The sequence below is a fragment of the Paenibacillus mellifer genome (assembly GCF_023195895.1).
In the GTDB taxonomy this organism is placed as follows: domain Bacteria; phylum Bacillota; class Bacilli; order Paenibacillales; family Paenibacillaceae; genus Fontibacillus; species Fontibacillus mellifer.
Genome location: NZ_JALPRK010000020.1, coordinates 1 through 57,671, shown reverse-complemented (window position 1 = coordinate 57,671; position 57,671 = coordinate 1). Strand labels below are relative to the sequence as shown.

Below are 57,671 nucleotides of genomic sequence, written 5' to 3'. Positions count from 1 at the left end.
ACCTCATGGATCTGCTGCGTAATCCCCAAGACATATTGCTTGTGCGCCTCCTGACCTTTGTCGGACAACTGACGGTACAGCTCGTAGCTTTGCAGGGTCAGGTTCTCCAGCGTACCGATCGATTTCTTCAGGTAAAATACTTCCCCGTACAAGCCGGAGCTAATTCTGAGCATCTGCTCGATCCGCCGATTCTGCTCCTTCTGTACGATCCGCATCCGACTGACGGATATGCTGCTGTAAATCCCGGTTACGAAATACGTACGCAACATCGCGATCGCCATCAGAAACGTCCACTCGTTCAGCTTAAACGTTGCCGTACCGGTCACCAGCAGCCGAGTCAGCAACTCCGCCTCGTTGGACACCAGGTCGATCACCGCCGTCACTGCTCCCAGCGCCAAGGGGTAGAAGCGGTCCAGACGCCGTTTGATCAGACTCATCCCGAAAGCGAATACGATGTAATACACCGCCGCAGAACCATGCCTTGTCACGCTATCGGCCAAGGTCAAGCCGTTACCAAGCGCCTGATCCAGCCCCGTACGAAACAACAACACCCCAGTGCCGGTAATGACACCCGTGACGAGATAAGGCAACCGCCGCAGCAACAACAAGAATAACAGAAATGCACTGCTCCCCAGCCCGATCCGAAAAATATCTCCATCAAACGGGTTGATCTTTAACTCCCCGGCTAAGGCCGTCCCAATTGCCACGACTCCAATCTGAACGTAGGTGGATCTATAAAAGGACTTAACAAGAACGTTCCCCATCCCCGCTCACCCGGTCCTGTGAGTTATTTTGCCCCTTATCGTACCACATTTGAGAGAGGGTGCCTATACCATGCATTCCATAATATGTCAGCAACATGTTAGATGATGCCTACACGTGACGGGTTTCCAATCGTCTGGAGATCACCGATAACACAAAATTGACGGAGAAATAGATCAACGCCACGAGCAGCAGGATTGGAATGGTGTAAGTATAGCCGTGTCCGATGACGATGCCGGCATGATGCATCAGCTCCGGCAAGGAGATGACAACTGCCAGCGATGTGTCCTTGAGCAGCGAGATGAACTGGCTGACCAGCGGCGGCACCATCCGTCGCAACCCTTGCGGCAGCACAATATGCCACAACGTCTGCAAGGAGCCGAGTCCCGACGATCGGGCCGCCTCGATTTGCCCCTTTTCGATGGAAGCAAGCCCGCCGCGAACGATTTCCGCGATCATCGCCGCTTCAAAGATCGTCAGCCCGGTCACCGTTGCGGCCACCAGTCCCAGGTTAATCCCAATCTCCGGCAAGGCAAAGCGCATGAAGAAGATGATCAAGAGCAGCGGTAAATTGCGGATCAGCTCAACGCCCGCCAGCAGGATCGGCGACAACACGGGCAGCTGTGTATAGCGAATGATGCCAACAACGCAGCCGATCAGGAAGCTGAGCACGATCGACGCCCCGGCGACAATCAAAGTCACCACTAACCCCTCCGCCAGAAAACTCAAATTCTCCGCACTGTACGCACCCGCAAAGTCCATCAAATCCCTCCCCAACCTCAATACCTTCTCTCAAGCCTCCGCTCCCACACCCTCACCCCATAACTCAAAGGCAAGGTCAACACCAAATAAAACAACGCCACAAAAAGATAAGTATCAAATGTCCGATACGTCTCCGTATTCACGATGTCGGCAAAATACATCAGGTCCAGCCCGGCAACAATCGTCAACACGGACGAGTTCTTGATCAAGTTAATGAACTGGTTCCCGAGCGGCGGAATGACCAGCTTAATCGCTTGAGGCAGGATAATATGCAACATCGTCTGCGCGTAACTTAACCCGGAGGAACGCGCCGCCTCCGTTTGCCCCTTCGGAATCGCCAGGATACCCGCGCGGATCGCCTCGGCGATGAACGATGACGTATACACGGCCAGCCCGATCGTCCCGGCTGTAAATCCATCCAACGGTAAACCCAGTGCCGACGGTCCGTAATAAAAAATATATACGACGAGCAGTAACGGGATATTGCGGATAAATTCCACGTAACCCGTCCCGAACCAGCGCAGAACCCGGACAGGGGCGATGCGGAATACCGCGATTAACGCCCCCAGAAGAAAGCTGCCGACCAGCGCCAACAGGCTGGAGAGGACCGTTCCTCGGAACCCCTCCAGGTATACGTCGAAATAGTCAGTCAAAATCGTAAAGTCCATCACGATCACTCACCCGGCTTCTTACCGATCCACTTCTCATAAATCTTGTCGTACTCCCCGCTGTCGTGGAGCTCCTTCAAGGTATCATTGACGGCTTGCACAATGTCCCCATTCCCTTTTTGCACCGCGATGCCGTAAGGCTCGTCAGTGAATGGCTTACCAACCACCTCAAAATTCGGATCCTGGGCAGCCATGCCGTACAGAATCGCATCGTCCGTTGTCAGCGTATCGCCTTGCCCTGCCTTCAGGGCGTTAAACGCATCCTGGTAGTTATCAAATTCCAGCACCTTGATGCCTTCTACCTTTTCGCGGATATTTTTCACCGAAGTCGAGCCCTTGCTGCCCAATACCGTTGAATCAGCGGTTAAGCTCTCGATGCCCGTGATCGGGCTGCCCTTCTTCACCAGCAGCGACTGCCCCGCCTGGAAATAGACGTCGGAGAAGTCGACTTCCTTCTTGCGCTCCTCGGTAATCGTCATCGTTGCCACGATCATGTCGATCTCCCCGTTATTGAGCATCGGAATCCGCGTTTTGGAGGTGACTTCCTTTAGTTCTAAGGCTTTCTCATCGCCAAAAATATGCTTCGCGATCGCCTTGGAGATATCGATGTCGAAGCCCTCCACGTTGCCGCTGGCCGGGTCTTTCAAACCAAACAGCTTCGTGTCGTATTTCACGCCAACCACCAGCTTGCCGCGATCTTTGATTTTGCCCAAAGCCCCGGCCCCGCTCTCCCCAGCTGCCGGAGCGGCATTCCCGCCCTCGCCGGCTGTATTTCCGCCCGTCCCGTTATTGGCACAACCCGCTAATACTGCCAATGCGCATACCGCTGCAATACTGATTAACCTCCAACGTTTCTTCATCTTCTGTTCCTCCCTTTCAATATCATCTAAGGTTCAATGGCTCAACAAACGGCTGAGGAAGGTGCGCGTCCGTTCTTCCCGCGGACTTGCGAAGAATTCCTCCGGCCCGGCTTCCTCCACGATTTGCCCTTGGTCCATAAAAATAATCCGATCCGCCACTTCCCGGGCAAACCCCATTTCGTGCGTAACCACAACCATCGTCATACCCTCCGTAGCAAGGGTCCGCATGACGTCCAGCACTTCGCCAACCATCTCCGGATCCAGCGCCGAGGTTGGTTCGTCAAACAACATGATCTTCGGCTTCATCGCAAGCCCCCGGGCGATCGCCACCCGCTGCTGCTGACCGCCCGACAGCTGGGACGGATACGCCGAAGCTTTGTCGGCAATGTCCACCTTTTCCAAATAGAACATCGCCGTTTGCTCGGCCTCCGCCTTGGAAATGCCCAGCACCTTCATTGGCGCCAGCGTAATATTGTCGATCACCTTTTTGTGCGGATACAAATTAAAATGCTGGAAGACCATCCCGATATCCCGGCGCAGCTTATTGATATCCGTCTTGCGGTCGTGGACCGGGAGGCCGCCAACCGTCAGTTCGCCGTTCGTGATTGTTTCCAGCCGGTTGATGCAGCGCAGCATCGTGCTTTTACCCGAACCGGATGGACCAACGACCACCACGACTTCCCCTTCCTTGACCTGCAGCTCAATCCCCTTCAACACGTGAAACTGACCAAAATGCTTATCAACCTGGTGAAATCGGATCAACGGCAGCCCTCCTTTCTGTGTTCGGATGTCCGTTTCGACCTTACCTACTGTGTTTCAATGTGAGTAATCGTAACATTTGAACATAACCTTACTTTGGCGACTATAAAAAACTACATGATCCTACGTGCAATCCCGAAAATAGCCCAAAATTTAATTCTTCTATCGCCGATTTGATCGGACAAGCGTCAGTTTTCCTCACAGCAATCTTCCTTGGCGATCATCGAGGAAACTCCATCGGAACTCTAACGCTTGTATTAAACGCTATTTGCACCAAAACCGGGATTTTCGTATTGTAACGCCTATGGGGGAGCCTATTTCCCGAATTCCACCCCAAAAGGGGTGGCTTCCGCTCATATAAGCACGCTGGTCAGCGTTAGAATTTCAACTCCCTTCTTTTCGCCTTAATAAGCATTCTGGCAAACGTTAGCCCTAAATACGGCCCCCGCTGGACAAATTTCCTGCGTTCGCAAAAAAAGCCCGACCGAATCGCTTCGGTCAGGCTTTAACAAACAAGCTCTATTCTTATTTCACGACTAACACTGGAATTCGGGCATGCTGAACAACGTTGTGACTGACGCTGCCAAGCACGAATTCTCGGATGCCGCCCAGTCCACGGCTGCCGATCACGATGAGATCCGCTCCGTATTTCTGTGCGTACTCCAGAATCGTCTCCGCCGGCGCCCCTTGGTCCATTTCGACTCTGGGCTCCAGCCCCGCGGCCGCCAGCCGGCTCTTGGCTTCCTCCGCCGTTCTTTCCGCCAGCTCATAGAAATCCTTGTTCATTGAAGTGGGTACCGGCGCAAAGCCCTCGGCCACATAAAACCGCGGGAAGTCGTACACATGCAAGACCTCCAGCTTGGCTCCCGGCGTTGATTTGCACAACTCAATGGCTTTGTCCAGCGCTTTATTCGCCGCTTTCGAACCATCGTACGCGGCAAGAATTTTGTTAAACAGCATGGAAAGCACCTCACTTGTCCCAAGAGTTTATATTAAGAAATACCCATAAAGCACGGCGTTGAAAAGAAGCAACAATGGAATGCCCACCCGGAAGCTGAAATGCTTTGTTTTATGACGCTTCGTATTCATGGCCACCAAGATGCCTAATGCACCGCCCAGCGCAGCCAGCAAAAACAACGTTTTCTCGGGAACACGTTCGCGCCTCTGCCTGGCCCGCCTTTTGTCGTCGGACATGACCAGATAAGCGACAGCGTTGATAAATAGAAACCATACCAGCAAACCCGTTTTCGTCTTCGCCGCCCCCTTTCGATTCTCTTCGTTCGAATGTTGACGTTTCTATCTCTATTATACCTCAACAGCGGAGCAACAGCATCTTATTGGCCCACTCACTTCTATGTAAAAAAGCTCCCCGCAAGGGGAGCCTCAACCGTAAAAATCATCAGGTTTCATTCTTCGGAATCTCGTTCAGATTGGGCGGGTAATCGGCCTGCTTCTTCGGCTTGGCCGCCACGGTTGGTTCCATCAGCCTCGACTTGTTCTGCTGGTTCTCGGTCTTCCGCGCTTTGTGATGCGGCACCCTTATCACCTCCGGTACTTAGCGTCCCGTAAAGGCTGCCGATTTATGCGAGCCTATGATCCGTTTACCGGAGCCGATTAATCGTCGCCCTTCTTCTCTAGTGCTGCTTTTAGCAACTCGCCGAGATTCACCCCGCCAGATTCCTGCGGCTGGGAGTATTGCTTGACGAGCCGCTGCTGCTCGCGTTTGTTCATATGCTTATCCTTGTCTTTCCCAAGCACCTCGTTAATGCCGCAGGAGATGCACTGTACATACATCCCCGCTTTGCCTTCCTTGAGCTCCATCTTCTTATGGCATTGCGGGCAGCGGCGGTTAGACAAGCGCTTCTCGCCAGAACGGCGATAACCGCAGTCCTCGCTGGGGCAGAGCAACATCAGTCCGCGCCCGGTCTTCTTCTCGAGCAGCCGCGTTCCGCATTCCGGGCAATGGCTATTCGAGACATTATGCGGTTTGTACGTCGCATCGCTGCGTTTTACGCCTTGCACGAGGCTGACCGCCATTTCGCGAATGCCGCTTAGGAACGGCCCCGGCTGGCCTTGACCGCGCGCGATCCGCTCCAGCTCCGCCTCCCAGCGGGCCGTCAGCTCCGGCGTGCGCAAATCGGCCGGCGCTAGCTCGATCAGCTGCTTGCCTTTGCCGGTCGGATGCAGGGAGTTCCCCTGCCGCTCGATCGTATCCGAGCTGACCAGCTTCTCGATGATGTCTGCCCGCGTTGCCGGCGTGCCCAGCCCATGCTTCTCCATCTGGGTCAGCAGGGCGGCTTCCGTGTATCGCTTCGGCGGCTGGGTCCGCCCCGGCGTCACACGGCAGCGCTGCACTTTCGCCGCCTCGCCCTGGTTCAGCTCCGGCAGCGCCGAACCGCTTTCGGCATCGTCCTCGCCGCCTTCTTCGTCCTCCATCGCTTGCCCGTCATAAACGGCACGCCATCCGGCATCCTTGATCGTCGTACCCTTGGCGTGAAGCGTCTCGCCGGCAATTTCCACCGTTACGCTGACTTGATCGAATCTGGCCGGCGGATAAAACAAACTGATAAACCGCCGCACGATCAAATCGTACAGCTTGCGTTCGTCCGCGCTCAGCGCGTTCAGCAGTACTACTTGCTCCGTCGGGATAATCGCATGATGGTCAGTGACCTTGCTGTCATCGACCACCCGCTTACTCAGCTGCAGCGAGCCCCGAAGCAGCGGCCGGGCCAAAGGAGCATAAGGGCCGATCGCTACGCTGGTCAGCCGTTCCTTGAGCGTCTCCGTCATGTCCGACGTCAGATACCGCGAATCCGTCCGCGGATAAGTCACCAGCTTATGCTGCTCGTAGAGCCGCTGAAGCACATTTGAGGTCTGCTTGGCCGAGAATCCAAGCAGACGGTTCGCGTCTCGTTGCAGTTCGGTCAAATCGTAAGCCAGCGGGTGGGGCACCGTTTTTTCATGCTTAACCAGCTTGGCGATATTGCCGGAAGCCCCTTCGAGTTTCTGCTTCAGAGCGTTCAACCGCTCTGCATCAAAAATACGAGCATCACCGTTTCCACCACGCCATACCGCTTCGAACTTGCCGAAGTCAGCGCGTAGCATGTTGTATTCCTCCGAACGGAAACGGAGAATTTCGTTCTCGCGCAACATGATCATGCCCAGCGTCGGCGTTTGCACCCGTCCGGCCGAGAGCGGTGCGCCGAATTTGGTCGTGAGCGCCCGAGTGACATTAAGGCCTACCATCCAGTCAGCTTCCGCCCGGCAGCGTGCCGAATGGTACAAACGTTCATATTGGCTCCCCGGCTTCAGCGACGCGAAGCCTTCCTTGATCGCTTTATCCGTTTGCGAGGAAATCCACAGCCGCTGAAACGGCTTATTCCATTTGACCATATCCATAATCCAGCGGGCGAGCAGCTCGCCCTCGCGAGCAGCATCGGTGGCTACGATCATCTCGCCGATATCCTGGCGCCGCATGAGCTGCTGCACTGCCTTGAACTGGTGGCTGCTTTCGCGCAGCACCTTCAGCTTCATTTTATCGGGTAAAATCGGTAAATCCTCCAACGCCCACGTAGCGAACTTCGCGTCATAATCCTCCGGCTCCGCCAACCCGACCAAATGCCCCAGCGCCCAGGTCACCACGTAGTTGGGTCCTTCAAAATGACTTTTATGCTTATCTCGGCTGCCGATTACTCGCGCAATTTCTCTTGCGACCGACGGCTTCTCCGCTAATACCAACGTCTTCATAAGTTCGTTCGAACACTCCTTTCCTCGGAACTATTATAGCATTGACCAGGTGCATGTTTTGTATAGAACATTGGAAGGTTAGTAATTATCATGGTATACTATTTTTAACACCTGGTACTAATACTTGATACTAAAAATAATGAAATAAAGGAGCTGATACGGTTGACCACACAGAAATCCCTTTCCAAGGCCCGCATTACCGCCCTGGGGACCTATGTCCCTGAGAAAATTCTAACCAATGAGGATTTAGAGCGGCTCGTTGATACAAGCGACGAGTGGATTGTACAACGCACGGGCATCAAGGAACGGCATATCGCTGCCGAGGACGAATTTACCTCGCATCTCTGCATCCGGGCGGCGGAGCGCCTTCTCGATACGTACCGAGTCACGCTGGACGACGTCGACTTCATCATCGCCGCGACGACGACGCCGGATTTCTCATTTCCGACCGTATCCTGCCGGGTTCAGCAACACTTTGGCATGGAGCGGGCCGGGGCCATCGATCTTAACGCGACCTGTGCCGGCTTCGCTTATGCCTTGCATTTGGCGAACGGCATGATCAGCTCTGGCCTGCATCGCAAAATCCTTGTTGTTGCCGGCGAAACGATGTCCAAAATCACCGACTACACCGACCGCAGCACCTGCATCCTTTTCGGGGATGGGGCCGGGGCCGTGCTTGTCGAAGCCGATCCCGAAGACCCCGGTTTCGAATCGTTTATTCTCGGAACGAACGGGGCCGGCGGCATTCACGTCTATCGTTCCGGACTGGCGGATCAGATGGACGGTCAAACGCTCGAAGGGAAGGGCAAAATCGTACAAAATGGCCGCGAGGTGTTTAAATGGGCCGTGCGTACCGTCACCGCCGGAATCGAGCAGCTGCTGGAGCAGGCTGAGCTCACCCGGGAGGACGTCGATTGGTTCGTGCCGCATAGCGCCAATCTGCGTATGATCGAGTCCATCTGCGAGAAAGCGGACCTCCCGCTCGCCAAAACGCTGCAAAGCGTACAGGACATGGGCAATACATCTTCTGCTTCGATTCCGCTGGCCTTGCAGGTTGGCGTCGACACGGGCCGGCTGAAATTCGGTGACCGTGTGCTGCTGTACGGCTTCGGCAGCGGCTTAACCCATGCTGGCTTGATTCTCCGCTGGGGCGTACCGGACTCATTATGACAAAAAAGTCGATCAGGAGAGTCACATCCTGATCGACTTTTTACGATACCCTAGCCCTTATTTAAATAGCTCTTTGAACGATTATCCCTTTTGTTAAGGGAACTCCTTCACTCGTATTCTCTTCTCCCGAGCATGTTCGTGCTTGATTCACCACGATCTGATCCAAGGGGATAATTGTGTAAAGCTCCGAGCAAGGGGGAATCTTAGGCCCCAGGCGTTCTCTTTTCAACCAGCGGGGTTCCGGGTACAATAACTAGAGTCGTTTAGACTCATTTTGAGCCCATAAGGAGATATCGCGATCATGCCTACCCTCAGAGAACTGTTTACCGAGGCGGATTTCCAGGAAGCGTTGGACCGCAAGCTTCGCATCCGCGTTTTCCGTGACGATCATATGATCGACAACGGCAGTATCATTATCCGTTTCACGGACGACACCATTATCACCCAAGCTGGAGTAAGCGAGCTTTCCTATCATCCACGCCGGGAATGCCAATTTTTCGAGTTGAGAAAATAATTCATTCTCCCCTTAACTCGCCTTTCCCTCTTGCCCCGCATTCAGAACCTCCGCGTTCTCCGGCATCCCGGCAGGCGTTTCTTTGCCATAACGAATGAAGATCCACACGCCGCATAAGATGAGTACGCCTGCCGACAGCTGCAGCGGAGTCAAGCTTTCCTTCAGCAGCATCCAAGCCAACAATGAAGCAAACACCGGCTCACCGAGGACGGCCATCGACACGGCCGAAGCGCTGAGGTATTTCATCAGCCAGTTGAACAGATAATGTCCAAACAACGTCGGGACAATCGCGAGCAGCAGGAATATCCCCCATTCGCGCGGCTCGTAGCCGGTAAAGCGGATGCCGGCGACAAGGTTGTATACTGCCATCGACGTTCCTGCCACCGCGAATACAAGAAAATTATAAACAAACGCGCTGATCGTTTGCAGCAACTGCTTGCCGACCAGGATATGCACCGCGACCGCAACCGTGCCAAGCAAGGACAGCAAGTCGCCGGTAACGGCTGCGCCGGACAAGGCGAAATCCCCGGAACCAATGGCGATTGAGCCGATGAGGGCTAACGAAACGCCGAGTATCATCGCTTTATTGATTTTGGCGCCAAACAGAAAAAACGACCCAAACATCACGATAATCGGCTCCAAGGTTAGAATGACCGTGGAGCTCGCTACAGTCGTCAAACGAAGTGACCCCATCCACAGCAGGAAATGCAGCCCCAGCATGAGCCCGGAGAACATAAGGCGCCCCCATTGCTTTGCGGTCAGACGCGCAATTTCCCCACGATAGCTCCACAACAGCGGCAACATCAGCAAGTTAGTCAGATACATCCGGTACATGGCGATCACCGAAACTTCGGCATTGGACCAGCGGATGAAAATCGAAGAAAACGAGATGGCGATAATGCCAATTACGTACAAAATTTCATATTTGCCCATGGACTTGGTGTTGGTATGCATATGGTTTAAGGGTCCCAGCTTTCCGTTAATTTTATCGTTCCAATCTTGTTGCAAACCACTTCATTATAGCGGAGTTAAGGCGGTTGCTCAATTGATTTCTTTACGCCCTTTCACCCCTGTGCTACATTGGGGATAACCTGGCCGTAAAGCTGAGAATCGGCCGCAATCCATCCCTATAATGGAGGTACTCTCTATGAATCCGATTGTTTCAAAACAATGGCTGCTGGCTCGCCAGTATGAACCGGATCTCGTCATCGTCGATTGCCGCTTCGAGCTGGGCCGGCCGGAGGCCGGGAGCACGGCTTACGACGCCGCGCACATTCCCGGTGCCGTTTATCTCGATCTGGAACAGGATCTATCGGCCCCGGTCACCGAACACGGCGGGCGCCACCCGCTGCCCGCCCCAGACGTGTTGGCCGCGCGCTTCGCCCGCGCCGGCATCGGCAACGCCACCAGGGTGGTCGCCTACGACGACCAGGGAGGCATGTACGCCTCCCGCCTATGGTGGCTGCTGCGCTGGTTGGGCCATGACGACGTCTACGTCATGGAGGAGGGATTCGCCGCCTGGCAAGCCGGCGGCTATCCCGTGACGGCCGAGCGGCGGACCGTCGTCCCCGCCGCCTTCACCCCCTCGCTCCGGCCGCAGTTGCTGGCCGGCGTCGAGGACGTCCGCCGGGCGCTGGGCGATCCCGGCGTCCTGCTCGTGGACTCGCGCGCCGCGGATCGCTACGCCGGACTGCAGGAGCCGCTTGACATCAAGGCCGGCCATATTCCGGGGGCGATTAACCGTTTTTGGAAGCAGGTACAAGGCGACAACGGCTCCTGGAAGAGCGAAGGCGAGTTGCACGAGCAGCTGGCGCCGGTCATTACCGCATTGGACGAAGGCCGCGAGGCCATCGTCTACTGCGGCTCCGGCGTGAGCGCTTGCCCGAACGTACTCGCCCTCCATCGGCTCGGCTACACGCAGGTCAAGCTGTACGCCGGCAGCTGGAGCGATTGGATTTCTTACCCAGAGAATCCGATCGAAACAGGCGGAGAATGAATAAAATTTTAAATACCTTTACAAGAATATTCCTCCCATTGTATATTCCTTTTGTGGAAAAAAATTACGGCGGGAGCTGATCGATAACCATGAACGAAGAAGTTACCACCTTTATTGACCAATTAGGGGCACCCTGGCAAATTGAACTTTCCCATCAACTGAGAGAGATGGTTCACCAAACCATTCCTTCGGTAGAAGAGCGAATTCAATATAAGAAACCCCATTTCCTGAAGAACGGCCATTACGCAGCGGTGATTTCGCCATCGAAAGACGCGATAGCCTTCATGATCATGAACGCCGACGGGCTGGAAGTGCCGAAGGGCTTCGAAGGACCGCCGGAACGTAAATGGATCAAATTCAAGGAAGGCGTCACTCCGGACTACGCCTTGCTCTCCTCTTTGCTGGCTCAAGCTTCCCAAGCACTTTAGAAATAGCCGAACAGCAATAAATCAAAAGCGTCATCCCTTAAATCAGCGGGATGACGCTTGTACTGTTTCGTCTCAGGGCTTACAAATCAACTTCCACGAGAGACTGTGCAGTCTCGGGAATATCCGTAATCATCCCATCGATGGGGTACTTGAGGACTTCCTTCATATCCCGCCGAGTATTAACGGTCCAGACCCATACCTCACGACCGTCGGCATGGGCTTTATTGAGCAAGAAATCAGTTAACATGATCTGCTCAATTGTGTAGAAATCAACGTCAAGGGCCGACAGGTCGCCAAGCGCAAAGAAGAGAATTCTCCCGATCTTGATCTCGGGGGCCAGCTCCCGAATTCGGCTGAGCGCGACACCGTCAAACGACTGCACCCTCACCTCTTCCTCCATTCCGGCTTCCTTGATGAGGCGAACGACTTCTTCCGCCAGCGCTTCGCTGGAGGAGCCGTTCGGCTTCAGATCCAGCAACAGCTTGATCCGCCCCTGCGCCTCGGCGAGCACGCTGGACAGCAAAGGAATATGTACCGGATATCCATTCGCGTCCCGACCGATGGATAACTGCCGCACCTCCGCGAAGGTCATATCGGCGATCCGCTTCCGTACTCCCGTCATCCGTCTCAAATCGGAATCGTGATTGAGCACGGCAACCCCGTCCTTGGTCATCTGCACATCCAGCTCAGCGACCTGGATACCTTTGTCGATCGCAGAGATCAGGGCGGGCACTGAATTCTCCGGGGCGTTCGACGTATCTCCTCGGTGGGCCGCGATCTGCACGTTCCATTTGGCGTAGACCAGACTATCATTCGCCCGCAAACCGATAAGTACTGCCAGGCTGATGTAGATGGCAGCACCCAGGGCATACGCCGTCCTTTTCCACTTCAGACCTCTCCACCAGACGACAACCCGCTTTTCGATGCGGCCTAACCTGCTGCGGCTAACCTGAAGCTGATCTTTTGCACGAATCCATCTTAACCTGCCAAACGCATAATAGAGTCTCGTTAACACGAAGAGGTTAATCGGCAACAACAGAAGCTCCAGCAAGTAGGCCAGCACGGTGGAAACCGTGAGCGAATAGTGTTGGGACACGAGTGCAAGAACATCGAGATTCAACCAGGTAGGGATATGACCGAGTGCGGACACCACCGCAGAGGTGCCCCCAAGCACCGCACCGTTAAACAGAAGCAGCGATCCAAACAGCCGCCAACGCCGGCCTTGCGTCAGGATATGGCTTTGCCGCACCGCCTGCCGCAGATTCATATCCTCCAGTACGATGCAATGCAGGACGAAGATCCACCGGAGTAAGGTATACAACAAACCCGCAAGCAGCACGATATAAGCGGCGGTCATAGTGAAAGAAGCATCCAACACTTGGTTATTCAAGAAGATCGGAACGTTGAACAACGCGTAAAAGGAAGCCGTTAGCGGCGAATCCAGAAACGGGATCAGAAGCAGCAACAGCAGCAACAGCTGGAACACGCCAAACCCGAACAGTTTTGGCGTTTTGCGCAGTACGGTCAGCACCGCGTCGGCGATGGCGATCTCCTTGCCGAAGAAGCGCTGCTGAATCAGAACAATTAGTACCAGCAATTGGATCAACAGCGTAAAGGAGGCAACCATCCCGATGAGACTCAGTCCAGCCAAGCCTTTATAGCTTAGCCCGAGCCGGTACACTTCCCCGTTGAGCAGGGAGCCCGAGCCAACCACCCGGAGCACGCGGTTGAACAACAGCGTGGTAACCGGAAGGATAACCACACTCGTGACAAGCATGTAAAGCAATTGAAAAAGCAGCAACTTGGCGGAGTACTTGCGGAAATCGCGGATGCTTCTGCCGATCAATCGAAGCATGGCCCCCCGCCCCCAACCCGTTAGGTCCACCGCGCAGCCCAAACCTTCATTTCATGGCAAATGACGTGAAGGTCCATGCCCTTCGGCGTGAGCGTATATTCAACCGTCACGGGAACGGTCGGGTAAACCGTCCGCTCCAATACTCCCTTCTCCTCCAGATGGCGCAGCGTGCTGGTCAGCGCACGTGGGCTCACCTGGGGAATTCGTCGCTGCAGCTCCCCGAAACGGAGCGTTCCGCCAAATAGCTCCCGTATGACAAGAAACGCCCATTTCCCTCCGAGCACATCCAGCGTTTTCTCGATATTGCATTCGATATGCTCCGGCGTTTTCGGAATATAATTGCTGGCCTTTCGTACGGTAGTCATCCGTCAAACCTCCCCTATGGATGTAGCTATATTATGTATAGCAAGTATCATGGATATAATTAAGTGAAGCAGTTTTCACTTCTTTAAATTGTATATGAACTTTATTAGAATGAAAATGGTTACAAAACAATTAATCAGGAGGATGATGAACCATGGAATATAGAAGATTAGGCGGAAGCGGCCTCAAAGTAAGCGAAATCAGCTTGGGAAGCTGGCTGACCTACGGCGGATACGTTGAACGCGAGAACGCCGAGAAATCGATAAAAACGGCTTACGACTTGGGGATCAATTTCTTTGACACTGCCAATATGTACGAAAGAGGTGCTGCGGAGGAATTGATGGGTAAAGCGCTCAAGGCATATCCGCGTGAATCCTACGTGCTGGCAACGAAGGCATTCTGGCCAATGGGTGACGGTCCGAACGACCGCGGTTTGTCGCGTAAGCATGTCACGGAACAGGTGCACGCGAGCCTGAAGCGGCTTGGTCACGATTATATCGATATCTTTTACTGCCACCGTCACGATCCTGAGACGCCGCTTTACGAAACGTTGCGCACCATCGACGACCTGATCCGCCAAGGCAAAATCCTGTATGCCGGCGTCAGCGAGTGGCAGGCTTCGCAAATTGCAGAAGCGGTCGGATTGGCGGATCGTTATCTGCTGGATCGCATCGTGGTCAACCAACCGGTTTATAACATGTTTAACCGCTACATCGAGAAGGAAGTCATCCCGGTCAGCGAACGTTCCGGTATCGGCCAAGTCGTCTTCTCCCCGCTGGCTCAAGGGTTGTTGACCGGCAAATACACGTCGGCCACCGACATTCCGCAAGACAGCCGTGCTGCCAAGCTGGAATGGGTGCGCAAGGGGATTACGGAAGAGAACATCGCAAAGGTGAAGCAGTTGGAAGGCATTGCCTCCGAGCTTGGCATCAGCGTGGGTAACCTCGCCCTGGCCTGGATCCTGCTTCAAAACAATGTAGCAAGCGCACTCGTCGGTGCCAGCCGTCCAGAGCAAGTGACCGAGAACGCCAAAGCTTCCGGCATCAAGCTCAGCGAAGACGTGCTGACGCGAATTGAAGACATTCTGAAATAAGGAGGCAAGGCCATTATGGCTAAAGTCGTCGTTACCGGTGGGAGCGGCATGCTGGGGCGCTACGTCGTACGTGAATTCGTCCAGCAGGGTTACGAGGTGCTGAACGTGGACGTTAAGCCTTCAGAAGACCCGGTCTGCCCGACGTTAATCGCCGATCTGGAACAGCTTGGCGAATGTTACAGCGCGCTTACCGGAGCGGATGCGGTCGTGCATCTGGCCGCGATTCCGGCCGCCCATATCCGCACGCCGGAGGTCACCTTCCGCAATAACGTGATGTCTACGTACAACATTTTGCAGGCTGCGGAAGGACTGGGCATCCGCAAGGCGGTGATCGCTTCAAGCGAATCCTCATATGGCATCGTCTTCGCGGTTCATCCGCCCGCCCCTAAGTATGTGCCGGTGGATGAATCGCACCCGCAGCTCCCTGAGGACAGTTACGGCTTGTCCAAAGTGGTGAATGAACTGACGGCGGACATGTTCCAACGCCGAACCGGCATGCAGATTGTCTCGCTTCGCCTCGGCAATGTGATTCCCCCGGATCGATATGCGACGTTTCCGTCCTTCATCCACGACCCGGCCGAACGGGAACGTATCCTGTGGAGTTACATCGACACGCGCGACGCAGCGACCGCCTGCCGGCTAGCTGTTGAAGCGGAGGGTCTCGGTGCAGTGGCCCTGAACATTGCCGCGGACGACTCCAGCATGGCGATTCGCAGCCGTGAACTCATGGCTGCCCGTTATCCGGGCGTCAGCGATTTCCGTGCACCGCTTGAAGCGCATGAAACGCTGCTCAGCAACGAGAAGGCCAAACAATTGCTCGGCTGGCAGCCTGTTCATTTCTGGCGGGATGAAGTCAAGAATTAACCCGCCCCTGCAGCTACACCAAAGACCCGGCTCCGCAGATCAACGGAGCCGGGGCTTTTTTCATGGAGTCACCTATACCCCAAAACCGCACTTTTCTGATATCTTAGAATAAGTCATGCTTTTCAATCCAACTTCAATCAGGAGAATACTCACTATGCGTAAACACATCGTAGCCATCGACATGGACGATACCATCTGCCACCTCGTGCCCAAGGCCATTCACTATCACAATTTGCAATTCCCCGACCGCCAGCTGACCATGGACCAAATGATCAGCTTTGATATGACGAAGATCTGGCATCCCGAATGCAATGAGGACTTATTCTTCGGACGCCCCGGCTTGTATGAGGAGCTCGAGATCTTTGATGAACATACCGTAGAAGAAGTGCGCAAGATTGCACAGGACCACGATGTGATCATCGTTACGGCCGCCAGACCGTCGTCGGTTCCGGAGAAATGGACCTGGCTGCAACGCTGGATGCCGTTTATCCCGTTCGAGAACTTCTTTGTCGCCAAGCGGAAAACGTTGCTGAACTTCGACCTCTTGATCGACGACGGGCCGCATAATCTTCTGCCCGCCAAAGAGGCCGGGAGGTTAACCATCGGGATCCCCCGCCCGTGGAACGCCCCGATTCAAAAGCAATTCCTCATGAGGGACTCATGGCAGGGGATGAGCGAATTGGTGAACCGACTACTGGCCGAGCGCTCTCCGAGATAGTGAGACTGGGTTCCTACTGGAGACGGCCCCGGATTGGCGCCGGAGTTGGTTCCCCGAAGGAAACGTTGACGGTGTTGAGAATTTCAATGCCATCCTCCAGCAGCTCGATTTCGAAGCCTAGGCGGAATGGCGTTTCGATCCGCTGGATGCTTAACAGCAGCGTTTCCGGCGACTTCCAAGTGAAAGAAGCGGCGATCTGCTCCTCCTCCTCGAACAACGTCGTCCGCCCCAATCGCCAAGCCTGCCGTCCGAGTTCAACGAGATGCTCGCCGCGTTTATCGTGGATTTCCAGCACGGCCGTATCCCCGTGGATCTCGATTCTCGTGCTTTGCAAATCCAAGTCATTGGGCTCCAGCAGACAATTCTTGCCGTTACCGAACTCCGCTTCCCGCACAGAGTTAGCCTCGATCCGGGGCGGCTCTATATATAACCCCTCAAGTATATGCTGCAGCTCTTTCTCCGCCGCCACATCCTCTTCGGTCAGGTTCCCCTTCTCCTCGTCAAAAGCTTGAAGCAGGTGCTCCCATACCCCGTTTAATACACCTTGCAGATCGTTAGTGCCGGACGTCATCGCAAGAACCGCCTCATGCTCCGGCAGGACGATGCAAAATTGTCCAAACGCCCCGTCGCCCCGATAAACGCCGTGGCGGCAACGCCAGAATTGGTAGCCATACCCTTGCGCCCAGTCGCTGTCCCCGCCGTCGCCGTTGGAGATCTGCTTGGAGGTCGCGGCGTTGATCCAGCTTTCTTCCACTAACCTCTGCCCTCCCCACAGACCTTTCTGCAAGTACAGTTGACCAAATTTAGCGATATCCTCGGTGGTTACCTTGAGCCCAAATCCGCCGGTATTGACGCCGCGCGGACAGTTCTCCCAAGTCGGATTCACGATGCCAAGCGGCTCAAACAAGCGCGGCTGCAAATACTGCAGCAAGGTTTCCCCGGTGACTTTCTGCAGGATGGCGGACAGCATGTAGGTAGCTCCCGTATTATACAAAAAGGACGACCCTGGTTGATGTTCTACGGGTTGTTCCAGGAATGCCTTCACCCAGTTCCCGTCCTTCGCTCTGGCGAGCGGATCCATCGTATCGAAGGCGTGGCCCGTGCCCATCATTAATAAATGCTTGATTTGCATCGCAGCCAAATTCGGCGAAATCACTTCTGGTGCGTCCTTCGGAAAGAAAGAGACGACCGGATCGTCTACACTCAGTTTGCCTTCTTGCACGGCCATCCCGATAGCGGTGGAGGTAAAGCTTTTGCTAAGGGAAAACAACATATGCGGCAGATCAGGCCCGTAAGGCGCCCACCAGCCCTCCGCCGCAACTTGTCCATGCCGTACCAACATCAAACTATGCAGTTCAATAGAATGCGCTTTCAAATATGTCAAAAAGTCGATCACGTTCCGAGCCGAAATTCCCAGCTCCTTCAGGCTTTGTCTAGGCAGCGATTTCTCCGTATGAACGGACATTTCCATCTCTCCCTTCATTGGGCATCTTACCCATTCCCATTATACACCTGAAAGTCAGGGCCTGGTAAGTTTCGTCTGTATCGAGGAATTTTTTCCATCCATCGGTTTACTGAGGGATTGACAGTGAGCTCTCAATCTAATATATTCGTTGTACATACAAAATAAATATTACCCAGTGTGATCCTCAAAAGGAGGCTTTTCTCGTGGCAAACGAACCGAAACCCTCAGCCGCCGCTGCCGAAGCGGACGACGCTTTCCTGCATAGCTGCATGTACTTTACCACCAACCGTCTTAGCCGGGCGATCACACGGATCGCCGATGAAGCTTTTGCAACGACCGGGCTGGCCCCCGCTTACGGTTATCTGATCCGCCTGGTCATCGTAAAACCCGGCATCACGCAGAAGGAGCTGTCCGAGAAGCTATACATCACGCCTTCTACCTTGACGCGTTTTATCGACAAGCTGCAAGCCAAGGGAATGGTGGAACGCCAAGTCCAAGGGAAAACCGTGTTGGTCTACCCTACCGAAAAGGGCCGTGCTCTTGAGCCCTCCCTACGTCAGGCCTCTAAACAACTAAAAGCCTCGTATGTAGCCGTTCTCGGCGAGGAGCTGGCCGACTTACTAACGTCACAGCAAGAACAGGCGAGCGAGCAATTGGAACGGTAATGTCGTTCCTCACCTTAATTTATTGTATGTACAAACAAAATTATAAATAGAGGAGAAACCTACGATGAATGAGATGAACCTCTCGCCTGAAATCAGGCCAAAATCACGTTTTTACTATGGCTGGATTATCGTCCTGCTCACGTTTGTTACCCTGCTCGTCTCCGCGGGGATCCGCTCCTTGCCAAGCGTGCTGCTCCTCCCCTTTCAGGATGAATTCGGCTGGAGCCGGGGCAGCATCTCGAGCGTCATCTCTATTGGCATCCTTCTGTACGGCCTGGTGGGGCCCTTCTCGGCCTCCTTGCTACTGCGGTTTGGCTTCCGCAAGGTGTTGATCTGCTCGTTGTCCGTGCTTGGACTGAGCCTGGCGCTGACCCCGCTCATCCATGCTTTATGGCAATTTGAGCTGCTGTGGGGCCTGGTCTCAGGCTTAGCCACCGGGATGATGGCCAACGTTCTTGGCGTCACGGTCAGCAATCAATGGTTCGTCAAGCGGAAAGGCCTGATCATCGGGCTCCTCACCGCCAGCGCCGCAACCGGTCAACTGCTGTTTCTCCCGCTGTTCGCCAAGCTGACTTCAGATCTAGGCTGGCGATATGCCGTGTACGTTGCCGTCGCCAGCATTGTCGTCGTTTTGGTTGCCGTCGCGATCTGGATGCGCAATCACCCCTACGAGGTTGGCGCCGCCCCTTATGGTTCAACCGAGGTGGTTAAACCGGTTCCTTTCCGGGGCAACATCTTCATTGCGCCGTTGCAAAATTTGCGGCTGGCGATGAAGCATCCGACGTTTTGGCTGCTGGCCGGCACCTTTTTTTTCTGCGGTTTCTCGACCAACGGCCTTATCGGGACACATCTGATCGCCGCCTGCGGGGATCACGGCATGCTGGAGGTCGCCGCCGCCGGGCTCCTTGCGATGATGGGCATCTTCGATTTGTTTGGCACAACGATCTCCGGCTGGTTATCTGACCGATTCGACAGCCGCAAGCTGCTGTTCTGGTACTACGGCCTGCGCGGACTCTCCCTACTGTTCCTGCCGTTTGCGCTTAATTCAGCATCTCCGGCCATGCTCGTCGTGTTCTCCGTCTTCTACGGCCTCGACTGGATCGCTACCGTTCCGCCAACTGCCAAGCTGGCTGGCGAAACGTTTGGGAAAGAGCGATCCGGCATGATCTTCGGTTGGGTAGTCGTCGCCCACCAGATCGGCGCCTCCACGGCCGCCTACGGCGCGGGTGTCCTGAGAGACTGGCTGGGCAGCTATTCTCAAGCCTTCGTCATCGCCGGATTCGTCTGCTTCGTGGCTGCGGTCATGGCAATGCAAATCCGCAAGGCACAAAGCCGGGCGGTGGAAGCAGCTATGTAAGATTTGCCAAACGATGATCTTCTCCAAATTTCGCGTTTGCCTATCCAACAACCGAACCGGAATATGCTAGAATAAAGAGCATCATGGTTGAGATAGAACTCACAGAAGGGGACGTCATCGTTTGGCACAATTATTTTACAAATATGGGGCAATGAACAGCGGTAAATCCATCGAAATTTTAAAAGTAGCTCATAATTATGAGGAACAAAATAAGCCGGTGTTGCTCTTTACCTCGGCGATCGATAATCGCGACGAAGTTGGTTTTGTCTCTTCGCGGATCGGACTGCGGCGGCAGGCGATTCCTATATTCCCGGACACAAACCTCTTCGAAATTGTCAAGAATCATACGCCGCGCCTGTACTGTGTATTGGTGGATGAATGCCAGTTTCTCAGCGAGGACAGCATCAAACAGCTGGTCCGGATCGTTGACGAGCTCGACATTCCCGTCATGGCTTTCGGGCTGAAGAACGACTTCCAGAACCAACTGTTTGAGGGCAGTCGTCTGCTGCTCATTTATGCGGATAAAATCGAGGAAATGAAAACGATCTGCTGGTTCTGCGCACGCAAGGCAACGATGAACCTTCGGGTGGAGAACGGCAAACCTGTTTACACTGGCGAACAGATCCAAATCGGCGGCAACGAGTCCTATTATCCGGTGTGCCGCAAATGCCACACCAACCCGCCGCTGTAACTTCGTTCAAAAGCTAAACGGACCGGTCAATACCGGTCCGTTTTTCCGTTTAATCCATATCGTAAATCGTGCCGACCTTCAGGCCGTACAGCTCGTTGTAGATTTTTTCCGCATAGGCGTCGGTCATGCCGGCAATATAATCGATGATCATATGCTCCCAGGTCCAGATCGGCTTGACCTTGGCCTGATCCCGATCGAACCTCCGCAGCCAGTCGCCGGGAATAATCGACTTGCTCGTCTCCGGATCGACGAAGGCATCCCACAGCCGCTTGATCACCCAAGCGCTGCGCTTCTGCAGCCGCTGCACCCGCAGATCGCGGATCATCGTGACCCAAGCGAAGCTCTTCAGCACGCTGACTGTCCGCAGCATGTCCTGATCCTCTTGCCCTTCTTTAACGAACGTGACCTTCTGCCAATCGCCATCATCAATAACGCCTAAGCTACCGACGAACAGGCTGACCCAATACGCTTTCACCTCCCGGCGTGTCCGGGAGTAGTCCTGATCACAAATCGGCATTTTAGTCTTCCATATCCGCAGAAAATCGTCCAGGACCTCAGCCACCTTAACCTGAACCTTGTCCGGCATCCATCCCACCCAGAACGAATCCTCCAAAGTCATGATCTTCTCGACGATTAACCGCTGAATATTCGAATCCTTGAGAAAATGCTCGTGCACCTCAATTTTTCCCGCTTTGATGCCGTCCTCGAGATCATGGGCCGAATAGGCGATGTCGTCGCAAAGATCCATCAACTGCGCTTCGAACGTTTTCTTGCCCTCTGGAATGCCCCAACGGTCGCGGATGGAGGAGATGTACTCCCATTCATGCAGATAAAGCCCCTTCTTGTTGATCGTACCGGGGTAGGGATATTTATTCGTTCCGAGCAGCACTGCATCGGATAAGTTCAGACCGTCGATGTTTTCCCGCTTCTCCAGGAACATCATCAGCCGGAAATTGTGGGCGTTGCCTTCGAAATGCTCGTATTTTCGCCGGAGTGCCTCCCGGGTTTGCTTCTCTTCTTCCGGAGTTGGTTGTTTGCCTTTAAGGGCCGTCCGCACCTTCTCCTCGATGAGCTTCTCCAATATTTGATCCAGCACCTCTTCGCCTTTATGTCCAAATGGCGGGTGCCCGAAATCGTGGCAAATCGCGGCGCATTCCACCACCTCCGGATCGATGACCAGGCCCGGATGCCCGGCTCGATCAACGGCCAGCTCCGGATAGGCGCGCAGCAGGCTTCGTGCCGCTTCCCGGGCGATTTGCGCAACCTCCAGCGAATGTGTCAACCGGGTGCGGTAATAATCGCCCGTTCCCGCCCCAAACACTTGCGATTTCCCTTGCAACCGGCGGAAGGTCGGGGAATGGATCAACCGCGAATAGTCGCGTTCGAAGGTGGCGCGGTTATTTTCATGTCCGATATTGTCCGGATATTGGCGGTGCTCCCGCAGCTCCTGTATGTTCATGGCTCTTGCACTCCTTGTCGCTTGCTCTCTTTTCTGTTATTGTAGCCGTCCGTAGCCGGAACATAAAGCGCCGGGTCCAAAATTTGTTGAATCACACAAAAACAACCCCGCATCGCGGGGTGCTGCTCCAACTTTTATTTTCGTTCAGGACACCCCAATCCTCCAAGACTCACAACCTCTGTTACGCTTGGCTTCGCCTCCGTCCGGTTCCTCCTCCATCTCCCGATTGCGGCACTCGCAATCCCACGCGTCCTGCAATAACAATACGTAGTCCAGCGACACCTGCAAGCTTAGTGCTTCCCCGAGAACAATGTGCCTCCGACCCTCCAGTAACGAATACAGCTCGATTTCGCCAGGCGGACATCCAAATGCGCTGTGCCAAAACACGTTGACCATATGGACAAAGGCTTGCGTGACGCTCTCATTCTCCTCTACCAGGAATTTCTGCACCGTAACCCGATCCGGGTTCCCTCGTTGCTGCCATACCGTCTGAAAAATAACGGATAAATGCACATCCAGCCCGGCCGCGTGCGTTCCCCATTTCTCATATAAGGCTACGGGATACTCGTAAATCCTAGTCCCTGTAATTAATGTCAGTTCAGATACCATCCGGTTGTAAACCTGCCAGTAAGATAAGGAATCGGGAAAATCACTCTGATTCCGCGGCCAACGTCGGTTCAACAGAACCTGGATCGGGGTATGCAGCCGGACTGCCGGGATCAGTGTAAAGTAGTCGTTGATGGCGTGACCCACGGCGTACTGTACACGCTGCTGCCAGGTGATTCGAGGCACGCCCTCTGTCTGGCCGCCGGCCTCAACCGAACCTTCCGAAGCCAATGTGAGCGAGCGCAGCCATTCCTCCAGTTCATAATCAACAATACGCTTCGTCATGACTGATGCAGCGCTCCCAGACTTTGTGCGAAACTAGCCCCGAATTCCCGGCACAGCCCCTTCTCCTCCGGACTTGGACCGTATTCCACCTTCAAGGAGGGTTGGACGATGACCGCTCCGAATTCCCGCAGATGCTGCTCCAATTCATCAACTGCCGCACAATACAGACGATAGGAGGTATCCCCGCTGCCAAATACGGCAGCCCGGGTGCCTGCCAAATCCAGCCCCTTCATTTCATCCACGAAATCGGCAAATTCATCGGGAAGCTCCCCGTCTCCCCAAGTATAAGCCCCCAATAAGCAGGCGTCATATTCCAGCAGTCGAACGGCGTTGCAATCCTTCACCATTTTCAGATCCGCAGTACCTCCCGTGTTGCGGATGCCCTCTGCGATCAGTTCGGCCATTTCCTCCGTATTGCCGGTCAAGCTCGCATAGACGATGATGATTTTGCTCAATCTCTCCCACTCCCTCCAGGCGACGTGACTTGATAACCGAAGTATAATTGATAATGATTATCATTGTCAATTACTGAGCGGACAGTATCTTCTCACACCTCCTTTGCACGATTATCCCTTTCGTTCAGAATTGGGGGGGGATCGAGTACGAGGCTGTTGCCTGATGCAACGAGATAATCCTCAAAAGAAGGGAACGGATAGATGAAATCAATGAAAGCCGGACCCCTGAAAGGAGTATCCGGCTTCTTTTTCCTATACGACGACCTATCAGCTAAGTCCCACCCATGCATCATTGGAATAGCCGCGCTGCTCCCAATATCCGACATGCTCGCCTTCGATCAGCTCGATCCGCGTCAGCCACTTCACCGACTTGTAAGCATACATTTTAGGCACGATCAGTCTTACGGGACCGCCCAAATCACTCGGAATTGGCTTACCGTCGTGCATCACCGCTACCATGACATCCTCCATATCCGCCTGCTCCAAGGTAAGCGTATCGGTGTAGACGCCGTCCCCCGAATAGAACTTCACCGTTTGGGCACCCGGCTTCACCCCGGCTTTCTTGAGCAGCACTCGCAGCGGAATCCCTTCCCAAGTATTCTTGTACACCGACCAGCCTGTGACACAGTGAAAATCGCTGACCTGCACCGTACGCTCCTGCTTAAGAAAGTCCTCCCAGCCCCACTTAAACTTGTTGTTCACCAAACCGTCGATCGTAAACGACCAGTTCTCGTTGGAGAAGGACGGGATATCCGTCACCGTATAGACGCGAAAATGTCCCTGCGCCCCGCCGCCAACAACCTGTGCGGAGGCCGGCTGCGGCACCGGATTAGGAACAAGCCGATTGGCGTTCTCCTCAAGCAGCCGATCAACGGTGTTCGTTCCGCCGATGCTGCCGAGAGAACTGCCCAGCCATTTGAGAAAGGTTGGGCCGACCGTTACCGCCAGCCCCACGCCGATCGCCCCGCGGATAAACGCCCGGCGGGTATAGACCGGCTGGGGAGACGATGGGCCTTGGTGTTGTTTGGCTCCTGGCTTCTCTTCTTTGCCTGCGGCGGCAGGACGTACCTCAGGTTTGATCGACCGTCTAGCCGGTTCTTTCAGCCATTTCGTCCGGGTTAAGGAATGGTAGATGATATACGGAAGGCCGATCCAGGTCAATAAATCATGCACGGTCAACGCCGCATTGGACACCCTCGGCCCCACCGCCTTGAACTGCCACAGCAGCACGCCCGAGCCAAACCAGCCCAACAGCAACCCAAGGACTACGATAACGTTAAATCGCTGCCAGGGCTTCTGCCGCAGCTGCTTCCAGTGCTTCCCCGCTAACACCAAGTAATAAACGACCGGGAGGATCGAGGCGATGCCTACCGCGATATGCAGCCATTTCAGCCAAACCCGGCCCTCCCCCAACAAACCGCGCCAGAACCCGCCGACCAGCAGCAGCCCCGTCAGGGCCAGGATCACGACGATCCAGCCGTTCCAGGCATGCAGGGCGACGAGTTTTCGACCATAGTCCTTGCGCAGACGCTCCAGCATTCCCTTCATTCCACCATCGCCTCCTCATTCGTTGAATCCCCCTCGGCTTGCCTGCCATCGTCGGTCTCCAGCACCGTGAACCAAAATGCACTGCCCCCCGCCTCCGCTTCATCCACGCCGATCTCTCCGCCGTATTGCTCCACCAACCGCTTCGCGATGGAAAGCCCCAGACCGGCGCCTCCGCTATCCCGGCTGCGGGAACGATCGGAACGGTAAAACCGTTCGAAGATTCGCCCTCTCTCTTCAAGGGGAACGCCCGGTCCTTGATCGACAATCGCAAACCGAATCCTCCTGTCCGCCGGACCGACGAGAGTCTCCATCGCCGTGCACGAAATCGTCCCGCCTTGCGGGGAATGCCTTACGGCATTTTCCAGCAGATTTTGCAGCACCCGCTCCAAGTGCCGGGGCGCCATCCAAAGTTTAAGCGGACGATCGGGCAACTGCACCTTCAACTGCAGCGACTTGGCTTCGCACGGCTTGGCGAAACGCGGCAGCAGCTCGACGAGAACGTTTTCCGCGATCGATATCCGGAACTCCTCCGTTTCCCGTCCTGCCGACTCCAGCGTCGACAGCTCGAATAAATCCTGGATCAACTCCCCCAGCCGTACCGTCTCCGTCCGTATGGTGGCTAAGTATCGGCGGAACGCGGCCTCATCCTGAATGACATCGTCCTCCAACGCCTCGACGTAGGACTGAACCGAAGACAGCGGCGTTCTTAAGTCATGGGCCATGTTGGCGACCAGTTCACGTTGAGCGGCTTCCGCCGCCGTCACCTGCTTGAAGCTAGACTCCAGGTTGTCGCCCATATGGTTGAACTGGTCAGCCAACTGCCGGAACTCCTTCAACCCCGTGTACTCGACCCGAGCCTTCAGATCGCCTCCGGCAATACGCCTTGCCCCTTCGCCGATTTGCTTGACCGAGGCTTCCAGCGGACGCACCAGCACAAAATGCAACAGCGCCGACGCCAGACCCGCGCCGATCGAGGCGATCGTCAGCCAGACAAATTGCTCCCTGTTCAGAAGCATATATCGATAAAAAGCCACCAACAGCAAAATGATCATTGCGATGCTGACCAGGTTCGCCAGCAGGAGATAAGAGCGCAACTTCATCGCTCCTGCCCCCTCGCTTCCAGCTTGTAGCCGATCCCCCACACCGTTTTGATCCAATCCGGGGCGGAAGGGTTGGCTTCGATTTTCTCGCGCAGCCGGCGGATGTGAACGGTCACCGTCGTCGTATCGCCGTCATACGCCACATCCCAAATCTGGTTCAACAGCTGACTGCGCGAGAACACCTTGCCTGGGTACTTCGCGAGCAGATGCAGAAGATCAAATTCCTTCATCGTCAAATCCGCTTCCGCTCCCCGGATCAATACCCGACGCTCACGAGGAAAAATCTCCAAGTCATCGAACGCAATTGTCGCCAGCCCCTCTCCTTCTTCGCCGGTCAAACTTCGGGATGAAGCGGCTGCGGCTGCTCCCGTTTGAACGCCGGACCGCCGCAAGATATTCTTGATGCGCAGCACCAACTCGCGCGGACTAAACGGTTTGGTCAGGTAATCGTCCGCTCCCATGGTGAGGCCCAGCAATCGATCGGCTTCCTCGCCGCGGGCCGTCAACATGATAATCGGCGTATCCTCCTGCCGCCGAATCCGGTCACATACCTCCAAGCCGCCAAGCTTCGGCATCATGAGATCCAGCACCAGCAAATCCGGATGATGCTGGTCCCAGTGGCGCAGCGCCTCCTCCCCGTCTGAGGCAACCCAAACCGTCCAGCCTTCGCGTTCCAAGTAACGGCGGCAGACATCCGTAATATTTTGTTCATCGTCGGCAACTACAATTTTGGCGCTCAACCGCACGGCCCCCTGGCTTATGGAAAGTCCTTCCTGTTTTATTAGTCACATTATATCGCGTTATAGGCTAGGATACGACCTTAGTATTACTTGCCCGTCTCGCCGTCCTTCATATCCTGGCTGCCCATTTCTCCATCCTTCATCTCTTCGCCCATCGTGTCCCGACTCATCTCGCCATCCTTCATCTCGCTATTCCCGGCGGTACCGCTCATTTCTGTCGAGGCATTGGCTCCATCGTTCATGTTCTCCTTGTTCATGTCGTTGTTCTTGGACCCGCAGGCCGCTAACGTCAGCATGGTTCCAAGCAACACAATAACTCCGATTCTCTTCATAGTTCCTCTTCCTTTCGTCATTTGGACTCGTTCGCCTATTATCTTAACGAATAATGCTAACCATCCAAGAACGAACCGATTACGAAACCCTTAGAAAAGCCTTACGAAAGGATTACGACAAAAAAAAGATACCCATAGATAACTATGGGCATCCGATGAACTTACAGGGCGTACAGTCAACGTCCTTCCTTTATAACGGCAAATCCCTTTTTGAAAAAATCCATACGGCCGCTCCATACAGCACCAGCCCCGCCGCCCCAAGACCCAAAGCTGCCGGGAGGACGTCGTACGAGCTTGTAGCGACTTGGATCGGCTCAAAAACGCTCAACACCGTCAATCCACGCAACCATTCCATCTCCCCGCTCATATTCGCCACGAGTTGAGCGATGAAGAAGAAGACGGACAGCAACCCGGAAGCCGCCAACGTATGTTTACTGTCGTTCAGCAGGCAGGAGAACAGGAACGCATAACCGCTGATGACGAAAAACAACAAAAATCCGAGCAAATTGATTTGCAGGAAAGCGGACGTATCCAGCTTAGCATCGTTCACCAGTACCGGGGCCAATGCCAAACCCGCTACCGAAGTTAGCAAGGAGATCAGAAACAAATTAACGATAAGGACCCCGGCTTGCGTTACTGCGATCCTCCTTCTGGAAACCGGCGTTGCCAATAGATAGGCCATCGAACCGCGGTCCACTAAATGCGACATTAGACCGTTCGCAACGACGACGCAATAGATCATCAGAAACATAATGAAGGTCGCCCCGTAAAATCCCGTCGCCATGAATCCGGTCAACGACTCCATCCCTTCCTGCATCCCGAAGGCGTTACGCATGGCTTCCGGCATTGCAGCGAACAGATCGGACTCGCCGCCGGTGAACATCCCCATCGTCGCCAGAAAATAAAAGATTGTAATCGCCAAAAAAACCACGAACAGCTTCAAATTCCGGCGGTAAGTCGAAACGAATAATGCCCGGTTCATCGCGCGGCCTCCTTCGTACCGTAAAAGTGCATAAAAATATCCTCAAGTTTTTGCGACTCCATATCCATATTAAAAATTTCCCGGCCGGCCAATGCCGCGATCAATTGGTCATAATTGCCCTGCACGGCCAAATGCAGCCTCGGACCTTCCTCTTTGATGCAGTCAAGCCCGCTGCGCTTCACAGCGTCCGCATCTTCCTGTGATTGGAACGTGACCGCGATGATCTTGCGCTGCGCCGCCTTCATTGTTTCGATTCCCTCGACGGCAATGAGCTTTCCGTCTTTGATAATGCCGACGCGGTCGCAGGTCCGTTCGATTTCCTCGAACATGTGGGAGGACATCAGCACGGTTTTGCCGCGTTCCTTCTCTTCGAGCACCAGATCAACGAACACTTGCTGCATTAAGGGATCCAGGCCGGAGGTTGGTTCGTCCAGGATGAGAATAGCCGGATCATGCATAAAAGCCGCGAAGATGCCTACCTTTTGCTTCATCCCTTTGGACATTTTGCGGATGGGGGTCTTCACATCGAACTGAAACCGTTTGATCAATTGATCGCGCCGGGCCGTGCCCTTCATCCCGCGCATCCCTCCCAGCAATTCAAGCACTTGCAGTCCGTTCATGCCGTCCGGGAAGGAGATTTCCCCGGGGAGATAACCCACCTTCTTCATCACTTCCGCGCTTAGCCGCATGCAATCCAAGCCGTCGATCGTGGCCTTTCCGCGGTCCGGCTTGTAGAAACCCATCAAATGGCGGATGGTCGTCGATTTACCGGCACCGTTTGGCCCTAAATATCCCAGGACCTCTCCTTTTTTAACGGAAAAGGTCAGGTCGAATATCCCTTTTCCGTTGGAAAATCTCTTCGTCAATCCTTCCATGCGAATGCTCATTTTGAAGGACACCTCTCATTTAATGTTTTGAATAATATATGTTCATTTCATTCATAATGTACATTGATTGATGGAGGAAGTCAAGATGTTTTGAATGAATCGAGTTGAAAATATACAAAACTTAACGTATTCTTGGCATAGAGGTGAATTACGTCAATGAATGGATATCAACGCCGCACGGAGCAGAAAAGGGAGAAAGTCAAACGCGCCGCCGTAGAGTTGTTTACGGCTTACGGTTTCGACAAAGTCAGCCTAGCAGAAATCGCGAAGCAAGCCGGCGTGTCGCCCGTAACGATTTACAATTATTTCGGCACGAAAGACGAGCTATTCGCCAAAGTCGTAACCGAAATGCTGGAGGAGGCTTGGGAGGAGCGACTTCGCATGCTCCGCAGCGATTTACCTTTTTTGGAGAAAATCGAGAAGATGATCTTTGAGACGGCGGATTTTGCGAATAAGGTCGATCCCGAATTTTTAAGGACGATGATGTCCAGCAATCCGGAAATCTTAACCATGACGGAAGAGATCTATAAGCGGTATCTCCCCCAGATGATGGATTTCTTTGAGGGAGGACAACGGGAGGGTCACATCAACAAAGACGTGTCGGCCGAAACCTTCTTACTCTACCTGAATCTTCTTAACGAGGCGAGAACGAAAATCGATCTGTCTATGGATAAAGAAAAAAACCAGCGTTTGATCAAAGAATTGACTAGCCTGCTTTTCTATGGACTGGTCGGTCCGAACGGCCGTCCGGATCATTTCGGGGCAGACCGGGGTTAGACCGTCTCCCCCTTGCCCATGGCTGCTTGACTTTATGACGGCAAAAACCCGCCCGGGCGTAATGCCCAGGCGGGTTATTACCCTTGATCGTTATCGAGAGCGGCCGGCGATGCCGTACATGAGGAGATCCACCGTACGCTCGATCTCCTCTTCTTCGTCAAAAGGAAAATCCGGCAGGATTAACACATGCACCAGAATCATGCCGATCACGATGCTGGCTCCGGTTCGCGCAATCCGCCATGGCGGCGCATCTACGATTTGACCTTTTTCCTGAAAATGCAGAACGACCTTCTCAATCCGCCGAAAAACGATCTCGGATGCCAAATTTTTCACCTGCTCCAACAGCTCCGGCTGGAACGGCACCTCATGGATCAAAATTTTGATGATCCGCATATTCTCACGGACAAATTTCAGGCGATCCTTAGCCAACGCACGAAAAAAATCCTCCGCCCGCTCATAAGGCATCTCGATCATCTTGGCGAAGTCCCGCAGCAAGAACGGCGCAGCCAGCTTGATGACGATCGGTCCGGCGATGGACAGAAGCAGATCTTTCTTCGTCTTATAGTGACGGAAAATCGTTCCTTCGGCCACTCCGGCCTTTTGCGCGATTTCGCTGGTGGAAGTGGCGGCATACCCTTTCTCGGCAAAAATCTCCGTCGCCGCCTCCAAAATTTTGATCTGCTTCTCCGTTTTCTTCTCCGTGTCCTCTTCTTCCGTCAACCGGATCAGGTCCTCCAGCCACTGCTCTTTCTCGTCCGACATAGAGGCCTCTCCCCTTTCCCTTCGCATCTTAAGGTTCTTTGTCCAGCGTACTATATTTTGCGGTGCTTGCGCAACGCGAGGACATTGGCGAACATGAATACGAGGGACAGCCCTGCCAACACGTAGACGTCCAACGCGATCCCGCTCCAGCCCTCGCCTCGGATCATGATGCCGCGCAGCGCGTCCGCACCGTATTTCAGCGGCGTGATGTGGGTAATCCAGCGCAGCCACGGCGAAATGCTCTCCAGGTCAAATAACCCGGAAAAGAACACCTGCGGCACGATGACGAGCGGGATGAACTGAATCATTTGGAATTCCGAATTCGCAAATGCCGACAGGAGCGTGCCGAAGCTAAGAGCCGAGAGCGAAAGCAGCAGCATGATCAGCAGCACGTACCCGAACGAGCCGACCATCAGGCTGCCGAGCGCATACACGGTAAACCCGGCGATCAGCACCGCCTGCAGACTCGTAAAGATGCCGAAGCCCGCCATGTAGCCGACGACGATTTCCCATCGGCGCAGCGGCGTTGCAAGCAGCCGCTCCAACGTGCCGCTCGTTCGCTCCCTCAGAAAAGAAACACCGGCGATCAGGAATACGAAGAAGAAGGCAAACAAACCGATCAGCACGGGACTCAAGCTGTCGAAGGAAGACATCTCCGCCCCTCCGTGCAAATATTCGAACACCGGTGCCTGCAACTTCGGTTGTTGCTGCGCCGCGCCTCCCGGACCAGCCGAAGCGCTGTTCGGACTTGTCGCTGCCGGGCTGCCAGGGTCAGCGGCGGAGTTGGCGCTCTGATCCGGGGGCGGTGGCGTTGCGTTTGTAGCGCCTTGGCCTTGCAGCGTTTTTTGGATCAGCAGCATGACCGCCCGGTTCTTGGAAGGATCGCTGCCTTCCAGCACGATATGCGGTACGCCTTGATCGAGGCGGATCACCGCGTCGATCTCTTGGTCGGCCAAAGCAGCTTGGGCTTTGTCCTCCGTATCAAAGGCGGTCACTTCGGCATCGGCGCTACTCAATTGGTCGGCAAGAGCGGCAGGGATTTGCACCGTGCCGATTTTCGGCTGATAAGCGTCGCCGTTAAACACGAGATACATCAAGGATAAGACCAGCAGCGGAGCCACGATCAACAACGCCATCGTCCGTTTATCGTGAATGAATTGACGGATTATGCGAACAATCAATGCCCGGATTCTCATGCGCGTACACCTCCGTAATGCAGAAAAGCTTCTTCGATCGTAACGCTCCCGGTTTCCTGTTTGAGCGCCTCCGGCGTACCTACGGCGATCAGGCTGCCATCCCTTACCATGCCGAGCCGGTGGCACTTGTCGGCTTCGTCCATGACGTGGGTCGTCACCAGGATCGTCGTGCCCTGGCGGCTAAGGCTCTCGAATTCGTCCCATATCGACTTGCGCAGGACGGGGTCGATGCCGACGGTGGGTTCGTCGAGAATCAGCACCTCAGGTTCGTGCATCAGCGCGATCGCCAGCGACAGACGGCGTTTCATCCCGCCGGAATAAGCGCCGACCGGGCGTTTGAGGTGATCCGTCAAATTCACCAGCGCCATGACTTCCTCCATCCGCCGCTTCATTTTTGCGCCGCGCAGACCAAACAACGCTCCGAAGAACTCCAAATTTTCCTTAGCTGTCAATTCGGCATACATCGCGTCGGATTGGGCCATGTAGCCGATGCGATTCATCATGTCCAGCTTCGGCATCCGCGTGCCCAGCACCTCGACCTCGCCGCGGGTCGCTTCGTCGATTCCGGCGATCATCTTCACGAACGTCGTCTTGCCCGAGCCCGACGGCCCCAGCAGCCCAAAGATCTCGCTGCGCCGGACCTCCAGGCTGATGCCGTGCAGCACCTCCTTGCCGCCAAAAGCCCGTGTGACCTCTTGGGTACGGATGCAAATTTCCGGTTTGTTGTTCATTTTCGGGTTCACTCCTCTGTGGGAGATTAGTGTGAAGTGAGTAATTACTCACTATTGTTGATGAGATAAAGATACTCCCTTCGCACTCAAATTGTCAAGTGAGTAATCACTCATATTTAATTGAATTCCCGACGGTTCTTAAGTGCCACTGGTGCGCTATCTATTGCGTGCCAGCGGCCTTTTCCTTCCCACTTTCAACCTCCAAATCCTTTCCGGAGAAGATCAGCTTCCCCAAAAAACTTCACTATCCAGCGGTTGTCCCATGGCAATAAACTCACTTGGCGACATGGAAGTCAACTGCTTGAACATGCGAAAAAAATAGGAAGTATCGTAGTATCCTAAGTATTGAGAAATGCTGGCTATCGACGTTTTGGTATTGAGCAACAAGTAGCAAGCCTCCATAATTCGGAGTCGATGCAAGTATTTAATAGGCGATTGTCCCGTTACCTCTTTGTAGATCGAAATGGTATAGTTCTCCGAGCGACCGATGAGTTTGGCCAGTTGTCCGATCTCTATTGACTCACGATAATGCTCAACCAGGTAATTCTGAATGGTATGTGCATATTTGATCTTCATCGGAGCCATTTCCGGTTGCTCCAACTCACGAGCAATGATACCCAACAACTCCTGAAGGATCCCTTGACAAATCATAGAACGAAAGCTTCTGGCCCCCCGCATCTCAAGAAGTAACTTCTCGAAACGTCTCCTCAACGATTCAAAATTTCGCGGTTTGATCAATGTTTGTTCATAACATTGAAGAAAAGGAAGCAGCGTCTCCTCTTTGTTGCAGGTGAACAAAATGGTGTATTTCTGGTGAGGACCGCTTTCATGATTTACCCCGGCACGGGTAATTAGCTTGGGTAAAATCAGTAAATCACCTTTCTCCGCGATAAGCCGCTTTTGGTCTACCTCATAGACGACCTTACCCTCGGTGACAAGCACAAGTACATTAAAGTTAATGCGTTCCTGCGACGTACACCAACCCGGAATCATTTTATCATGATGAACCGAATCTACCTGAAACACACCCCTTGCCCTCCTTTATTTCACACTCTTTTAGCTAGGAAAAAGTACATGGGAATATATGGGCTATACTCCGTGTCTTCTTGGTTTTATTAGAGGTTCCTCTCTAGATAATAATAGAATTGTACACCAAATCGGAATAACATACATCGACTTGTTTCCCTTCCCAATTCTATAATGAAAGCGATCTTAAGATTGACACTGCGCAGAAAGAAAACGGTTACAGAAAAATGATCGTACCAAAAGGGAGGAACTAATTTGAAACGATACCATGTGTTTTCTAAAGTCGCAATCCTACTACTACTTGTTGTATCACTCGCAGCTTGCAGTTCTAAAGGAGAAAGCCCAGATCCGGTGGCTTCAGTAGACCCGGGAAACTCTTCGGAAGAACAGGTCGTCTTGAAAATCATGGACTGGAGTGACAGCGTCAAGGAAATTCGCGAAGAATTCAACAAGCGATTTATGGAGAAATATCCTCATATCAAAATCGAATATACCCAATTAACTATTGATCAATTTCAGAACACCATTCTGACGGCGATCAAGGGCGGAAATGCGCCTGACTTGTTCCCGATTCCATCGACCGTAAAGCTGGCAACGGCCGTTAACGAAGGCTGGTTCCAGCCTATAGATCCTTATGTAGAGGACGACTTCAAGGATCATTTTGTTGAAGGTACATTCCAGAACGGAATTACAATGTTCGACAATCAAATTTACAGCATTCCTGAAAACCCTTCAATTCCTTCCAGTCTTATTTTTTACAATAAGAAATTGCTTCAGGAGGCCGGTGTTGATGTCACGAAACAACCGCTTAATTACAGCGAGTTCCGGGAAGCAGCTGCCAAAGTGACCGCTGCGGGCAAAGGGAAGTATTACGGTATCGTGGAAGGAGGTAAACAAGCAAATCGCTGGCTGATCACGGTGCGGGATTGGGCCTCTCTGGCCGGAGCGGGGCTAAATGGAAATTCCCCTATAAGTCTTGCCGATGGCAAACCGACCTATAATTCTGAAGCGGTACTGGGAGTCTATAGCCTGTTTCAGCAGTTGGCCGAGGATGGCAGCTTTCACCCCAAAACGATGAGCATCTCCGCACCGGAAGCTAGAGCTTTGTTTGGTCAAGGTCAAGCCGCTTTTATCGTTCAGGGCTCGTGGTGTATCGGGGTGTGGAACAAGGAAAATCCGGAGTTAGACTATGGAGTAATCGCACCTCCCGTACCGGATACCGGAATCAAGGGCTCTATCGGTATTGGACCTAGCGGGGCCTGGATGGGCATCTCCGCTGACTCCAAACATCCGCAGGAAGCCGCTTTATATCTGCAGGAACTCTATCTTGGCGATTACTATCAGCAAGCACGCGTGGCTTCAGGGGACAGTTTCTCTATTGTAAAGGGAATTAATGAAGCGAATATTAATGTACCTCAGCTCCAAGAATACTACGATATCATCCAGCAATATGGCAAGCTGATTCCTGACGCGGCGGTACGCAATCCATCGGCAACTTCTGTTTTTGAATATTATAAAGACATTCAGCCCGATCCAGGGCAACTGCTGGCCGGAACTGTCGCAGGCGCCATCAAGGACTATGCTCAGGAACTCGACAAGTACTCCAAGAAGGTAGACATGGCGTGGTCCAGTTCCATCGAAGCTGCTCAGAACGCAGGAAATCAGGTGAAGGCCGAGGATTTCATCTTTCCGAACTGGAAACCGATGGAGAACTACACTGCAGAGAATTACGCCCAACTTCCATAATTGCAATCATCAAATACGGAATCCCATACAAGGCCTGCATCTATTTGGGCAGGCCTCCGTATTCGAGTACTCCGTCTTTTTTACTTAGGGGGTTACCAAATGACGAAATCAACTGCAGGACTTTCGAGCCCTGCTACTCAGAGGAACATAAATCAAAAAAAACGCACGCTTTGGTGGTGTTATCTGTTTGTTCTGCCGAACCTGATTTTCTATGCCTTGTTTCAAGGTTGGCCGATTGTGATCAACTGGTATTACTCCACCCTTGATTGGTCGGGCATCAGCTCCAATAAAACCTTTGTTGGCCTGGACAATTATCGGCATCTAGTGGCGGACCCATATTTCTGGAAGGCCTTTGGCCATAGTTTTCTGTTTATGGTCAGCACCGTGCCGATTTTATGGCTATTATCGCTACTGGTGGCCGTCGTACTTAACAACCCGTTGCTGCGTTTAGCCAAGTTCTACCGGACGCTATTCTTTATTCCCGTAATTACCACGACTTCCGTTATCGGCATTATCATGGTCTTTATTTGGAGTTCTGATGGTCCGATTAATTTTTTGTTGACCCGCCTGCATCTGATTGAGCATGAGATCAATTGGCTGAGTGAACCGGGGATGGCGATGATCGCGGTCATTGTTACTTATGTTTGGAAAAATATCGGGATGAACATGATCTATTGGCTTGCCGGGCTGCAGGGTATTCCCCGCGAATTGTACGAGGCTGCTCGGGTTGATGGAGCGGGTCCAGCCAGAACCTTCTACTCCATTACGCTCCCCCTGATTTTGCCGATAGGACTGGTTATTCTGCTGCTTAACACCGCCGGGGCATTGAAGGTATTCGACCTGGTGAAAACGATGACCGATGGAGGTCCGTTTTATGCCACGGATGTGGTGTCCACTTATATCTACCGTTACGCCTTCTCAAGCGAGATGGGACTTCCTAGTCTTGGCTACGCTTCGGCTGCGGGTATCTTCTTTGCTTTCAGCATCATTCTGGTTGGCCTGTTGCAAGCGCTTGTTCGCAAGCTCGCCTCAGGCCGAGATACGAAAGGAGTGGCCTAATGCGGACACTACTCCGACTGCCGATACATGTGCTTCTTCTTTTATTCGGAGTCATCTGGGTTTACCCATTTATTTGGATGGTATCAGCATCATTAAAAGATACTAATGAGTTTTTCACAGACAGCCTGAACCTGCTCCCTGCTTCTTGGGAATGGGACAATTACAAACGAGCCTGGGATGTGGGGAACTTCCAGTTTTATTTTTTCAATACAGTTATCATTACCATAACCGTCATCATTATTGTCCTCTTCATTACAGCAACTTGCGGCTATGCTCTTGGACGCTATGAATTCCCAGGCAAAACAGCAATTATGCTGGTACTTGCCGCCAGTATGTTTGTGCCGCTTGAGTTCTCGGTCATCCCTGTCTTTGAGCTAATCAAAAATATGGGTTTGCTGGGTACTCGAACTAGCGTTATTCTCACGGAAGCCGGTGGCGGACACGTGCTATTCGTTTTGCTGTTCGTCAGCTTTTTCCGACAAGTACCCAAGGAACTGGAGGAGGCTTCTCTCATTGACGGTGCAGGATTCTTTCGCACTTTCTCCAGCGTCATCCTGCCCATTTCCAAGCCAGTGATGGGCAGTGTCATTATCATGCAATTTATCTGGACCTGGAATTCGTTTCTGATGCCGCTTGTGTTAACCTTGAGCGAGCCTCGTCTGCGTACATTGGCAGTTGGCCTGTACGCCTTGAGGGGAGAGAATATCGTGGATTGGACCGGAATTGCTGCTGGAGGAGCGATTGCTCTCGCCCCGATCATTCTCATTTTCATACTGTTACAACGGTATTTTGTAGACGGAATGGCCGGCGCTGTCAAAGGTTGACCCCTTCCCTGCACTAGAGAATAGAATCAGCTGCTTGTTGCTGCGCACACCGATATTTTGAAGGAGATGGATCACCATATGAAAGTTTTGCTGCTCGATTTGGATTCAACATCGCCAAGCCATCTTGGATGTTACGGTTATCAACGCAATACTTCGCCCAATATAGATCAAATAGCCCGGGAAGGTGTGCGATTTACGAATTATTATACCTCTGATGCGCCCTGCCTTCCTTCACGTACAGCTCTCATGACAGGTCGCTTTGGCATTCACACCGGTGTCGTCGGCCACGGTGGAACAGCGGCAGATATGCGTCATGAAGGGGAGCAACGGGAATTTAAAAGCCGTTTAACCCAAGAATCCCTTCCGGCTTTGTTTAGAGCGGAGGACATGTACACCGCATTGATCAGTCCTTTCGGTGAGCGTCACTCCTCCTGGCCTTTCTATGCCGGATTCAATGAGATACACAATACAGGCCGAAGCGGTGCGGAATCCGCCGAGGAGGTCACGCCCATCGTTCTGGACTGGCTCGAAAAGAATGCAAATAAGGATAATTGGATGCTATATGTAAATTATTGGGACCCGCATACGCCTTATAGAGCTCCCAATGATTTTGGTAACCCGTTTGCCGATGAACCGCTGCCAGCTTGGCTGACAGAAGAAGTATTGGAAGTCCACAAGCAAAAAGTAGGTCCTCATAGTGTGAACGAGATTAATATGTTCGACGACAAAGTGCAAGAAGAATACCCACGGCTTCCCGGAAAGATCGCTGATATGTCTGATCTCAAACAGATGATCGATGGTTATGACTGCGGGATCCGTTACATGGACGAACATATCGGTCAAATTTTTGAAGCACTTAGATTACAAGGGGTGATGGATGAAGTCGTGATTATTATCACGGCAGATCACGGAGAGAACATGGGCCAGCTTGGCATTTACGGAGAACACGGTACCGCCGACCAGGGCACCTGCCGGATTCCGATGATCATCCGATACCCAGGCATGATGCAGAACCATGTAGATCACGGCTTACATTATCATTTAGACCTAGGTCCTACATTAGCAGATTTGATGGGTAGGAATTCAATGCCAAGCTGGGACGGACAAAGTTATGCATCTGCCCTAAGGTCCGGCAAGGAGTGTGGCAGGGATTACTTAGTTCTCTCGCAATGTGCCCATGTCTGCCAACGCAGTGTCCGTTTTGACGAATGGCTGTATATACGCACCTATCATGACGGCTATCATCTTTTCGATACCGAAATGCTATTCAATTTGCAAGAGGACGAGCATGAACAGGTAAATGTTGCTGTTACTCATCCAGATGTATGCCGCGAAGCGGTCTATCTCCTCAATAAATGGCATGATCAGATGATGCGCACCATGACTCACGATACGGATCCGCTATGGACTGTAATGAAGGAAGGCGGACCCTACCACGCCAAAGGACAGCTCAAACAATATGCTCAACGCTTAAGGGAGACTGGACGCGCTCAGGCGATCCCCGAACTGATGAGTCGTCACCCTCGGGAGTTTCAATAAAGCAGTTTTCCTTCACATGATATCCAAAACACAACACCTTCAAGACATTTCGGCCATGTCACTATAGAGACTCGTAGGCCGCCTTGAAGGTGTTTTTTTGTGGGCACAAGTTTCCACCAAAAAAGAACGCCCCTAACCGCAACTTGTGCGGGAATAAGGACGTCCTTCGTCTAGCTAGGATTATATCACCATTCCACCGTTAACGACACCGGACAATGGTCGCTGCCCAGGATGTGGCAATCGATCCCCGCATCTTGCAGCCGCGGCTCCAACCGCGAGGACGCGAGGAAATAATCGATCCGCCAACCGATGTTCCGCTCGCGAATTTTGGGCATGTACGACCACCAGCTGTACATCCCTTCGCGATCCGGATACAAAAACCGGAAGGTGTCGGTGAACCCGGACGCCAGCAAATCGGTCATTTTGCCGCGTTCTTCCAGGGTGTAGCCGGAGTTGCCTTCGTTCGACTTCGCGTTCTTGATGTCGATGGGCATGTGAGCGACGTTCAGGTCGCCGCAAACGAGTGCCGGCTTGATCGCATCCAGCCCCGTCAGATAAGCGCGGAACCGGTCCTCCCACTCCATCCGATAGTCCAGACGAGAGAGATCGCGTTTCGCGTTGGGCGTATACACCGTCACGAGGTTAAACTCCTCGAATTCCAGCGTGATGATCCGCCCCTCCGGCTCGGAGTCCTCCTCCATGCCGTAGCGCACAGATAACGGCTTGATCCGCGTGAAGACGGCGGTGCCGGAATAGCCTTTTTTCTCCGCATAATTCCAATACTGCTCGTAATCACCGCCGAGATCCAGCTCAATCTGCCCTTCCTGCAGCTTCGTCTCCTGAAGGCAGAAAATATCTGCATCCGTCTCCTTGAAATAGTCCAAAAACCCTTTGCCCACACAGGCCCGTAAACCATTCACATTCCATGAAACCAGCTTCATTTCAGATCTCCTTGCCTTATAGTAGTCACGAATCTCCGCTGGAAATCTAGCATTTCAATCTAGCATCTAGCGATTTGACTTAAGTGTACCATGTTACGCACCGTTCAAAAAAGCCTTCCCCTTCTTCACAACCTGCGCATCGTACATCTGAACCGTTGTGCTCAGAATGAACGCGGGCGGCTGCTGCCCCCGGCTGTTCTTGTGGCCTTGGATGTGCGCGTCGCTCTTCTCCCAATTCTTCCACGCCTCCTGCGACTCCCAACGAATCACAACGACAACTTCCTCCTGTTCCTGGCTTTTCCGGTTAACCATCACGCTGATGTCCACCAGGCCCTCCATCTGATCGAGCGGGCTCTCCGCGCTAAAACGCGCGATCACTTTGTCGCTGTTCCCTTTCTCAATGACCATCGTCCTTGTCATCACAAACATGCCGGTTCCTCCCTATGAAAAATAGTATCTTCGCCCCTGTTACGCCTCCGCCAACACCGGCGCGTCATAGACCCCCGGCAGCTGGCGGCGCTTCCCGCTCACGACGGCCGGCGGCCGAACGCCCGGCGCCTGCGGATGCAGCAGCCACGACTTCGCCACATGCGTATCCGATACCCGATACAACGGCGGCTCTTGCTCGAAGTCGATCTTCATCGCATACGAGCTCCGCAGCGCGAAAGCATCGCCCTTCGGCGGGCGGATCAAATCAGGCGGCGTGCCGGGGATCGCCGACAGCTTCCCGCCGTCATGCCCATCCAGACTTGGCATCGAGGCCAGCAGCCCCCACGTGTACGGATGGCGCGGATCGTAGAAGATCTCCTCCGCCGTCCCCGATTCAACGATTTGCCCGGCATACATCACCGCCACGCGGTCAGCCATTTTGGCCACAACACCCAGATCATGTGTGATGAATATAATCGCGGTGCCGATCTTCCGCTGCAGCTCCTTCATCAGCTCCAGGATCTGCGCTTGGATGGTCACGTCCAGCGCCGTCGTCGGCTCGTCCGCAATCAGCAGCTTCGGATTCGCGGCCAACGCGATGGCGATCACCACACGCTGCCGCATCCCGCCGCTAAACTCGTGCGGATACTGATGGAACCGCCGCTCCGGTGACGGGATTCCGACCAAGCCCAGCAGTTCCACAGCCCGCTGATACGCAGCGTCTTTAGACATCTGCTCGTGCGTATGGAGTACCTCAGTGATTTGCTTGCCCACCTTCATCGTGGGATTAAGGGAAGTCATCGGATCTTGAAAAATCATCCCGATCTCTTTGCCCCGAATCCGCTGCATTTGCTTCTCGGTCTTGCCGATCAGTTCTTGTCCATCAAACCAAATCTCCCCACGCTTATATCTGCCTTGCGGCCAGGGAACCAGTTGCATGACAGCTTGAGAGGTCACGCTTTTGCCCGAACCGGATTCTCCAACAATCGCCAGCGTCTCCCCCTTGTCGACGTGGAAGCTGACGCCGCGGATCGCCTGCACCTCTCCCTCGCGGGTGTTAAAGGAGATGGCCAAATCTTTCACTTCTAATAGATGTTCCATCGTGTCCGAATCCTCTTTTCTATACCATCCCGTCATAGGATCGCTTCTATATCAAAGACAGCAGTCTCCAAACTATCTCTAAGAGGTTAGTTGCTATCATATAAATGATAATGATTATCATTATTAAGTATAACATGTTTCACCATCTAAGCTCAATTGGAAAAACTCTGCACGCCTTGGCCTCGATCACGGCTGCCGACTACTGACGTGACATTTTTCCCTATGCACCTTCGCAAGCGTTATGCTATAGTGTTAAATATGCAAAGATTCAGAGATATGAAATTTCAGATTCTAAGGAGTTTACTCGATGGACGCGAACCTGCAACAGTTTAAAGCGGAATTTTTCAAAGCTCTCGCCCATCCGATGCGAATTCGTATTCTGGAGGTGCTGAGCGAAGGCGAGCGGAATGTCAACGAGCTGCAAGCGATTCTCGGATCGGAAGGGTCAGCCGTATCCCAGCAACTAGCCGTTCTTCGCGCCAAAAATCTTGTCAACACGGTCAAAGAAGGCACAACGGTCGTTTATTCGCTGCGAGATCCGCTGCTGAAGGATTTGCTCGCAGTAGCCCGGCAAATTTTCGATAATCATTTGGTTGAATCGATATCTTTACTGCAAGGGATCCGCAAACAACAATGAGGAACCCCAAGTTTCCCCGCCGGGCTGCGGGGGATCTTTTTTGTTTACCGGGATGGATCATGCTGCATGAGCTGCAGATTTCTAAGAAAAGAAGGGTTTAACGGATGAAGTGGACAGGAAGGTTCAGTAATTATAACGCGGCCTCTTTACGCAAAGATTTGATTTCGGGGTGTATCGTCGGCATCGTCGCCATTCCTCTGGGGATGGCTTTCGCGATCGCGTCCGGCGTCAAACCGGAATATGGGTTGTATACGACGATTATCGCCGGGATTCTGATTTCGCTGTTGGGAGGATCACGGTTCCAAATCGGCGGTCCCACGGGGGCCTTTATTCCGATTCTCCTCGCCATCGTGCTGCAATACGGATACGAAAATCTGCTGATCGCCGGCTTCCTAGCCGGGATCTTCCTGGTGCTGATGGGGCTGCTCCGGCTCGGAACGTTGATCAAATTCATCCCGCGGCCGGTCACGATTGGGTTTACCGCCGGTATCGCAGTGACGATCTTCAGCGGACAGATCGGCAACTTCCTTGGCTTGACCGGCATCAAACGGCATGAGTATTTTCATGAAAATATGAAGGAGATTGCCCTGCAGTTTCACACCTTAAACTTCTACAGTCTCCTGACGGCAGCCATTTGCTTGGCCGCGCTGCTGCTGACACCGAAGTTCCTGCCGAAAATCCCGGGCTCGCTGGTGGGCATCCTCGTGTCCACACTGGCTGCCGCCTGGCTGTTCCCGGGTAAGGTGACAACGATCGGTTCCGCTTACGGGGCAATTCCCGGCGGCTTGCCCAGCCTCCACCCGCTGACGTTGTCTTGGGGCAGCGTCGTGCCGATGCTGCAGCCGGCGCTCATCATCGCCTTGCTCGGCAGCATCGAATCGCTGCTCTCGGCCGTGGTGGCGGACGGGATGACCGGCACCCGCCACAACAGCAACCGCGAGCTGATCGGGCAAGGCCTCGCCAACATGGCTGCGCCGCTGTTCGGCGGTATTCCTGCGACCGGTGCGATCGCCCGGACGGCGACGAACATCAAGAACGGGGCGGTCTCTCCCTTTTCCGGCATCATCCACGGCATCGTCGTGCTGCTGATCGTGGCGCTGTTCGCCCCTTACGCGTCCAACATCCCACTCGCCAGCATGGCGCCGATCCTGATGGTCGTCGCCTGGAATATGAGTGAGCGCAAAGCGTTCGCTCAAATGCTGAAGACGCGGACCGGCGATACGATTGTGCTGCTCGTCACCTTCCTGCTCACGGTGTTCACTACGCTTACGACCGCTGTCGAAGTCGGCCTGGTGCTTGCCGTGGTACTGTTCGTCAAACGGATGGGCGAGCTGCTCACCGTCGATAAAGTACTGCCAGATCTAGGCTCCGGCAAGGAAAAGGTTCGACCTCATATGGTGACCGAAGATCACGATTGTCCGCAAGTCTCGATCTTTACTGTTGATGGGCCGTTGTTTTTCGGGGCCTCACAGGCGTTTGACCGGTTTGTCTCGCAGATTGAAGACGGCAGGCTGCGAGTCGTCTTGATCCGGATGGGTAAGGTGCCGTTTATGGATACGACCGGCGAAGCCAATTTCATGGCCCTGGTGAAGCGACTGCATAAAGCCGGCATTACGGTTCTGGTCTCCGGCCTTCGCGTGCAGCCGCATAAACTGATGGACAAAACCGGTTGCTATGAGACGATCGGCGAAGCGAACTTCTTCGAGAACACCGGTGAAGCCCTGACGCATGCACTGGGTATCATTAACGCCGATAAGTGCCGGGGCTGCCGTCATTTCGCTTTCCGTGAATGCGCTGGACTTTGCGGCGCGGAGCCGGAGCGTAAGCCCCTGCCGGAATTAGCCGGCACGCGGGTGCGGGATGGGCAGGTTCCGGTGTAAGCCCTGCTCAGCAGCTTAGCCCTTCATACAAACAAAGCCCTTTGGAGCACGGAAAATCAATCATCCGTGGTTCCGAAGGGCTTTGTGCTATTATATGGCCAGTGCGTCGACGAGAGTGAGGATGCCCTGCCGAATTTCCGCTTTGGTGCTGCCATGAACCTTTTGCTGGTACAGGTACAAATCGGGGCTTAATACGGCGGTTAAGGCGCTGCCCATAAACGGCGGCTCTACCTCGCGAATCTCCCTGGCCTGGACGGCTTGCCGGAACAGGTCTGTCAAGATGCCGTTCAGTTTCTCAAAGATCGGATGCTCGAATTGGGTGAGCTGCTTCTTACCCGTAAACTCGGATTTGATCCGCAGCAGCAGCTCGGCATGTTCATCTGTGAAATCGACAACCTGAGAAATCGCGCTTCGAAGGTACGCCAGATACGAATCTTTCCTCCCATCACGTCCCTTCTTCTCGGTACGATCCTCTGGATCCGATTGCCGAATCGGCTCATTTGCCAATGCTTCCAGACCACTCAGCAATTTCTCCGTGTTGTCTCGCAGCAGGTCCGACCCAATCTCGCCGATGTCCGCATATCTCCGGTATAGGGAGCCTTGTCCGATCCCCGCCGTGCGAGCGATCATGTACATGCTGACTCCGTCCAGGCCGTGTTCATGAAACAACTGCCGAGCTGCCTTCAGGATGCGCTCCCGGTAAAGGTCAGTCTCCCGCCTGTCCTGATTCATCGCTTTCCTTCCTCCTTGCTTGCGTCATTCCAAAAACACATTTGACTTAACGGACAATTGTCCGTAAACTAGGTAACGTGATTTAAACGGACAATTGTCCGCATCTTATATTACCATTATACAGAGATACCGGCCGAGGGGCAATCCGATAACAGTTTCCCGTATCGTAACGGCCCCCCCTGGCCGGCCGCTTAGGAGGAGAAAATCATGGAGCAGACGCTTCCATCCCACGCGAATTTCAAATTAAAGAGCATCCTTGTGCCGCTGCTCGCCATCATCGCGGGGGTCTTCATGGTCGTGCTAGACAACACGGCGATGAACGTCGCCTTATCGACGCTCGCCACCGACTTTGGCACCGATCTGAAGACCTTGCAATGGGTCGTCACCGGTTACATGCTGGCGCAAGCTTCCGTCATCCCGTTATCGGGCTGGTTATCCGACCGTTTCGGAGCGAAAACGGTGTTTCTCAGCGCAGTTGTACTGTTTACTGTCGGCTCCCTGCTATGCGCGACACCAAACCGGGCGGAATGGCTGATCGTCTTCCGAGTCATTCAAGGTTTGGGCGGTGGCTGTGTACTGCCGGTAGCGATGGCGTACGTGTATAAATTAAGCCCGGCCAGCAAAGTGGGCGTCGTCATGGGCATCATGGGCATTCCCGTGCTGTTCGCCCCGGCCATCGGCCCTGTCCTGTCGGGCTGGCTGGTAGAGTATCACACATGGCGTTTGATTTTCCTGATTAACATTCCGGTCGGGATCCTGTGCCTGGCTATCGGGATCTTCAAGCTGCCGAAGGTGGAGCGCAATCCAGTCGCCGGCATCGACAAATGGGGTATGATCCTCGGGCCGCTGGCGTTTGCTTCCCTGTCCTATGGTGTCAGCCAGGGGGCGGAAAGCTGGAGCGCCAATAAAACGATTATTGGCCTCGTCATCGGCGGCGTTGCCTTGATCGCCTTTGTGATTGCCGAACTGAGAACCCACACTCCGTTGCTGGAGCTACGGATCTTTCGATCGGTTGATTTCAGTGCCGGGATCTTCGTCCAATGGGTAGGCCAATTCGGTTTATACGGGGCGCTGTTCCTCCTGCCCCAGTTCTTACAGCAGGCTCGCGGATTCGGTGCGTTTGACACCGGCTTAACTCTGCTGCCGCAAGCGATTGCCTCGGGACTAATCATGCCGATCGCCGGGATCCTGTTCGACCGGATCGGCGTACGTTGGCTGGTTGTACTGGGACTCAGCCTGGTCTCCGGCGCGCTGTTCCAATATTCGCATGTCGACCTGACGACCGAAAGCCATCAGCTGATCATACCGCTGATCATGTGCGGTGCGGGGATGGGCATGATGACGATGCCGATGAACAACCATCTGCTCAACAAGGCGCCTAAGCCGCTGATCAACCGTGTTACGTCGCTGACGAACTCCATGCAGCAGGTCATCAATTCGCTGGCGATTTCCACGCTGGTGACCCTTCTGACTTCCAGAGCCACGTTTCGCGGAAATGAAATGAAAGCCGCCGCGGCGCAGGCTGCCCAATCCGCTGGCGACTTAACTCAAGCGGCAGCCGGATCGGCCGAGGCCATGCACCAAGCAGCGGCGACTGCGCTCGCTAAAGGGTTCGACGACACATTCTTCATCATGATGTTCGTAGCGATGGGCGGCGCCGTGCTGGGACTCCTGCTGCGACGGAACCGTCCGGCCAAGGAAAAACCGCAGGAAGCGGTCCAGCCGATGACCAGCGCAGAAAGCATCCGTCATTAACGGGTCAGCGTAAATTCATCCAGTTTCCCACCGTCCACGGCATAAGCTGCGTAAGTCAGCGTCTGCTCGCTCACGGTGATTCCGGAATTTCTTCCGCCGCAAGAGACTCTAGCGCTGAAATGTATCGATTTTTCGCATATAAAATGGTGGAAACGGAGAAAAGTCCGAATTGTATTCGGTTTTTCATACAGAATCCTTGTCTACGTCCTCCTATAGCGCAAATATGTATAAAATTTCGAATACATTCCGTTGAAATCGCAGATGACGCTGAATTCTATTCGATTTTTCGCATACATTTACTTCCTAGCAACGGAGATGGTGAGTCGCGTGATCCCCTCCTCTATAACCACAAAAAAACCTGCATCCTATGCAGGTTTTTTTGTCCCCCAGCCGAGCACCTACGCCCCTTCCTCCCGAAATTCCGTTGGCGTCATGCCGGTCACCTTTTTGAACACCTGGGTGAAGTAGCGCGGGTCTTGGTAGCCGACCATCGGGGCCACCTGGAACACTTTGACATGGCTGTTCTTTAGGATGTATTTGGCTTTTTCGATGCGGCATTCCGTCAAATACTCAAGGAACGTGTAGCCGGTCACCTGCTTAAAGAGCAAGCAAAAGTGGCTGATGCTCAAGTCGGCCCGCTCCGCGACCTCCTCCATGCTAAGGTCCTTATGGTAGTTGCTCAGAATGTATTCCTGCGTCTTGGCGATCACCGTCTGCACGTTGTCCTTGAACTGGCTGTCTCGGCTTTCGCTAATCCACCGGCTAAAATTCGTTTTGAGCAGTCCGATCATTTCATGCAACGTCTCTAAAGACTGCAACTCCTGCAGCAAGCCCTCCAGCGACCACTCCGACAGCAGGTTCATCTGCTCGTATTGTCGGAACATCACCACCGTCAGTTCTACGATGATGCGCTCGGCAGCTTCCTTCGAAAAGGCTTGCTCCTCAATATACTGCTTCGTATCATCCAATGCAGTCAGCAAACGCTCCCGGTTTAACGTCCGGATGCTGTCCAGGAGCACTGCTTCCAGGTGCTTCGGATATTTCGCCTCTCGGTCAACAACCCCAGGCTCTTGGCTTGGCTGATCGATGAACACGCCCGCCCTGTCGCTGTAAAACCGCTGATACAACGCCTTGGCAGCGCTCTGGTACGCCTCGCTCAATCGCTCCATTCCGGCTACCGTTTGGCTAAACCCAATCGAGCAGGACAATTTGGTGTAGAGCTGAATTTGCCGGATCGCATCGCTCCCGAGCTCTTCCTTTTGGCTCGTAAGTGTACTTGGAAATAGCAGAACCCACTCCCCGCCATGAAAAGGAAACATCGTCAGCGCCCCCCGCGCCATCGACCATTCTCCCAGAATATTGCGAACCGCAAACAACCACAGCCGCCGCTCCTCCGGGGACCATTGCTCATTCAACTTCATGAAGTGGTCCAACTGGATCACGGCCATGAAATAGTCTTGCATCAGCTCGCTGTTCTCCAGCCAGCGCATATGCTGCAGATGGGTTTGACTCTGGTTGCCTTCGATAAATTCGGCAAACATGCGCTCCCTCGCCAGAACCGACAACACCTGCACCGAATGCAGCAGCTTATCGTTCTCCATCTGCTTCTCTAACGTTTTCTTGGCCCGGCGGATCATCTCGATCAGCTCGTCGTGGTCGATCGGCTTCAGCAGGTAGTCAAATGCGCCTTCCCGCAGCGCCTCGCGTGCGTATTCAAACTCCCCGTAACCGCTGATAAAAATAAACAGCCGATTCGCGTTCTCCGCCAGCACTTCCTTCATCAACGAAATCCCGTCCATCCCCGGCATGCGGATGTCGCTGATGATCATATGAGGCGACAGCTCGTGCACGAGCTGCAGAGCCGCTTCGCCGCCCCGTGCCTCTCCGACGATCTCCAAGTTCAGCTCTTCCCAAGGCACGGCTACTCTCAAGCTTCGCAGAATAACCGGTTCATCATCCACTAGAATGACTCGGTATTTCTCCCCTTTTGCTACCATCTTGCACCTCCCGTCGTTCCGTCAGGCAATGAGCTTCTCCGCAGCTGCCAGTACTCTTTCGAGGTTTGCTCGATTTGCTCCAGCGCCTCATCGGGCGTCGCCTGCTTGCCGATCATTTCCTCCAACACCTTCAGGAAAGTCTTGTTGACCTCAGGCGGAAGCACGTTGTCATACGGCACAAAGCTTTGGCTGCTTCGCTCCATCATTTCCACGACCTGAGCAAAGACCGGCCCCGTTTTTTCTGAATCATACGTAATCTTCATTGAAGGTATACGTAAGGCCTCGTAAACGATACGCCGCTGCACATCCTCAGTATAAAAAGCCTTCAGCAGCTCCTGTGCTGCTTCCCATTTTGCTTCCTCCAAATTAGAGGACAGTCCGATCCCGATCGTGTAACCTCCGGCGATCGATTGATTGCCTCCCTTCGTCTGCGAAGGAAACGGGAGGACTCCGACCTGATTTTGGAACCCGGCCGGTGCCTTCTCGTTGTGGAACAGGTTGATATCCCAGCTCCCGTTCAGGTACATCGCGGCTTCGCCGCTGGTGAACCGCTCGATGGCCTCTTCGGTCGACAGGTCATTTGCCGGCTCATAGAAGGCACCCTCGTCGATCCAGGTTTTCAACTGCTTAAACGCTTTCCAATAAGACGGGTTTTGGAAGCTTAGCGACTCGTCGCCTTGTACCAGCTCTTCGATCAGCCCCGGACCGGCATAACGGTCCATCAAGTAATGCGCAAAGATGGCCGCCGGCCAACGTTCCTCATTCCCAAGCGCAAACGGCGTGATCTGGTGGGCGGTCAAAACGCGAATGGCTTCATTTAAATCCTCCAGCGTTTGCGGCGGTTCTAACTCCAGTTCACGGAATATCTCCTTGTTATAGAATAAAGGTTCGGCGTTCCCCTCAATCGGCAAGCCGTAAATATGGTTGTCGAAAGTCCACAAGTGCAAGTCCTGAAATTCCTGCTTCAGCCCGTTCTCCTGTACGAATTCGGTCAGATCCATCAACCGACTGGAGCGGACATACGGTTCAATTTCCGCGCCTCCAAACAATACGAACATATCGGGGGGTGTCCCGGTCACCATCTCGCTCTTCAGCTTTTGCTCACGGTGGACGGTCTGGTCCATCCCCTCAAAATTCACCTTCACGTTGGGATGCGTCTCTTGAAACTTGGCGACGACGTCCTCAACGATATCTAGCATCTGCCGGTCATGCTCCTTGATCCAGAAGTGGCGAAAGGTTATCGTGACCTTCTCCGCCTGTTTCTCCTCGATCGGCTCGTGTCCGTCGGCAGCGATAATCAGTACGGATATCGCCAGCACTACAGCATAAACGGCGATCCAACCCCAGTTTAAGAACCATTTTTTCATGTTGTCCGCCTCCTTTGTCCGCCTTTATCGTTTGGCCGCTCCCGGTTCGTGGAGAATTTTCGGAATGCGGATGCGAATGGTGGAGCCGTGTCCGGGAGAAGAGCAGATCAGGATGCCATAACGGGCGCCAAATCGGATGCGCAGCCGTTCATGCACATTTTTGAGCCCGACGCCGGTCCCCCGGTAATTCTTAGGACTCCCATCCTTGCTCCACAGATTCATCAACGTATCCGAGCTGAAGCCCGGCCCGTTATCCGTTACGTCGATCATAATATCCCGTTCGTCCTCCTTGGCCGTGATTGAGATCAGCCCTTTCTCCTCCATCGGTTCGATCGCATGGTACAACGCGTTTTCTACGATCGGCTGCACGATCAGCTTCTGGGTCAAGAAGTATTTTAACGACTCGGGGATTTCAATATGATAATCGAATTGCTCCTCAAAGCGAAATTTTTGAATGTCCAGATAATGCCGTACATGCTCCATTTCCATGGATAACGTGATTAATTGCTGGTTCTCACTAATACTGATGCGGAGCAGCTTGCCGAGCGAGACCACCATTTTGCTAATCTGCTTGTTCCCCTGCAAGACGGCCAGCGAATTGATCGACTCCAGCGAATTGTAAATGAAATGCGGATTGATTTGGGCGACTAGCGCCTGAAGCTCAAATTCTTTCTTACGCGCTTGCTCGGTCTGCACCTGCTCGATCAACTCGGAAATTTGCGTACTCATCCGGTTGAAGCCATCGACCAGCAAATCCGTCTCGTCTTCGCTGCGGACCGCGGACGTAATCGGTACGAATATCCCCTGCTGCACCCGCTTCATCCCGTTAACTGCACCGATAATACTGCGCACCAGGCGACGGACAAAAAAACGGTCGAACAGGAAGGCCGAGATTAGAGATACTAACACCAGCACAACCGCGATGTTGCGGATGGAGTTCGATTCCGAAGCGATCAGCTTGCTTGGAGTAATGGCCACCAGGTACCAATCCTTGTTATGCGAAGGCAAGTAGGTGATCAGCGACTTTTCACCTTGATATTTGGCCGTATAGTAGCCCTTTCCTTCCGGCTCGTCATGGGTCAGGAAAGGAAATTCTGTGCGTTCTCCGATATGTGTGCCGGACTTGTCGAACACGATGTTCCCCAGCTTGTTGACGAGTAGAATATCCCCTTGCTTTAAGGTCGCGGCATCCCAAAAAACCTGGTCCAGAATATCGGGTTTCACATAAATAATTAAAGCGCCGATATCCTCTAGCGAATAGTAATCCTTAATCAGACGGGCTTGGATCAGAACTGGCTTCCCTGTGGCCGCGGAGCCATTCTCTCCAGGACCTACCCATACCGGACGGCCTTCGGCGGCTTTCACGGCTCCGTACCAGCTTTGCTGCTTCAATTCTCTGAAGGACATTGCCTCATTGAATTGGTACTGCAGCTTGTCCTTGGAATACAACCCGAAGGAGGTGATCATCGGGTGGTTAATCAGGTTATTGATGTCTTGTTTTTGCTCATAGGTCACCGTAAAATTCGGCTGCTTAACCAGCTTCTGTATTAACGGCTGCGCGATCGCCGAGTTAGAGACGGTCGTCACTTCGTTCAGCGCAAACTTCAGCTTACGATCGGTTTCGAGCAAGGAGACCCAATAGAAATTGTTGGATTTGTTCTCCATGGCGCGTGAGAAGCTGTAATACGATATCGAACCCATCAGGATGACGGGAATAAAGACGAGAAGAATAATAGCCAGCAAGATTTTTCGACGAAGCTTCATTTCGTTCCTCCTATGCATCTCCTACTCTATTATTCTTCATGGTACGACAGATTCCTTTGCATCGTAACAAAGCGAAATTCGCAAGAGGGCTAGCCCCCTTGCGAATCAGGTTTATCGTATCCATTCAAGATCTATGATTAAGCCGCGTCTGCGACCCGTTTCATGGCGTCATCCCATTCACTTTGCGGGTCCGCCTTGTTCTCAACAATATCCCGGAACGCATTCTTAATCAAGGTATCCACTTGCTCAAATCGTGGCCCGTAATAAACCGGCTTTACGCGCTGCGCAGAACGGGCATAGGCCTCTGAAATCACCTGACCTCCAAAAAAATCATCTTGATCGGCTTGAAATTCAGGTTCATTATACACCGCCGGGATCGAGGGCAACAGCCCGCTCGCTTTATACGTTTCCAACTGATTGTCTTTGTTTGTCAGCCAAGTGATGAAATCGTAGGCTTCCTTCGGATGTTTCCCTTCCCTTGGCAACGTCAAGAAGGAGCCGCCCCAGCTGCCGGAACCCTCCGGAATTTGGGCAATCCGCCATTTTCCCGTAGTGTCACTAGCGCTGCGGATCGTGTCTTCCATCCAGGTCGGGGCGAGGATGACGCCAAGGTCACCCTCGCGGATCGCTTTTTCCCACTCTGGAGACCCCAATGTCCAGTTGCCGATCCACCCTTCCTGAATGCCTTTTACCGTAAAATCGTACGCTTTTTTCACCTGCGGATTGGTATCTCCGATGAAGGATCCGTCGATTTTATTGAAATAGATCCGGTCTGTCGATTGATCCCGAAGGCCGTTGTACACCAAATCTGCCGAATCGGCAAACGGGAGTCCGGTTTGTTCCGTGAACCACTTCGCCACCACGGCAAATTTGTCCCATTTGTTAATCGCGGCGCTAAACTCCTCTGGATCGGCCGGAAGACCCGCCCGCTCCATTAAATCCGCGCGGTAGTATACAACGGTCGGACTGATACCGGCCGGCAAGCCCAATTGAAAAGAGCCGTCCACCAAAGTCGCCTGTTTCCAAGCCCAATACAGATAGTCCACTTCGATGCCTTTTGCTCCGAAATCATATAGGTTATAAAATTGGTCCTGTGCGTTCACGAAACGCTCCATAGACTCCTGATCCAGCATGAAGATATCCGGTGCACCCGATCTAGAAGACAAGGCAGACTCCATGCGGTTATGGTGTGTAAATATATCGGTTTGGATGTTGATGTTGATCTTAATATTTGGATGCTCCGCCATATACTCTTGAGCCAGGGTCGCGTAATGGGTATTCCCCAACGCCCAGAAAGTCAGCTCAATGGGATAATCTTGACTGCCTTCGGACATGCCCGGAACTTGATTCTCCTCGTTATTCGCCGCATTGATTACGCCATAAGCGCCTAGCAAAGAAATCATCATGGCGGCAAGCGGTAGAACAGCCAACCATTGTCTTCTCTTCATTGCGGTGAAATCCTTTCCTGCATCCGAATTTATACTATTAGTCTAGCTAAAACGGACTCGGTTTTTGAGGAGGCAATTTTGCGATTTCAGGTTGGAATTTTTCTGATCGAAGACAAAAAAAAGCCAATCCCCCACTTGAAGAAGCGGAGAATCGACCGAAAATGCCAATCATGTGATTTAAAAGAAGTCCAGTAATGCAGTTTGGCTCAAGGGAATCAACCGTTCAAGCGTTTCCGCATCGGTTCCCGGGCCGCTTAATTTGCCGCAGGCGAACATCTCCCGCGGCCGCTTATAGCCGAGCAGCAGGGCCGTCAGCGTTTGAATGTCACAAACCAGCCCGAAATCTGCTGGATTCGCCGGCGTCAGGCTCCCTTTCCCTTCCGGGGACACCGCTAGCTGCCAATTCCCTTCGTTCCAGGGTGCAAACCCGTCTTCAATCCGTAAGCTAAGGCGAATGGGGCTGGTCGCAGCTGGCACGGCAAACGAATATTCCGCAACAAATGCCGCCGCATTAACGATCCGGGCCATAAAATACGGCACCGTTTCCTGCTTACATCGCGGGTCGCGCAGCAGAAAAGGCAGCAGATCATCCGCCGGAACGCGGTCGAAGACCACTTGAGTCACCATCGAATCGTGGTTGGCCAGATACGTCCATAAGCCTTGACGTGCCGTCTCGTTTAGGAATACGAATTCGCTAATGACAAGCTCCCTGTTCTTCACCTGGTAGAGCAAGTACCCTTCCGGCTGCCCCGATTCAGCGTAGTAAACAGCGGTATGGCCCTCCTCACCTAATACCATGCGCTTCCACCACTCTTCGTCACGGACCAGCATTCCGTTGTATTGCCGGGCAAAGGAATGATAGATCTCGTTCAGCAGCTCAATATTCTTTATGTCCCGTTTGACAGAACCCGTCGTAAGCGTTTTAGAGGGAAAACTATCGATGTTCATGGTATATTTCTTGTAATCCGTGTGGACCTCCCAGCCGAATTTCCGATAAAAAGGGATGGAGAAAGGATGCAAACAGGACAGGATTTGTCCTTGCTCATTCATCTGGCGGAGTGCGACAGCCAGCAGCTCCCTCACGAGCCCGCTCCGCCGATGCTCCGGCCAGGTGGCCACACCGGCGATGCCTCCCATGGGAATAGGGCGCCCTTGCACGTACAAATGCAGCGGAAGAAGCATCAGCTTAGCGAGCAGTTCGCCGTTCTCAAACGCTCCCCAGGAACGTTCAGGAATAAATAACTTACGTTGCTCTTCTCTGTCCTTCATCTCGACCTTGTATTGAAATGCATACTCAGACAAGTTCAAGCTAGCGTCAAATTCTTCGACTCGTAATGATCGGATCTCCACAAACCCACCTCTTCTCATCGAATGGTTATCCTCTAACGCATTAATTATAGCAAACCTGCAACTTCCCCGTGCTCGTCGAGATGGATCCGCTCAGCGGCCGGAATCTTCGGCAGTCCGGGCATCGTGACGATATTACCGGTATGAATTACGATAAAGCCGGCCCCTGCGGATAACGTAACATCCTTGATTTGTACCGTGAACCCTTCGGGAGCTCCCAGAAGATTCACCTGGTCGGAGAACGAATACGGCGTCTTCGCCATACACACCGGCAGCCGGCCGAAGCCTTGCCGTTCCAGCTCCTCCATTCGGGCTGCGGCTTTGGCGCTCAGCTTGATGCCATCCCCACGGTAAATCTCTTTTACGACCGTCTCTATTTTGGCCTTAAGGTCAAGATCATCCGTATAGAGGGGCACATACCGTGCTGTATCCTGTTGCAGGATGCCGAGCAGAGTTGTCGCCATTTCTTTACCGCCTTCGCTGCCTTTGGCCCAAACATCGGATAACTCAACCTGAACGCTGAGCCGGGCACATTCCTCTTTCACGAGCGAGATCTCTTCTTCCGTATCGCTGATAAAATGATTTAACGCAACCATCACCGGTACCCCGAATTTCCGAAGGTTCTCCAGATGCCGCTTCATATTAGGAAGTCCGGCCCGCAGCGCTTCCAAATTCGGTTGATCCAGCCCCGTCTTGGGCGCTCCGCCGTTATATTTCAGCGCCTTTACCGTGACGACCAGCACCGCGGCATCCGGCTTCAAGCCGGCTTGCCGGCATTTGATGTTAAAGAACTTCTCCGCGCCCAGATCAGCCCCAAAGCCGGCTTCGGTCACGACGATTTTTGCCAGCTTGAGCACGGTCTTCGTTCCGATCACACTGCTGCACCCATGGGCGATATTCGCAAACGGTCCGCCGTGTACGATCGCCGGGGTTCCTTCGGCCGTTTGCACCAGGTTCGGCTTGATCGCCTCTTTCAAAAGTACGGTCATTGCATCCACGGCGCCGATTTGTGCTGCGGTGATTGCTTCCCCGGTCATATTGTAGGCAACGACCATCCGGCCCAAGCGTTGCTTAAGATCGCTCGCATCTTCGCTAAGGCACAGCACCGCCATAACTTCTGAGGCGGTCGTGATCATAAATCCGGATTCGTGCACGCTCCCGTTTCCTTCGCCGAGTCCGACAACGATTTGTCGCAAGCTCCGGTCGTTCATGTCCAACGCGCGTTTCCACAAGATTCGATTTGTATCGATTTGCAGTGCATTCCCATGAAAAATATGATTATCCAGCATCGCCGCAAGTAAGTTATGCGCCGATGTAATGGCATGTAGATCGCCGGTAAAATGCAGGTTGATATCTTCGGAAGGTAGAAGCTGTGCTTTATTACTGCCCGTAGCACCGCCCTTCATGCCAAAGCAGGGCCCAAGCGACGGTTCCCGCAGCGCCGCGATCGTCGGCGCACCGATGGCATTTAGCGATTGCGCTAGGCCAATCGTCGTTAAGGTTTTTCCTTCGCCGGCCGGCGTCGGATTCATCGCCGTCACCAGTACCAACTTTCCATCGGGACGGTCACGTAGTTTTTCTCTTAATCCGGGATCCAATTTGCTTTTGTAACGTCCGTACAATTCTACATCCTCTTCGGCAATGCCAAAGGATGCAGCCACTTCCAGTATCGGCTTCATTCCGCTCAGCTACCTCCATCTATCTCATTCTTGTAATATCCCATGCAAATCCTAGTGAAAATTTCATTTCTTATTGTACATGAAATAGATGGAAATATGCGTGACGGAATTCGTACGCCGGTGGAAGACGCAGCCGTCATTCAGGCGTGAAGCCTCCGCTTTATGGCCTGAATGGCACCCAGATGCAGGCCTTCATGAAATATTGTTCTGACCAGCACTTGTTCGATGGTATGCATGTCCATGTCGGTAGACGGAAATTCCTGTTCCAAACGAAACCGATTCCGTTCCAGAATATCGTCAGGCTGCCGCCGCAGCGAGCCGAGCAATTCCTGCAGCCTGGGCGTTTCGACGGTAAAGTGGGAAGGATTCGTTCCGAACCCAAACCAGTCGTTATAAGCTGCCGGCAGCGGATGCTCTTCCTTGGTTAACACTTGAATCCACAAGTATTGATCCAGCAGCACATGCCCAAGGTTCCAGCGGATGTTGTTGTTAAACCCTTCGGGTATAAGGTCCGCCTCCTCCTCCGTAACTTCTTCTACTACCGTCAGCAACTCATTCCGGTATGTTTTCAGCTGTTTGAACAAGACTTCGAGCCTACGCTTCATCTCGTTTCTTTCATTAAAAGTTTCGCTCATGAAGGACCTCCTCTGGAATATTCCCTACCTACTCTCTCTTATTCGGCCAGGTAGAACTAGATTCCTTGCCCAATCAACCCACTAACTTGATAGATATGGTAAATATATCAAAAGTCACTGGAAATCACTAGCACAATGTACAAAGTAGATAATATATATATTTCCTGCTTTTTCTATGTATGGAGGTGAGGAATACGAAAGGTCTCTCCGTAAGGGTGGGATGATAAAACCAGTATCATATCCTGACGCATATTAATTATGCGTTTGCGATACCTATCAGCGAAAGCTCGCTCCTACCGCTGAGCAATCCGGACACGGCCAGCCAGATCATTCGGACGGCTCATGCAAATGACGTGAAGGCGCTGCTCGCGGTAGGCGGCTCGTCCTACAATGACATCCCTTTGGAAAGTACCTTCATGGCAGCGACCAATACGCCGGCGAAGATCAAGAGATTTGGCAACGCTATCATCGCGATGGCCAAGCAGTAAGGTTTCGACGGCGTGGATATCGATTGGGAGCATCCGAGAAACGACAGCCCAAGCAAACAGAAATATGAGGATTGGATGGTCTACTTGAGCGTGGAGCTGAAGAAGCAAAACATGCTGTTAACCGCCGCAGTCCTCAGCGGTGTGACACCGGAAGGCGTCACTTATTGGGACTCGGCAGACCAGACCGACAACGTCATCCGCGCCGTAGACTGGTTTAACGTCATGGCCTATGACGGTGGTGATGGGAATAAACACTCCACCTATGATTTCGCGGTGCTCTGCGGTAAATATCGGAAGGATACGCGAAAAATGCCCGCAGACAAAAACGTGTTGGGCGTTCCTTTCTATGGCCGACCTTCCTGGGCCTCCTATGCTGCGATATTGCTATCAAGCCCCAACGCTTACAATACCTACATCTCGATGATTAACGGAATGGAAGCCCACTATAATGGGATTTCGACGATTCAGAAGAAGACGCAATACGCCCTAGAGAACTTAGGCGGCATCATGATTTGGGAACTAAACCAAAATACGACCGATTCCAGCAAGAGCTTTCCGTTCATTCGGCGGTGTTCTTTGCTTTATCGGCGAGTTTCTCAATGATAACTGCACTTTTGCCGGTTTTCACTTGGGAATACAGAAAGAGCACTACCGAATCAACGGCAGTGCTCTTTCTTCTT

The 57,671-nt window shown here is 53.3% G+C and carries 56 protein-coding genes (1 of these 56 running past the window's edge); 19 read left to right on the top strand and 37 right to left on the bottom strand.

Going from position 1 to position 57,671, the window contains the following annotated elements:
* The 9 genes from M0651_RS18365 to M0651_RS18325 form a co-directional block, all read right to left on the bottom strand.
* Nucleotides 1-707 carry the 5' portion of an ATP-binding protein gene (locus tag M0651_RS18365; RefSeq protein ID WP_248553181.1) on the bottom strand. Its footprint begins 544 nt before the window's first position, so only the first 707 of its 1,251 coding nucleotides appear in the window; its start codon is at nucleotides 705-707; its stop codon lies beyond the left edge, outside the window.
* Nucleotides 708-873: 166 nt separating this feature from the next.
* The gene (locus M0651_RS18360) at nucleotides 874-1,524 is read right to left on the bottom strand and encodes an amino acid ABC transporter permease (RefSeq protein WP_248553180.1); all 651 of its coding nucleotides are present in this window, start codon (nucleotides 1,522-1,524) and stop codon (nucleotides 874-876) included.
* Between the two features lie 17 nt (nucleotides 1,525-1,541).
* Nucleotides 1,542-2,195 carry an amino acid ABC transporter permease gene (locus M0651_RS18355; RefSeq protein WP_248553224.1) on the bottom strand — a complete coding sequence of 218 codons (654 nt, stop codon included), beginning with the start codon at nucleotides 2,193-2,195 and terminating at the stop codon, nucleotides 1,542-1,544.
* Between the two features lie 2 nt (nucleotides 2,196-2,197).
* A complete protein-coding gene (locus M0651_RS18350; protein WP_248553179.1) occupies nucleotides 2,198-3,052 on the bottom strand; it encodes a glutamate ABC transporter substrate-binding protein in 855 nt (284 codons plus the stop codon).
* Nucleotides 3,053-3,085: 33 nt separating this feature from the next.
* Nucleotides 3,086-3,814 carry an amino acid ABC transporter ATP-binding protein gene (locus M0651_RS18345; RefSeq protein WP_248553178.1) on the bottom strand — a complete coding sequence of 243 codons (729 nt, stop codon included), beginning with the start codon at nucleotides 3,812-3,814 and terminating at the stop codon, nucleotides 3,086-3,088.
* A 522-nt stretch (nucleotides 3,815-4,336) separates the two neighbouring features.
* On the bottom strand, nucleotides 4,337-4,771 hold the full coding sequence (locus tag M0651_RS18340; RefSeq protein ID WP_248553177.1) for a universal stress protein: 435 nt from the start codon (nucleotides 4,769-4,771) through the stop codon (nucleotides 4,337-4,339).
* A gap of 27 nt (nucleotides 4,772-4,798) precedes the next feature.
* A complete protein-coding gene (locus M0651_RS18335; RefSeq protein ID WP_282577988.1) occupies nucleotides 4,799-5,050 on the bottom strand; it encodes a DUF1294 domain-containing protein in 252 nt (83 codons plus the stop codon).
* A 160-nt stretch (nucleotides 5,051-5,210) separates the two neighbouring features.
* On the bottom strand, nucleotides 5,211-5,348 hold the full coding sequence (locus M0651_RS18330) for a hypothetical protein (RefSeq protein WP_187380118.1): 138 nt from the start codon (nucleotides 5,346-5,348) through the stop codon (nucleotides 5,211-5,213).
* Nucleotides 5,349-5,425: 77 nt separating this feature from the next.
* The gene (locus tag M0651_RS18325; protein WP_248553176.1) at nucleotides 5,426-7,558 is read right to left on the bottom strand and encodes a DNA topoisomerase III; all 2,133 of its coding nucleotides are present in this window, start codon (nucleotides 7,556-7,558) and stop codon (nucleotides 5,426-5,428) included.
* A gap of 162 nt (nucleotides 7,559-7,720) precedes the next feature.
* Between M0651_RS18325 and M0651_RS18320 the strand changes: the two genes are divergently transcribed.
* Nucleotides 7,721-8,728 (top strand): ketoacyl-ACP synthase III, encoded by a 1,008-nt coding sequence (locus M0651_RS18320; RefSeq protein ID WP_248553175.1) that lies wholly within the window; start codon nucleotides 7,721-7,723, stop codon nucleotides 8,726-8,728.
* A gap of 301 nt (nucleotides 8,729-9,029) precedes the next feature.
* On the top strand, nucleotides 9,030-9,242 hold the full coding sequence (locus tag M0651_RS18315) for a hypothetical protein (protein ID WP_248553174.1): 213 nt from the start codon (nucleotides 9,030-9,032) through the stop codon (nucleotides 9,240-9,242).
* 12 nt (nucleotides 9,243-9,254) lie between these two features.
* Here M0651_RS18315 and M0651_RS18310 read toward each other — a convergent pair whose 3' ends face one another.
* Complete coding sequence (locus M0651_RS18310) at nucleotides 9,255-10,196, bottom strand: DMT family transporter (RefSeq protein ID WP_248553173.1); 942 nt, start codon at nucleotides 10,194-10,196, stop codon at nucleotides 9,255-9,257.
* A gap of 193 nt (nucleotides 10,197-10,389) precedes the next feature.
* Between M0651_RS18310 and M0651_RS18305 the strand changes: the two genes are divergently transcribed.
* A complete protein-coding gene (locus M0651_RS18305) occupies nucleotides 10,390-11,238 on the top strand; it encodes a sulfurtransferase (protein ID WP_248553172.1) in 849 nt (282 codons plus the stop codon).
* An 89-nt stretch (nucleotides 11,239-11,327) separates the two neighbouring features.
* Entirely contained in the window at nucleotides 11,328-11,666 is a 339-nt protein-coding gene (locus M0651_RS18300) for a DUF1801 domain-containing protein (RefSeq protein ID WP_248553171.1), read from the top strand.
* Nucleotides 11,667-11,745: 79 nt separating this feature from the next.
* Here M0651_RS18300 and M0651_RS18295 read toward each other — a convergent pair whose 3' ends face one another.
* Together M0651_RS18295 and M0651_RS18290 are read right to left on the bottom strand one after the other, a co-directional pair.
* The gene (locus M0651_RS18295; protein ID WP_248553170.1) at nucleotides 11,746-13,521 is read right to left on the bottom strand and encodes a glycerophosphodiester phosphodiesterase; all 1,776 of its coding nucleotides are present in this window, start codon (nucleotides 13,519-13,521) and stop codon (nucleotides 11,746-11,748) included.
* 20 nt (nucleotides 13,522-13,541) lie between these two features.
* Nucleotides 13,542-13,886, bottom strand: a complete 345-nt coding sequence (locus tag M0651_RS18290) for a winged helix-turn-helix transcriptional regulator (RefSeq protein WP_248553169.1) — start codon at nucleotides 13,884-13,886, stop codon at nucleotides 13,542-13,544.
* Between the two features lie 152 nt (nucleotides 13,887-14,038).
* Here M0651_RS18290 and M0651_RS18285 point away from each other — a divergent pair, with 152 nt between their 5' ends.
* From M0651_RS18285 to M0651_RS18275, 3 genes are all read left to right on the top strand, one after another.
* A complete protein-coding gene (locus M0651_RS18285; protein ID WP_248553168.1) occupies nucleotides 14,039-14,977 on the top strand; it encodes an aldo/keto reductase family protein in 939 nt (312 codons plus the stop codon).
* Nucleotides 14,978-14,992: 15 nt separating this feature from the next.
* On the top strand, nucleotides 14,993-15,841 hold the full coding sequence (locus M0651_RS18280) for an NAD-dependent epimerase/dehydratase family protein (RefSeq protein ID WP_248553167.1): 849 nt from the start codon (nucleotides 14,993-14,995) through the stop codon (nucleotides 15,839-15,841).
* Nucleotides 15,842-15,995: 154 nt separating this feature from the next.
* Nucleotides 15,996-16,559, top strand: a complete 564-nt coding sequence (locus M0651_RS18275) for a 5' nucleotidase, NT5C type (RefSeq protein WP_248553166.1) — start codon at nucleotides 15,996-15,998, stop codon at nucleotides 16,557-16,559.
* A 13-nt stretch (nucleotides 16,560-16,572) separates the two neighbouring features.
* On the opposite strand, the gene M0651_RS18270 is transcribed toward M0651_RS18275, so the two are convergent.
* Nucleotides 16,573-18,024 (bottom strand): serine hydrolase domain-containing protein, encoded by a 1,452-nt coding sequence (locus M0651_RS18270; RefSeq protein ID WP_248553165.1) that lies wholly within the window; start codon nucleotides 18,022-18,024, stop codon nucleotides 16,573-16,575.
* Nucleotides 18,025-18,227: 203 nt separating this feature from the next.
* Between M0651_RS18270 and M0651_RS18265 the strand changes: the two genes are divergently transcribed.
* The 3 genes from M0651_RS18265 to M0651_RS18255 all read left to right on the top strand — a co-directional run bounded on the left by M0651_RS18265 (nucleotide 18,228) and on the right by M0651_RS18255 (nucleotide 20,737).
* Nucleotides 18,228-18,689 (top strand): MarR family winged helix-turn-helix transcriptional regulator, encoded by a 462-nt coding sequence (locus M0651_RS18265; RefSeq protein ID WP_248553164.1) that lies wholly within the window; start codon nucleotides 18,228-18,230, stop codon nucleotides 18,687-18,689.
* Between the two features lie 64 nt (nucleotides 18,690-18,753).
* A complete protein-coding gene (locus tag M0651_RS18260; protein WP_248553163.1) occupies nucleotides 18,754-20,046 on the top strand; it encodes an MFS transporter in 1,293 nt (430 codons plus the stop codon).
* 121 nt (nucleotides 20,047-20,167) lie between these two features.
* A complete protein-coding gene (locus M0651_RS18255) occupies nucleotides 20,168-20,737 on the top strand; it encodes a thymidine kinase (protein ID WP_248553162.1) in 570 nt (189 codons plus the stop codon).
* 49 nt (nucleotides 20,738-20,786) lie between these two features.
* Here the strand turns inward: M0651_RS18255 and M0651_RS18250 are convergent, their stop codons facing one another.
* The 9 genes from M0651_RS18250 to M0651_RS18210 all read right to left on the bottom strand — a co-directional run bounded on the left by M0651_RS18250 (nucleotide 20,787) and on the right by M0651_RS18210 (nucleotide 29,131).
* Nucleotides 20,787-22,196, bottom strand: a complete 1,410-nt coding sequence (locus tag M0651_RS18250) for a deoxyguanosinetriphosphate triphosphohydrolase family protein (RefSeq protein ID WP_248553161.1) — start codon at nucleotides 22,194-22,196, stop codon at nucleotides 20,787-20,789.
* A gap of 144 nt (nucleotides 22,197-22,340) precedes the next feature.
* The gene (locus tag M0651_RS18245; protein ID WP_248553160.1) at nucleotides 22,341-23,087 is read right to left on the bottom strand and encodes a hypothetical protein; all 747 of its coding nucleotides are present in this window, start codon (nucleotides 23,085-23,087) and stop codon (nucleotides 22,341-22,343) included.
* The gene (locus tag M0651_RS18240) at nucleotides 23,084-23,542 is read right to left on the bottom strand and encodes a flavodoxin (protein ID WP_248553159.1); all 459 of its coding nucleotides are present in this window, start codon (nucleotides 23,540-23,542) and stop codon (nucleotides 23,084-23,086) included. The genes M0651_RS18245 and M0651_RS18240 overlap by 4 nt, the downstream gene beginning before the upstream one ends.
* 267 nt (nucleotides 23,543-23,809) lie before the next feature.
* On the bottom strand, nucleotides 23,810-25,090 hold the full coding sequence (locus tag M0651_RS18235; protein WP_248553158.1) for a molybdopterin-dependent oxidoreductase: 1,281 nt from the start codon (nucleotides 25,088-25,090) through the stop codon (nucleotides 23,810-23,812).
* Nucleotides 25,087-26,190 carry a sensor histidine kinase gene (locus M0651_RS18230; RefSeq protein ID WP_248553157.1) on the bottom strand — a complete coding sequence of 368 codons (1,104 nt, stop codon included), beginning with the start codon at nucleotides 26,188-26,190 and terminating at the stop codon, nucleotides 25,087-25,089. The genes M0651_RS18235 and M0651_RS18230 overlap by 4 nt, the downstream gene beginning before the upstream one ends.
* A complete protein-coding gene (locus M0651_RS18225; protein WP_248553156.1) occupies nucleotides 26,187-26,930 on the bottom strand; it encodes a response regulator transcription factor in 744 nt (247 codons plus the stop codon). The genes M0651_RS18230 and M0651_RS18225 overlap by 4 nt, the downstream gene beginning before the upstream one ends.
* Before the next feature lie 86 nt (nucleotides 26,931-27,016).
* A complete protein-coding gene (locus M0651_RS18220; protein WP_248553155.1) occupies nucleotides 27,017-27,262 on the bottom strand; it encodes a hypothetical protein in 246 nt (81 codons plus the stop codon).
* Between the two features lie 190 nt (nucleotides 27,263-27,452).
* A complete protein-coding gene (locus M0651_RS18215) occupies nucleotides 27,453-28,244 on the bottom strand; it encodes an ABC transporter permease subunit (RefSeq protein ID WP_248553154.1) in 792 nt (263 codons plus the stop codon).
* Entirely contained in the window at nucleotides 28,241-29,131 is an 891-nt protein-coding gene (locus M0651_RS18210) for an ABC transporter ATP-binding protein (protein WP_248553153.1), read from the bottom strand. Before M0651_RS18210 ends, M0651_RS18215 begins: the two co-directional genes overlap by 4 nt.
* 156 nt (nucleotides 29,132-29,287) lie before the next feature.
* Here M0651_RS18210 and M0651_RS18205 point away from each other — a divergent pair, with 156 nt between their 5' ends.
* Nucleotides 29,288-29,908: a TetR/AcrR family transcriptional regulator gene (locus M0651_RS18205; RefSeq protein WP_248553152.1), complete on the top strand. Its 621-nt coding sequence runs from the start codon at nucleotides 29,288-29,290 to the stop codon at nucleotides 29,906-29,908.
* Nucleotides 29,909-29,998: 90 nt separating this feature from the next.
* Here the strand turns inward: M0651_RS18205 and M0651_RS18200 are convergent, their stop codons facing one another.
* The 4 genes from M0651_RS18200 to M0651_RS24205 form a co-directional block, all read right to left on the bottom strand.
* Nucleotides 29,999-30,670, bottom strand: coding sequence for a TetR/AcrR family transcriptional regulator (locus M0651_RS18200; protein ID WP_248553151.1), 672 nt, complete (start codon nucleotides 30,668-30,670; stop codon nucleotides 29,999-30,001).
* Nucleotides 30,671-30,720: 50 nt separating this feature from the next.
* Nucleotides 30,721-31,866: an ABC transporter permease gene (locus tag M0651_RS18195; RefSeq protein WP_248553150.1), complete on the bottom strand. Its 1,146-nt coding sequence runs from the start codon at nucleotides 31,864-31,866 to the stop codon at nucleotides 30,721-30,723.
* Nucleotides 31,863-32,597 carry an ABC transporter ATP-binding protein gene (locus M0651_RS18190; RefSeq protein WP_248553149.1) on the bottom strand — a complete coding sequence of 245 codons (735 nt, stop codon included), beginning with the start codon at nucleotides 32,595-32,597 and terminating at the stop codon, nucleotides 31,863-31,865. Before M0651_RS18190 ends, M0651_RS18195 begins: the two co-directional genes overlap by 4 nt.
* Before the next feature lie 222 nt (nucleotides 32,598-32,819).
* Nucleotides 32,820-33,623: an AraC family transcriptional regulator gene (locus tag M0651_RS24205; RefSeq protein WP_248553148.1), complete on the bottom strand. Its 804-nt coding sequence runs from the start codon at nucleotides 33,621-33,623 to the stop codon at nucleotides 32,820-32,822.
* A 351-nt stretch (nucleotides 33,624-33,974) separates the two neighbouring features.
* Between M0651_RS24205 and M0651_RS18180 the strand changes: the two genes are divergently transcribed.
* The 4 genes from M0651_RS18180 to M0651_RS18165 all read left to right on the top strand — a co-directional run bounded on the left by M0651_RS18180 (nucleotide 33,975) and on the right by M0651_RS18165 (nucleotide 38,791).
* On the top strand, nucleotides 33,975-35,369 hold the full coding sequence (locus tag M0651_RS18180; protein WP_248553147.1) for an ABC transporter substrate-binding protein: 1,395 nt from the start codon (nucleotides 33,975-33,977) through the stop codon (nucleotides 35,367-35,369).
* 99 nt (nucleotides 35,370-35,468) lie between these two features.
* Nucleotides 35,469-36,428, top strand: a complete 960-nt coding sequence (locus M0651_RS18175) for a carbohydrate ABC transporter permease (protein ID WP_282577987.1) — start codon at nucleotides 35,469-35,471, stop codon at nucleotides 36,426-36,428.
* Nucleotides 36,428-37,252 (top strand): carbohydrate ABC transporter permease, encoded by an 825-nt coding sequence (locus M0651_RS18170; protein WP_248553146.1) that lies wholly within the window; start codon nucleotides 36,428-36,430, stop codon nucleotides 37,250-37,252. The genes M0651_RS18175 and M0651_RS18170 overlap by 1 nt, the downstream gene beginning before the upstream one ends.
* A 78-nt stretch (nucleotides 37,253-37,330) precedes the next feature.
* Nucleotides 37,331-38,791 (top strand): sulfatase family protein, encoded by a 1,461-nt coding sequence (locus M0651_RS18165; protein ID WP_248553145.1) that lies wholly within the window; start codon nucleotides 37,331-37,333, stop codon nucleotides 38,789-38,791.
* Nucleotides 38,792-38,976: 185 nt separating this feature from the next.
* On the opposite strand, the gene M0651_RS18160 is transcribed toward M0651_RS18165, so the two are convergent.
* The 3 genes from M0651_RS18160 to M0651_RS18150 form a co-directional block, all read right to left on the bottom strand.
* Nucleotides 38,977-39,732 (bottom strand): exodeoxyribonuclease III, encoded by a 756-nt coding sequence (locus M0651_RS18160; protein WP_248553144.1) that lies wholly within the window; start codon nucleotides 39,730-39,732, stop codon nucleotides 38,977-38,979.
* A gap of 93 nt (nucleotides 39,733-39,825) precedes the next feature.
* Entirely contained in the window at nucleotides 39,826-40,161 is a 336-nt protein-coding gene (locus M0651_RS18155; protein ID WP_248553143.1) for an antibiotic biosynthesis monooxygenase, read from the bottom strand.
* 39 nt (nucleotides 40,162-40,200) lie between these two features.
* Nucleotides 40,201-41,262: an ABC transporter ATP-binding protein gene (locus M0651_RS18150; RefSeq protein WP_248553142.1), complete on the bottom strand. Its 1,062-nt coding sequence runs from the start codon at nucleotides 41,260-41,262 to the stop codon at nucleotides 40,201-40,203.
* Between the two features lie 307 nt (nucleotides 41,263-41,569).
* Between M0651_RS18150 and M0651_RS18145 the strand changes: the two genes are divergently transcribed.
* Nucleotides 41,570-41,899, top strand: a complete 330-nt coding sequence (locus tag M0651_RS18145; RefSeq protein WP_248553141.1) for an ArsR/SmtB family transcription factor — start codon at nucleotides 41,570-41,572, stop codon at nucleotides 41,897-41,899.
* 104 nt (nucleotides 41,900-42,003) lie between these two features.
* Complete coding sequence (locus M0651_RS18140; RefSeq protein ID WP_248553140.1) at nucleotides 42,004-43,779, top strand: SulP family inorganic anion transporter; 1,776 nt, start codon at nucleotides 42,004-42,006, stop codon at nucleotides 43,777-43,779.
* A 90-nt stretch (nucleotides 43,780-43,869) separates the two neighbouring features.
* Here the strand turns inward: M0651_RS18140 and M0651_RS18135 are convergent, their stop codons facing one another.
* Nucleotides 43,870-44,511, bottom strand: coding sequence for a TetR/AcrR family transcriptional regulator (locus M0651_RS18135; protein ID WP_248553139.1), 642 nt, complete (start codon nucleotides 44,509-44,511; stop codon nucleotides 43,870-43,872).
* A 207-nt stretch (nucleotides 44,512-44,718) separates the two neighbouring features.
* Here M0651_RS18135 and M0651_RS18130 point away from each other — a divergent pair, with 207 nt between their 5' ends.
* On the top strand, nucleotides 44,719-46,266 hold the full coding sequence (locus M0651_RS18130) for a DHA2 family efflux MFS transporter permease subunit (RefSeq protein ID WP_248553138.1): 1,548 nt from the start codon (nucleotides 44,719-44,721) through the stop codon (nucleotides 46,264-46,266).
* A gap of 398 nt (nucleotides 46,267-46,664) precedes the next feature.
* Here the strand turns inward: M0651_RS18130 and M0651_RS18125 are convergent, their stop codons facing one another.
* From M0651_RS18125 to M0651_RS18095, 7 genes are all read right to left on the bottom strand, one after another.
* Nucleotides 46,665-48,263, bottom strand: coding sequence for a response regulator (locus M0651_RS18125; protein ID WP_248553137.1), 1,599 nt, complete (start codon nucleotides 48,261-48,263; stop codon nucleotides 46,665-46,667).
* Entirely contained in the window at nucleotides 48,257-49,630 is a 1,374-nt protein-coding gene (locus M0651_RS18120; protein WP_248553136.1) for an ABC transporter substrate-binding protein, read from the bottom strand. Before M0651_RS18120 ends, M0651_RS18125 begins: the two co-directional genes overlap by 7 nt.
* A 24-nt stretch (nucleotides 49,631-49,654) precedes the next feature.
* Nucleotides 49,655-51,394 (bottom strand): cache domain-containing sensor histidine kinase, encoded by a 1,740-nt coding sequence (locus M0651_RS18115; RefSeq protein WP_248553135.1) that lies wholly within the window; start codon nucleotides 51,392-51,394, stop codon nucleotides 49,655-49,657.
* A 137-nt stretch (nucleotides 51,395-51,531) separates the two neighbouring features.
* Nucleotides 51,532-52,842, bottom strand: a complete 1,311-nt coding sequence (locus M0651_RS18110) for an extracellular solute-binding protein (RefSeq protein WP_248553134.1) — start codon at nucleotides 52,840-52,842, stop codon at nucleotides 51,532-51,534.
* A gap of 177 nt (nucleotides 52,843-53,019) precedes the next feature.
* The gene (locus M0651_RS18105; RefSeq protein ID WP_248553133.1) at nucleotides 53,020-54,192 is read right to left on the bottom strand and encodes a GNAT family N-acetyltransferase; all 1,173 of its coding nucleotides are present in this window, start codon (nucleotides 54,190-54,192) and stop codon (nucleotides 53,020-53,022) included.
* A 44-nt stretch (nucleotides 54,193-54,236) separates the two neighbouring features.
* Complete coding sequence (locus M0651_RS18100; RefSeq protein WP_248553132.1) at nucleotides 54,237-55,868, bottom strand: formate--tetrahydrofolate ligase; 1,632 nt, start codon at nucleotides 55,866-55,868, stop codon at nucleotides 54,237-54,239.
* Nucleotides 55,869-56,008: 140 nt separating this feature from the next.
* A complete protein-coding gene (locus M0651_RS18095; protein ID WP_248553221.1) occupies nucleotides 56,009-56,473 on the bottom strand; it encodes a DinB family protein in 465 nt (154 codons plus the stop codon).
* Nucleotides 56,474-57,003: 530 nt separating this feature from the next.
* On the opposite strand from M0651_RS18095, the gene M0651_RS18090 reads away from it, so the two are divergent.
* Nucleotides 57,004-57,594, top strand: a complete 591-nt coding sequence (locus tag M0651_RS18090; protein WP_372491004.1) for a glycosyl hydrolase family 18 protein — start codon at nucleotides 57,004-57,006, stop codon at nucleotides 57,592-57,594.
* The last annotated feature ends 77 nt before the right edge of the window (nucleotides 57,595-57,671 follow it).

Coding starts and splice junctions, on each gene's coding strand:
- M0651_RS18360 (WP_248553180.1), bottom strand. CDS start 1,524: ATGGACTTTGCGGGTGCGTACAGTGCGGAGAATTTGAGTTTTCTGGCG.
- M0651_RS18350 (WP_248553179.1), bottom strand. CDS start 3,052: ATGAAGAAACGTTGGAGGTTAATCAGTATTGCAGCGGTATGCGCATTG.
- M0651_RS18340 (WP_248553177.1), bottom strand. CDS start 4,771: ATGCTGTTTAACAAAATTCTTGCCGCGTACGATGGTTCGAAAGCGGCG.
- M0651_RS18325 (WP_248553176.1), bottom strand. CDS start 7,558: ATGAAGACGTTGGTATTAGCGGAGAAGCCGTCGGTCGCAAGAGAAATT.
- M0651_RS18315 (WP_248553174.1), top strand. CDS start 9,030: ATGCCTACCCTCAGAGAACTGTTTACCGAGGCGGATTTCCAGGAAGCG.
- M0651_RS18310 (WP_248553173.1), bottom strand. CDS start 10,196: ATGCATACCAACACCAAGTCCATGGGCAAATATGAAATTTTGTACGTA.
- M0651_RS18305 (WP_248553172.1), top strand. CDS start 10,390: ATGAATCCGATTGTTTCAAAACAATGGCTGCTGGCTCGCCAGTATGAA.
- M0651_RS18300 (WP_248553171.1), top strand. CDS start 11,328: ATGAACGAAGAAGTTACCACCTTTATTGACCAATTAGGGGCACCCTGG.
- M0651_RS18295 (WP_248553170.1), bottom strand. CDS start 13,521: ATGCTTCGATTGATCGGCAGAAGCATCCGCGATTTCCGCAAGTACTCC.
- M0651_RS18290 (WP_248553169.1), bottom strand. CDS start 13,886: ATGACTACCGTACGAAAGGCCAGCAATTATATTCCGAAAACGCCGGAG.
- M0651_RS18285 (WP_248553168.1), top strand. CDS start 14,039: ATGGAATATAGAAGATTAGGCGGAAGCGGCCTCAAAGTAAGCGAAATC.
- M0651_RS18280 (WP_248553167.1), top strand. CDS start 14,993: ATGGCTAAAGTCGTCGTTACCGGTGGGAGCGGCATGCTGGGGCGCTAC.
- M0651_RS18275 (WP_248553166.1), top strand. CDS start 15,996: ATGCGTAAACACATCGTAGCCATCGACATGGACGATACCATCTGCCAC.
- M0651_RS18270 (WP_248553165.1), bottom strand. CDS start 18,024: ATGTCCGTTCATACGGAGAAATCGCTGCCTAGACAAAGCCTGAAGGAG.
- M0651_RS18260 (WP_248553163.1), top strand. CDS start 18,754: ATGAATGAGATGAACCTCTCGCCTGAAATCAGGCCAAAATCACGTTTT.
- M0651_RS18250 (WP_248553161.1), bottom strand. CDS start 22,196: ATGAACATACAGGAGCTGCGGGAGCACCGCCAATATCCGGACAATATC.
- M0651_RS18245 (WP_248553160.1), bottom strand. CDS start 23,087: ATGACGAAGCGTATTGTTGATTATGAACTGGAGGAATGGCTGCGCTCG.
- M0651_RS18235 (WP_248553158.1), bottom strand. CDS start 25,090: ATGAAGGGAATGCTGGAGCGTCTGCGCAAGGACTATGGTCGAAAACTC.
- M0651_RS18230 (WP_248553157.1), bottom strand. CDS start 26,190: ATGAAGTTGCGCTCTTATCTCCTGCTGGCGAACCTGGTCAGCATCGCA.
- M0651_RS18220 (WP_248553155.1), bottom strand. CDS start 27,262: ATGAAGAGAATCGGAGTTATTGTGTTGCTTGGAACCATGCTGACGTTA.
- M0651_RS18215 (WP_248553154.1), bottom strand. CDS start 28,244: ATGAACCGGGCATTATTCGTTTCGACTTACCGCCGGAATTTGAAGCTG.
- M0651_RS18210 (WP_248553153.1), bottom strand. CDS start 29,131: ATGAGCATTCGCATGGAAGGATTGACGAAGAGATTTTCCAACGGAAAA.
- M0651_RS18205 (WP_248553152.1), top strand. CDS start 29,288: ATGAATGGATATCAACGCCGCACGGAGCAGAAAAGGGAGAAAGTCAAA.
- M0651_RS18200 (WP_248553151.1), bottom strand. CDS start 30,670: ATGTCGGACGAGAAAGAGCAGTGGCTGGAGGACCTGATCCGGTTGACG.
- M0651_RS18195 (WP_248553150.1), bottom strand. CDS start 31,866: ATGAGAATCCGGGCATTGATTGTTCGCATAATCCGTCAATTCATTCAC.
- M0651_RS18190 (WP_248553149.1), bottom strand. CDS start 32,597: ATGAACAACAAACCGGAAATTTGCATCCGTACCCAAGAGGTCACACGG.
- M0651_RS18175 (WP_282577987.1), top strand. CDS start 35,469: ATGACGAAATCAACTGCAGGACTTTCGAGCCCTGCTACTCAGAGGAAC.
- M0651_RS18170 (WP_248553146.1), top strand. CDS start 36,428: ATGCGGACACTACTCCGACTGCCGATACATGTGCTTCTTCTTTTATTC.
- M0651_RS18165 (WP_248553145.1), top strand. CDS start 37,331: ATGAAAGTTTTGCTGCTCGATTTGGATTCAACATCGCCAAGCCATCTT.
- M0651_RS18160 (WP_248553144.1), bottom strand. CDS start 39,732: ATGAAGCTGGTTTCATGGAATGTGAATGGTTTACGGGCCTGTGTGGGC.
- M0651_RS18155 (WP_248553143.1), bottom strand. CDS start 40,161: ATGTTTGTGATGACAAGGACGATGGTCATTGAGAAAGGGAACAGCGAC.
- M0651_RS18150 (WP_248553142.1), bottom strand. CDS start 41,262: ATGGAACATCTATTAGAAGTGAAAGATTTGGCCATCTCCTTTAACACC.
- M0651_RS18145 (WP_248553141.1), top strand. CDS start 41,570: ATGGACGCGAACCTGCAACAGTTTAAAGCGGAATTTTTCAAAGCTCTC.
- M0651_RS18140 (WP_248553140.1), top strand. CDS start 42,004: ATGAAGTGGACAGGAAGGTTCAGTAATTATAACGCGGCCTCTTTACGC.
- M0651_RS18135 (WP_248553139.1), bottom strand. CDS start 44,511: ATGAATCAGGACAGGCGGGAGACTGACCTTTACCGGGAGCGCATCCTG.
- M0651_RS18130 (WP_248553138.1), top strand. CDS start 44,719: ATGGAGCAGACGCTTCCATCCCACGCGAATTTCAAATTAAAGAGCATC.
- M0651_RS18125 (WP_248553137.1), bottom strand. CDS start 48,263: ATGGTAGCAAAAGGGGAGAAATACCGAGTCATTCTAGTGGATGATGAA.
- M0651_RS18120 (WP_248553136.1), bottom strand. CDS start 49,630: ATGAAAAAATGGTTCTTAAACTGGGGTTGGATCGCCGTTTATGCTGTA.
- M0651_RS18115 (WP_248553135.1), bottom strand. CDS start 51,394: ATGAAGCTTCGTCGAAAAATCTTGCTGGCTATTATTCTTCTCGTCTTT.
- M0651_RS18110 (WP_248553134.1), bottom strand. CDS start 52,842: ATGAAGAGAAGACAATGGTTGGCTGTTCTACCGCTTGCCGCCATGATG.
- M0651_RS18100 (WP_248553132.1), bottom strand. CDS start 55,868: ATGAAGCCGATACTGGAAGTGGCTGCATCCTTTGGCATTGCCGAAGAG.
- M0651_RS18095 (WP_248553221.1), bottom strand. CDS start 56,473: ATGAAGCGTAGGCTCGAAGTCTTGTTCAAACAGCTGAAAACATACCGG.